Origin of the sequence: Polaromonas sp., assembly GCF_012927415.1 — a bacterium.
GTDB lineage: Bacteria > Pseudomonadota > Gammaproteobacteria > Burkholderiales > Burkholderiaceae_C > Polaromonas.
Genome location: NZ_JABBPF010000040.1, coordinates 1 through 41,858, shown reverse-complemented (window position 1 = coordinate 41,858; position 41,858 = coordinate 1). Strand labels below are relative to the sequence as shown.

Sequence of the window (41,858 nt, the reverse complement as noted above, 5' to 3'; positions counted from 1 at the left end):
CCACGACCTTGTCCTCGGTGTAGCCCAGGATGCCCTTGAGCGCGCCTTCGCTCTGCGCCTTCATCTCGGCGCATATTTCCTTGAGCGTGGCTTCCTTGTTGAGCTCGCAGGTCAGGTCGACCACCGAGACATCCGACGTTGGCACGCGAAAACTCATGCCGGTGAGCTTTTTGTTGAGCTCGGGAATCACCACGCCGACGGCCTTGGCGGCGCCGGTTGACGACGGGATGATGTTTTCCAGAATACCGCGGCCGCCGCGCCAGTCCTTGTTGCTCGGACCGTCCACCGTTTTTTGCGTGGCGGTCGCCGCATGCACAGTCGTCATCAGGCCGCGCTTGATGCCCCATTTGTCATTGAGCACCTTGACGACGGGCGCGAGGCAGTTGGTGGTGCAGCTGGCGTTGCTGATGATGGCCTGGCCGGCATAGGTTTTTTCGTTCACGCCGAAAACGAACATCGGCGTGTCGTCTTTAGACGGTGCCGAAAAAATGACTTTTTTGGCGCCCGCAGCCAGGTGCTTTTCACCGGAGGCCTTGTCAAGGAACAGGCCAGTGGCTTCCAGCACCACATCGGCGCCGACTTCGTTCCACTTTAGATTGGCGGGGTCGCGCTCCTGGGTCAGGCGGATTTTCTTGCCGTTGACGATGAGGGTGTTGCCCTCGACCGAAACCTCGCCCTTGAAGCGGCCATGCACCGAGTCATACTGCAGCATATAGGCGAGGTACTCCGGCTCGAGCAGATCGTTGATGGCGACGATTTCGATGTCGCTGAAGTTCTGCACGGCGGCGCGCAACACGTTGCGGCCAATGCGGCCGAAGCCGTTAATACCCATCTTGATAGTCATGTGCTCTAGCTCCTGAAGTTAATCTGTCAATTTCCGGTCCGGCCACACCGCCGGGTCGGCATCATTTTTTCATCAACACCTTGCGCACGGTATCGGCCACGTTTTCGGGCGTGAAGCCGAAGTGCTTGAACAGCGCCGGCGCTGGTGCCGATTCGCCATAAGTATCGATGCCGACCACGGCCGCGCAGCCGTATTTCCACCAGCCTCCGGTCACGCCCATTTCCACCGCGATGCGGGGGATGCCTTCGGGCAGGACTTCGGATTTGTAGGCGGTCTTTTGCCGGTCAAACGTCGTCGTGCTGGGCATGGAAACCACACGCACGGCAATTTTGTAGCTCGCCAGCAGCTCTTGCGCCTTCAGCGCCAGCTGCACTTCCGAGCCGGTGGCGATGATGATGGCCTGCATTTTTTTATTCAGGCCGACTTCCGCGGGCTCGGCCAGCACGTAAGCGCCCTTGCTGATCTGGCCAAGGTCGTTTTTGGGCGCATACGGCAGGTTCTGGCGGCTCAGCAGCAATGCCGTCGGCTTGTTTTTGTTTTGCAGGGCCACGGCCCAGGCGACTGCCGTTTCGGCCGTATCACCCGGACGCCAGACGTCCAGATTGGGAATCAGGCGCAGGCTGGCGGCCTGTTCGATCGACTGATGCGTCGGGCCGTCTTCGCCCAGGCCGATCGAGTCATGCGTGAACACATGCACCACGCGCAGCTTCATCAGCGCGGCCATGCGGATGGCGTTGCGCGAATAGTCGCTGAACGTGAGGAAGGTACCACCGTAGGGAATGAAACCGCCGTGCAGCGCAATACCGTTCATGGTGGCCGCCATGCCGAATTCGCGCACGCCGTAGTTGATGTGGCGGCCGCCGACGCTGACGCCATCCGTGTTGACGGTCTGCACCACGTCGCCATTCAAATCAAAGCGCAGGCTGGGAGTTGACGGCGTGTTGGTCAGGTTGGAGCCAGTCAGGTCGGCCGAACCGCCCAGCATCTCGGGCAGGCCGGCGGTAAAGGCCACCAGCGCCAGCTGCGAGGCCTTGCGTGAAGCGACGGTTTCGGCTTTGGTGTGCGCGCCGATGACGGTGTCTACGGCAAGTTGTGAAAAGCGTTTGGGCAGATCGCCCTTCATGCGGCGCACAAACTCGGCGGCAAGTTCCGGATAAGCCGCTGCGTAGGCCGCGAACTTCGCATCCCAGTCGGTTTCAAGCGCCAGCCCGCTGGCCTTTGCGTCCCAGTCGTCATAGACCTCTTGCGGGATGACGAAGGGCGCATAAGGCCAGTTCAGCAAGTCACGCGTGAGCTGGATTTCTTGTGCACCGAGCGGCTCGCCATGGGCCTTGGCGGTGTTGGCGCGGTTCGGCGAGCCCTGGCCGATTTTTGTCTTGCAGACAATCAGCGTGGGCTTGTCGCTGACCTTTTTGGCATCGGCAATCGCGGCCGAAACCACCGCAGCATCGTGGCCGTCAATCGGGCCGATCACATTCCAGCCGTAGGCGGTAAAGCGCAGCGGCGTGTTGTCGATAAACCAGGGCGCGACCTGGCCGTCAATCGAGATGCCGTTGTCATCGTAAAGCGCAATCAGCTTGTTCAGCTTCCACGCGCCGGCCAATGCGGCGGCTTCATGGCTGATGCCTTCCATCAGGCAGCCGTCACCCATGAAAACATAGGTGTGGTGGTCAACGATGGTGTGTTCCGCACCGCCGGCTTTGCCGGCCTTGCGGTTGAATTCGCTGGCCAGCAGCTTTTCAGCCAGCGCCATGCCGACGGCATTGCTCAAGCCCTGGCCGAGCGGGCCGGTGGTGGTTTCAACGCCCGGGGCATAACCCAGTTCGGGATGACCGGGGGTTTTGGAGCCGAGCTGGCGAAAGTTCTTGAGCTCGCTGATCGGCAGCTTGTAGCCGGTCAGATGCAGCACGGCATACAACAGCATCGAGGCATGGCCGTTGCTCAGGACAAAGCGGTCGCGGTCAAACCAGTGCGGGTTCTGCGGGTTGTGCTTGAGGTGCTGGCCCCAGAGGGCTACGGCCATGTCGGCCATGCCCATGGGGGCGCCAGGATGCCCGGAGTTGGCTTGTTGTACAGCGTCCATTGCAAGTGCGCGTATCGCATTCGCCATCATTTCATTATTGGCCATCAGGCAAAAGCTCCGGAAGGTTCGGGAATCAGGGTAATCCGCTATTTTAACGGGCGACGGATTGGGGGCGGCTTGAGCGGCTGTCTGCAGGGCCGCGCGCAGTGGTGGCAACAAATGCGCCCGCTCGGGTTGCATGCCAATCCTGGACCCGGCGCGAAGCCGCAGACAGCGCTGCCTCACGGCAAGGCGAAGCCACGACCTGACGGATTGAAATGGCAATGGAAATGGAATAATGTCCTGCTTATGCAAGGCTTGCACCTCACCGCCGATCTCCCCCCGCATTGCCGTGAGCCCGCGTGGCTGCTCGACGCCGACGCGCCGGGTGCGGTCTGCACTGAGGCCGTGCAAACCGTCGGGCTGAACAGCGTGCGCCGGCTGTTTTATGTTTTTCCCGCTACCGTGCACGGCCCCCGCGGCGTTACCGCTACCTGTCTTGCTGGCCGAAAGCCACGTCTGCGTTCACACCCGGCCAGAGCAACCGGCCGTGGCGTTCGATGTCCATGTCTGCAATTTCGGCAGCGACCACTGCAGCAAGGCCAAACCCTGAGGAACACCCTGATTTCCCTGTTTAAGCCCGGCCGGATGAAGCGCCACGCGTTCACGCGCGGTGCCATCGTGGAAGCGCCGACCGGCTCCGTGACCGCCGCCGCATGAGCGCTGCGCCGGGCCGTCCCCCAGCAAGCTCGCACCGCAGTGCGCAGCACGAAGGTACTTCAGTGAGCCCGACCACCCGGGCGATGATCCTGGCAGCCGGGCGCGGCGAACGCATGCGGCCGCTCACTGACGGCACGCCCAAACCGCTGCTCGAAGTACGTGGCAAGGCGCTGATCGACTGGCACGCCGAGGCGCTGGCCCGTAGCGGCTTCACCGAGCTGGTCATTAACACCGCTTGGCTTGGCGCGCAGATATCGGATCATTTTGGCCGCAGGTCCAATCAATACGGCAATAGTTTGCTATCAATTTCATACTCTCATGAAGGCGCTGAGTTTGGCCGTGCGCTGGAGACAGCCGGCGGCATTGCGCGCGCGCTGCCGCTGCTGGGCGAGGTGTTCTGGGTGCTGGCCGGCGATGTGTTTGTACCCGGTTTTGAATTCTCGCAAGCCGCCGTCAGCCGCTTTGCGGCCAGCAGCAAGCTCGCCCATCTGTGGCTGGTGCCCAACCCGGCGCACAACCCGCGCGGCGACTTCGGCCTGAGCTCCGGCGGCCTGGCGCTCAACCTGGCGGCCGATGACAATGCGCCGCGCCATACCTACAGCACGATAGGCCTGTACCGGCGCGCGCTGTTTGACGCGCTGCCTTTTGGCAACCCGCAAGGCCTGGCCGCCCCGCTGGCGCCCTTGCTGCGTCAGGCGATGGACCTGCAGCAAGTCAGTGCCGAACTGTATGAGGGCGCGTGGACCGATGTCGGCACGCCGGCACGGCTGGCCGAACTGAATCAAAATCCAGGAAACTGAAAGCATCCCGCGCCATGAGCACCTCGACAAATACCCCAGGCAACACCGCCGTTTACGCCAAACGTCGCGCCGCCATTGGCCGTGCCCTGAAAGCGGCGGGCGGCGGCATCGCCCTGCTGCCCACCGCGCCCGAAATTTCGCGCAACCGCGACAGCGACTTTCCCTACCGCCACGACAGCTACTTTTACTACCTGACCGGTTTCAGCGAACCCGGCGCCTGGCTGGCGATTAACGCCAGCGGCAAGACCATCACATCCACCGTGTTTTGCCGTCCTAAAGACCTGGAGCGTGAAATCTGGGACGGCATACGTCTGGGGCCCAAAGCGGCCCCCGCGCAACTCGGCGTTGACGCCGCTTTCAGCACCGACGAACTGAACGAAAAAATGCCGGCACTGCTGGCCAACCAGAATGCCGTGTGGTTTCCGTTCGCCACGCACAAAGGCCTTGATACGCAGGTCGATGGCTGGCTCGACACCGTGCGCGCCCGCATTCGCCAAGGCACGGAATGCCCGAGAAACCAGCACGATTTATGCGTGCTGCTCGACGAGATGCGGCTGGTCAAGGACAGCCACGAAATTTCCATCCTGCGACGCGCCGGCAAGATTTCTGCCGCCGCCCATGTGCGCGCCATGCAGGCCTCGGCCGCCATGCTGCGTGACGGTAAAAAAGGCATCAAAGGCGGGTTGCCCAATGGTTTGAGGGAATACCACCTCGACGCCGAACTGATGCACGAGTTCCGTCGCCACGGCTCCGAGTTCCCGGCCTACACCAGCATCGTCGCGGCAGGCGCCAACGCCTGCGTGCTGCATTACCGCGCCGGCAACGCCGAACTCAAACCCGGCCAGCTCTGCCTGATTGACGCCGGCTGCGAGCTTGAAGGCTACGCCAGCGACATTACCCGCACCTTTCCGGCCGACGGCAAGTTCACCCCGGCACAGCGCCTGCTTTATGACATCGTGCACGCCGCGCAAGAGGCCGCCATCACCGCCACCCGTCCCGGCAAACGATTCAACGACCCGCACGACGCCGCCACGCGCGTGCTGGCGGAAGGTATGCTGGACGTCGGCCTCTTGCCCAAGGGCAAACACGGCAAGGTCGACGACGTGCTCGAATCAGGCGCTTACCGCCAGTTCTACATGCACCGCACCGGCCACTGGATGGGCATGGACGTGCACGACTGCGGCGACTACACCGAGCCCGGCAGCAAGGCGCGCGAGGAAAAAGACGCATTGGGCAAGAGCGTGATGCGCAAGCCCTCCCGCATCCTCAGGCCCGGCATGGTGCTGACGGTCGAGCCAGGTATTTACGTGCGACCCGCCAGGGGCGTACCCGAGGAATTCTGGAACATCGGCATCCGGATTGAAGATGACGCGCTGGTGACGGCCCAAGGCTGCGAACTGATGACTCGCGGCGTGCCGGTGGCGGCGGATGAGATTGAGGCGCTGATGCAGGGGTGAGGGTTGCGGAAGGCGATTCAGGGCGGCTCACGGTGCCTGCGGTGACCGCCTGCAGATGGCTGAAAGCAGGCAATCTGAATCAGTGTCGCGTCTGCCGCTTTGGGCTTAAAGCGGTCAGGCGCGCCCGCACCTTGAACGACGGCTACGCAGCGGTTGCTGCCGATCACCCGTTCTGGCGGTCAGTCAGGCTTCGACCAACCGCAGACAGTCGGGTGTAAGTCCGGTTACGGACATCCAACGTTCGAGCCTGACCGCACCAGCGGCGACGACGATAACGGTTTCCACGATGGGCTTGCCTGCGAGTTTCGCCCGGCTTTCGCCTTGCGTGGTACGGAAAAAAGGAACTTGAAAGGGACCGGGCACGAAGCCAGTGCCAAGCACGATTGAGAGGCAAGCAAGCCCAGCGCCAACAGTCTTGGTCAAGACGTGGTCCGAGCTACGACGGCAAGTTGTCCTACTCCTGCGGCAGCGTGTTTGAGCAAGGATAGGCGTTTACCAAAAGGACAACCACGCCATGACTGACCCGCGCAACATTGCTCACGACAAAAAAGTGCAGCAGGAAAAGAAACACCGCAGCGAAGAGATTTCGCCAGGCGCGGACAAGACCCCGCAGCCAGGAAAAAAGACTCACATGGAGCACCATGCATCGGATATTGCGAAAGTCCCCGATGAGGCAGATTCAGTACCAGGCAGCGAAAAGCCGCTGGACTAACCACGACATAGGTCGTTCTCCTTTAACCAACCCGAGTCGTGTTATCGGCAGTTGCCGGCCTGACGCAATGTTGATAAACAAAAAACTTTGTCCCCATCGGACCTGATCAGTTTGTTTTTATTAAAAAATAGCGAAAAACCCGGCAACTCCTTGCCGCCGTTTCGCTATTTTCTTACTTCATGTCTCCCTTTTTCTCGTATTTTTGGTAAACAAAAAGACAGCACGCGAAAGGCTAGGGCAAAGATATTTCAACCGCGACTTGAGAGCGGCTGGGTCTCGAAAAAACTGCATCCCAATAATTGATGGCGCCTCTTCGATTTTGCTCGGCGTTTACATAGCGTTCGGCGCCTGTAGTTGGCGCAAACGCGCTGCATGAGGCGCACTTCTCCACTTGATCAATCCCATGCATCAACACGCCTTTTATGGGCTGCTTTCGGCTATTTCAATAGTCAGCTTTGGGCGGAAGCTGACTGCCGCGTTTTAAGTGCTACTGGCCGCTGTCAGTCTGAAACGGACTTCCGTTTTGCAGCGAAAGCGGGCATTCATCGAAATCTGGTGAATGGCTGGTTTGGGCCAGAAGCCGGCATTCGGAAGATTCGAACAAAGGACCGCTTCAGACTGTGAAGCGACATTTGGCTTTTCAAACTGAATGCTCCAAACCAGCTGTTGGCATTAACAGGCTAAAGGTCAGTAATGTGGCGAAGATTTCGTCTACCGTAGCACCAACTATCGAGCAAAACCTGTTGTTCAAGTCCCTGACCTATTGCAGACGTTCAACTGTAAATAGCGGACCAGCCAAACAAGGTGTTTGTCAACGGCAGCAACTTGCATGAATGGCCAACCGCCCCACGCAGACGTGATTCAGGCGCTTGTGCCTATATATTTTCCATCACACTGGGCAATGATCAGTGCAAGATGGCTTGCATGGTTGGATCGTAATGTTTGCCTGCATCATTGTTGATGGTCCCCAGTGCTTCTGTCTTTGGCCACACCTCTGCGTTGGAAGTGAGGGCATCCAGTACGTTGGCTACAGCAATAATGCGCATTGGGAGGAGTACCTGCAGAGTTGGAAATCGTGGACTGTCCAATCGCGCTGAACAAGCCAACCAATTGAAGTTCTTACTTGTACAGGACTGGAAACTGTTGGCGTAAATGCGCCAGCTTGGACATGTCGTTGAAAACGATATAGGGCTGGTTAGGGTGCAATGCTAGATAATTCTGCTGATGCTCCTCAGCTCGATAGAACTGCTGTAAGGGCACCACTTGCGTGACGACTGGTTTGGAAAAGTTGTGCGCGTCGGTGATTTTTTGGATATAGGCTGACGCTATCTTCTGCTGATCAGCGCTAGTGTAAAAAACAGCGGAACGATACTGGCTGCCCACGTCTGGTCCTTGGCGGTTGAGCTGCGTGGGATCATGTGCCACGCTGAAAACTACCTGCAGCAGTTGTTGATAAGACACCTGTGCGGGATTGAATCGAATGCACACGGACTCCGCATGCATGGTATCGCCGCCGCTGACTTGCTCGTAATTGGCTCTGCTCGCACCACCGCCAGCATAGCCCGATTCCACGTCGGACACACCCTTGACATGTTTGAGCACAGCATCCACACCCCAGAAACAGCCGCCAGCGAAAACAGCAGTTTGTGCGCTGTTCATCGTTTCTGGCGGCTTGTCAGCTTTGTTATTGGGCAAGGCCGAATTCGCTGAGGCAGGTGCCAATGCCGTCAGCACCATGGCCGCAGCTCCAGCCAGCTTCAACAGCGCGGTTAGGGAAGATAGTCCAAACATGACCTGCTCTCCTTTTTTTCAATCAGATTGAATCGTGCGCCCTGAACCCATGTTGATCGCATGAAGTAACGGCTTTTATTCATGACAACTGGCGTTGACGCGGCTTTGCAACGCGCAAACCACCCGTATTACCGGGCGGATAACTGCAGCTACAAAACACTCCACCCAACACGCCTACTTCTTCATTTCTTTACCCATCGCATCCTTGGCCATAGCATCCTTGGCCATGCTGTCTTTTTTCATGTGGTCTTTGGTCATGCCGTCCTTGGTCATGCTGTCTTTTTTCATTGGGTCTTGAGCCATGGTGTCTTTCTTCATACCGTCTTTAGCCATGCCGTCCTTATTCATGGCATCCTGAGCGAAAGCCGTACTTCCTGCAAACAAAAGGGTGATGGACAAAAGGGCTGAGGCGATCGTTTTCATAGTGAACTCCATTGAAGTGATATTGAAATGGCAGTAGTGCCGAGTTTTCAGGGCGTCCGAGCGGTGATGCTCAGATGCCTCCGAACCAGTTGTACCCCTGGTCTTCCCAGTAGCCTCCGGGGTAAGTATTTGTGACGAAAATCGCCTGAATGTGTTTGGGATTCTTGTAGCCCAGCTTGGTGGGCATGCGCAATTTCATCGGAAAGCCGTACTTGGGCGGCAGGGGTTGGCCGTCGTAGGTCAGCGCCAGCACGGTTTGCGGGTGCAGCGCCGTGGGCATGTCAATGCTGGTGAAGTAATCGTCAGCGCACTTAAAGCCGACGTACTTGGCGCTCAGGTCTGCCCCCACGCTCCGAAGAAAACTGCCAAATGCAACACCGCCCCACTTGCCAATGGCGCTCCAGCCTTCCACGCAAATATGGCGCGTCACTTGGTCAATTTGCGGCATGGCCCGTAATTCGGGCAAGCTCCATTTGTGTTTGTCTGCGACCAAGCCGGTGACTTCAAGGCGATAGCTGCCTTCCTCCACCACACGCACCTCGTCTTCACCGTAGTAAGCGTTAAAGGGAAACGGGCGTGTGATCATCGACTCGGGGTAGGTCGGAGCCAGGCGCTTGGGATCAAATAGCCAGCCCTGCACTTCGTCATTCATGCGGGAAATTCGGGTCAGCGCCGTCTCAACGCTGGTTTCATCGGCCAGCGTGCAACCGGTGAGCATGGCCAGGCCGCCCAACGTTAGTGAGCGGCGCAAGAAGTCGCGCCGCGCAGGCACGGTAATCTTGCCGGCGTGGCTGATGCGATTGACCGCTTCTCTCAATACAGCATCGCCATCAATGGCCAGACGGGTCGGGGATTTAATGATCATTGCATGGACTCCTTACGACCGCGAACCATATAGATCAGTGTGTGTGGCACCAGCGCCACCATCACCAGATGAACCACCACAAACGCAGCCAATGCCGCCATGGCAAAGAAGTGGATCCGGCGGGCCCCCTCGTATCCAAACAGAAGTTCTCGCAGCAGTGGGAACTGCACTGACTTCCAGAGCACCAGTCCGGAAACAACCAGCAGAACGCTGTCGAGCATCACAAACAAATAAGCAAGTCGCTGCACCATGTTGTAGTGCTCTGAATCAGCATGGGCCAGGCGGCCCTTGAGGGCGGCCAGCAGATCGGCCAGCAGCCCTTTGAGCGAAAGGGGGAAGAACTTGTGGCGCAGGCGGCCGTTTGCCAGATTGACAGCCAGATATAGAAAACCGTTCACACCTAAAATCCACATGGCAGCAAAGTGCCACTGGATGGCGCCTCCCAGCCAGCCACCCAGCGTGATGTTTTTGGGGATTGCGAAGCCGAGAAATGCGGTGGCGTTATAAATCTGCCAGCCACTCATCATGAGAATGATGACCGCCAAAGCATTGAGCCAGTGCATGGTCCGTAACCACCCTGGGTGAACGATGCGTTTTCGAGAAGTCATCAAAGTTCCTTAAAATTTCGACCTAAAACCAGCTTGGTTTTGCATGCGGCATGAGTTTGACCTGCGCAGTTTGAATCCATGATCTGCTTCCAGGTTGATAGGTAGTTCGTCAGGAGTTGGCAACGGGTTACAGTTCCCGGCGAAATCTGAAAAAATATTTTTTGGGCTCGCTGTAACCTAAAGCCGACATGGAACGAATAAAAGAAAGAGATACCCGGTTCACGACCAGCGAAAATCAGTTGCGCGAGTTGTTAATGCAGGGCCAGGGCGGAGATGCGGTGGCCTACCACCTCTTTCTGAAAGTGTTGAGTGCGCATTTGCGGGCTTATTTCAGAAAAAGGCTTTTTCAACACCCCGATGAAGTAGAGGATCTTGTACAAGAAACACTACTCGCGGTGCACAACCAGCGACACACTTACCTTCCTGACCAGCCCTTGACGGCCTGGGTATATGCGATCGCTCGCTACAAGTGGGTAGACCTATTGCGCGCGCGCTCGTCGCGCGAGGCACTGACAGATCCGCTGGATGATGAGCTTGAGGTGTTTGCGTCATCCGACACCGAGGCAATGGAGGCCAAGAAGGACCTGAACAAGCTGCTGGCCAGTTTGCCCGACCGCCAGCGCCTGCCCATCGTGCACGTCAAGGTGGAAGGACTGTCTGTTGTGGAGGCTGCGCAACTTACGGGTATGTCGGAATCGGCCGTAAAGATCGGTGTTCACCGGGGCCTGAAAGCCCTTGCAGCCAGAATCAGGGAAACAAAATGAAAACCGACGAACTCATTTCCATGCTCGCAAAAGGTGCAGCGCCAATACCCGCGAACGCGGTGAGCCGACGCTTCGCTTTAGCCCTAAGCTGCGGCGTTCCGGGAGCGGCGTTGCTAATGGCCATTACGTTTGGTGTCCGCGCTGACCTGGCCCAGGCCACCGGCGAATTAGTATTATGGATAAAACTTGCCTTTGCTGGCTGCTTGGCGCTGGCTGGCTTTATCGCGACCGAACGGCTGGCCCGCCCCGGCATGCGTCTTGGCGGCGTATGGGTAGCGTTGATGGCGCCGGTATTAATGCTATGGCTGGTCGCGGTCGCAGTGCTGATCGCTGCCGCGCCAGCGCAACGCGCTGACCTCATCTTTGGCGATACCTGGAAGACCTGTTCTTTGAACATCGCGCTGATTTCGCTGCCACTGTTCGCAGCGACACTTTGGACCATGAAGGGTCTTGCCCCTACTCGCCCGACGCTTGCCGGAGCCAGCGCCGGTCTGTTGGCGGGGGCACTGGGGGCACTGGTGTATGCGCTGCATTGCCCGGAGTCGGCCGCGCCTTTCGTCGGTGTCTGGTACGTGCTGGGGATCGCAATTCCGACGCTGGCCGGGACGGTGTTGGGACAACGGGTGTTGAGGTGGTAGTCAGGTCTGTATCTTGTCGAATTGACTCATGACTCCAAACAGTTCTCTTCATCGGCCCATGCACGACACCTACTCCAGTCATTCGTTCAAGGCCCGCTTTTCTCGATGCGCTATGTCGACTTTGGGCACTAAGCAATTCACCAGGAACGGCGGCTGACCGCCCCCCAAAAATAGCGCAATTGCCCTACCAGGAAGCTGCCCGTCGCGAACCACTCTTGACGCTGCATAGCAGCTATTTATAAAGCGAAATGGAATTACCGCTTTGTCTCGAAACCAGCCGGTGCTTAACGACGCATGAAGGACCGCATTGGGTCTGCACCAGACCTTCGATCGCGGATACTGAACCGGCCAATGGTGGCCGATCGTGAGCGGAGGGCTGACGGGCCTCGCCGACTGCACCCGGTTTTAAAACCCGTTATCAAGCTACCCATGAGTGAATACGACATAAGGATGCAGTCCTGATTTCATAGCAATTAATGCCCGAATTCACTGGACCACAGGCACTTTTTAACTAATTTTTAGCCAAAACTGCCAAAATCGCTTCAAACGGCAGTTGTTTGCGCTGCGCTGGCGCTCCACACGCCGTTTGACGCCGTTCAGCAAGGAGATCGCAACCGGCTTTTTCATGGCGATTCAGGGGCCGTTGTCAGCTACCTGAACCCGGCTTCGGGGCCAGACCAGCATGCCGCCTAAAATTGACCATGAAAATTTTTATCCGATATTTCTTTAAAGGCCTGCGCGTCATCCTCGGTCCGGTGATGCTGCTCAAGGAAGCCATCACGCGGCCAAAAGGTATGACCCGCCTGCCCGCAGCGCAGGAACAAGTGGATCAGCAATGCCGGTCGCTGGTTTTGTACCAATACAAGACCTGCCCCTTCTGCATCAAGGTCAGGCAGGAAATCAGCCGCCTGTCACTGAAAATCCAGCGGGTCGACGCACAACATGAGGGCCGTGACCGGCAGGAGCTGCTGCAACGCGGCGGTCATGCCAAGGTGCCATGCCTGAAAATTACCGATTCTGCCGGCAACACCCAGTGGCTCTACGATTCAGAAAAAATCAAGGCTTATCTACAGGCGCGTTTTGTGGCGGCGTGACGCTCAGCGCGTTGCGCCTCGGGCCTGCGCTCCAGCCCGCCTCTGCGTGGCCGATCGCTACACTCGCTCTTTTCCCCATCACCCCGAACCGAAACCGCAATGGAATTCTTAACCCTGGCGATGCTGATCGCCGTCGGCGCATTCACGCTCAAGTCAAGAGACGAGCGCAGGCGCATCGCCTTGCTGGGAAGCCATCTCGGAAAGTACCAGATCGAAAAACTGATGGAAAACCTGACCGAAGGTTATATGCGGGCGCTCGGAGAAAAAGATCCGGAGCGGCGTGAGCAGGTCTGGCGCCAGATGAGCAGCTCGGAGACCAAACTGTGCGATCAGTTCAACCGTTTTGTTGCTGACTTCTCGAAGGTTGAAGAAGCCGATGCCCGCGTGAGCACGCTTGCCTTTCCATTGCCCTATGCCGCCCGGCTGTTGCCGGCCGCGACGTTTGACCTGCGCAAGGTCTTGCTGGTTCACGCGCAGGGCGTCACCAATGCAGCGACCAACAGCCTTAACCGCAGTGCTAAAAACAAGGCCTACACCATGTCGGCCGAGCTTTTGCTGATGCAGCACAGCTGCCACTGGTTCTGCAAATCCAGAGCAGTGGCCTCGGCCCGGATGATGGTGCGGCACAAGACATCGTATGAACAACTGCTGGCGTCCGTCGCGCCCGAGACCCGCAAGGCGTATGACGCGCTGACTGGCAGCTGAGGCGGGCAGCGCCACCGGCGAGGGTTTCTTGCCCGCGTTCACAGCGCCACTCTGCGCCAGTGGGCCCGCGAAAAAACTTATTCAAACACCGGGTAGCCCGACAGGTCGCCTTGCCCGAAATGCAGGCGCTGCCACGGCAGCGGCTCATGCAGAGCCTGCTATCCATGGCTGCTTCTGACGCCTGCCAGTGGAACGCTCATGGCATGGCCATAACGCATCACACGAATGAGCCCAGGGCTGGTCGTACAGGCTTTGGCGCCGGGCCCGTCATGCAGCGTCGCCTTGAGCAGAGCGTTGGCGACCCGCCAGGCGGCGCATAAAGCAGGGCGGCGGCAGCGCGATGCAGGGCCGGCGGCGGATTCCCGACCACCCGGGCGGCTACTCACAGCCAAAGCGCCAGACTGCAGTGTTCAACCTGCCAGCGCTCTATCACTGGGCTCGCGGTGTTAAAGCCATCGACTACCCTACCATGTTTACCAGTCGACACGCGGATCACGACACGCCCGTTCTGCAGCCGCGCGCCCTGCGGCGCGGTCAACCGCCGCATCAGTTACCGATTGCCCCGGGGACAGGTCAGCACGCGCGCGTCGCGCCCGGCCGATGGCTCGGTGGCGAGCGCCCGAACGCCGTGGCGGCAGGCAATGTCATCGATGCCAGCCCAGGCCGACACGCTGGTCAGGCCGGCGCCGCAATCATCGCGGCAGCCGTAGTCCAGATACCAGCGCAAAGGGACGCTACTTTACTGCTGCCGGTTCGGCTATGCTCCGAAATAAATAGCACTTGGTAGCCGTATTACCTGGACAAGAGGCGTTTTTGACACCGGAATAGGGAAATTTCCGGCGCCCAACCGAAGCAGGTCGGCATGCAATGTCGCAAGCGCCTGTTCAATGAGCACAGCGCGCTATTGAATACGTAAAAAGCAGGCGGCGGGAAACGGGCGCATACGGTGATTTTCAGTGGGCTGATGCGCAAGGCTCTCTTGCCTGCCAGGCTCAAGCAGGGAGGCGACAAAGCCACAAGCACAACCTCTGCGCAACGGGCTTGACACCCTGACCGGCATTCGCGCGGCCTACAATTGCAGACCGTATAAAAAGTTGACGGCCGCACTGACCGTCCTAGCTGGAGACCTTCTGAATGTCCACACCACCCGCTGCGACGCCCCCCGACACTGATATGGAGCGCAACGAAAAGCGCGCCGAACTGCGCCGCGCAGCCCTTGAATACCATGAGTTCCCGACGCCCGGAAAAGTCGCCATCCGGGCGACCAAGCAGCTGATCAACCAGCGCGACCTAGCACTGGCCTACTCCCCGGGGGTGGCAGCACCCTGTGAGGAAATCGTCAGGGATCCGAACGCGGCGTTTAAATACACCAGCCGCGGCAATTTGGTGGCGGTCATCACCAACGGCACGGCCGTGCTCGGCCTGGGCGACATCGGACCGCTGGCCTCCAAGCCGGTGATGGAAGGCAAGGCCGTGCTGTTCAAGAAGTTTGCTGGCGTCGACGTCTTCGATATTGAAATTGACGAGAAGGACCCGGCCCGGCTGGTCGAGATCATTGCTTCGCTGGAGCCTACCTTCGGCGCCATCAACCTGGAAGACATCAAGGCGCCTGACTGCTTTTACATCGAGCGCGAGCTGCGCAAGCGAATGAAGATTCCGGTTTTCCACGACGACCAGCACGGCACTGCCATCACGGTGGGCGCGGCGATTTTGAATGCACTGAAAGTGGTGGGAAAAGACCCCAAAAAAGTCAAACTCGTGACTTCCGGTGCCGGCGCCGCCGCACTGGCTTGTCTGAAGCTGCTGGTCAAGCTCGGCATTCCGCGCGAGAACATTTATGTGACCGACCTGGCGGGTGTGGTGTACGAGGGCCGCAGCGAACTGATGGACGAGGACAAGCGCCAGTTCACACAAAAGACATCGGCCCGCAGCTTGGGTGAAATCATTGAGGGCGCTGATATTTTCCTCGGCTTGTCGGCTGGCGGCGTGCTGAAAAAAGAGATGGTCAGCAAAATGGCTGCACGACCGATCATTTTTGCACTGGCCAACCCGACTCCGGAAATCACGCCAGAAGAGGTCAGGCTGGTGCGTGATGACGCCATCATGGCGACGGGTCGGACAGACTACCCTAACCAGGTCAATAACGTTCTGTGTTTTCCGTATATTTTTCGCGGCGCGCTGGATGCGGGAGCCTCCACCATCACGCTGGAAATGGAAATTGCCGCTGTGCACGCGATAGCCGAGCTGGCGCAGGCAGAACAGAGCGAAGTGGTGGCCGCCGCCTACGTCGGCGAGAAGCTGACCTTCGGGCCGGAATACCTGATTCCAAAGCCCTTCGACCCCCGCCTGATGATGAAGATTGCGCCAGCGGTGGCTCAGGCCGCTGCCGACAGCGGCGTGGCGCTGCGGCCGATCCTGGACATGGCACTTTACCGCGACCGGCTGCAAAGTTTTGTCTATGCCTCTGGCACACTCATGAAGCCGATTTTCACGGCCGCGAAAACGGCAGCGAGCAAGCGCGTGGCCTATGCCGAGGGCGAGGAAGAGCGCGTGCTGCGCGCCTGTCAGATCGTGGTGGACGAAGGCCTGGCCCGGCCTACGCTGATCGGCCGGCCGGCCATCATCGCGCTGCGCATCGAAAAGTTCGGCCTGCGAATGAAGGAAGAACTCGATTACGACGTGGTCAATGTCGAGCAGGACCACCGCTACCGCGACTTCTGGCAAACCTACCACCGCCTGACCGAGCGCAGCGGCGTGACCGTGCAGATGGCCAAAATTGAAATGCGTCGCCGCCTCACCCTGATTGCCGGCATGTTGCTGCTAAAGGGCGATGTCGACGGCCTGATTTGCGGCACCTGGGGCACGACCGCCCACCATCTGGCCTATCTGGACCAGGTGATCGGCAAGCGTGAAGGCGTCAACACCTACGCCTGCATGAACGGCCTGCTATTGCCCGACCGCCAGGTGTTTTTGCTCGATACCCACGTCAACTATGATCCGACGGCCGAGCAGCTGGCTGAAATTACCACCATGGCGGCCGAGGAAATGATGCGTTTCGGCATCAAGCCCAAGGCGGCATTGCTGTCGCATTCGAACTTCGGCTCGTCCAACCACCCGAGCGCCCTGAAAATGCGCAACACTCTGGCCTTGCTGCGCGAAAAAGCGCCCTGGCTTGAAGTCGATGGAGAAATGCATGGCGACGTGGCGCTGGATGCCAGCGCCCGCAGCTTCATCATGCCCAACAGTTCGCTGACAGGAGAAGCCAATTTGCTGGTGCTGCCCAATATTGACGCGGCAAATATTTCCTACAACCTGCTCAAGACGGCGGCGGGTGGAAACATCGCCATTGGCCCGGTGCTGCTGGGCGCCAAGAAACCCATGCACATCCTGACGCCGACTGCCACGGTGCGCCGGATTGTGAATATGACAGCACTGACGGTCGCTGACGCCAATGCGGCTCGTTGAGCCCCGACTAGATAGCCGGCACTAACTTCCGAGGGCGCCATTGCCCTCTTTTTTATGCCTGAATATTCAGCAGGCGCTTGCGTTTTCAGCCGACATGGGGCAAACTACTACCTTGAAATTTAAGGGTTAACCCGAAAAAATCGGCAGCTTGGCTCTGAATTCATAAAAGGTTTTTTTCATGTTGTGCAGTAGATGGAAACGTTGGCGCAAGGCGGGCACAACGGCAGCTTTGGTCTTGTCGGCCAGTTTGAGCGGTTTAGCTGGTTTGTACCCCAGCGCGGTGCAAGCCAAAGGTCCGCTGTCACTGTCGCCGGTCGACACGGTAGCCACAGTAGCGGTTGCCCAATTGCCTCCACAGGGGCGCAGCATGCTGACGCTAGTCTACCAAGGTGGCCCCTTCAGGCATGACAAAGACGGTGTGGTGTTTGGCAACCGGGAGCGAATCCTCCCGGCCGGCGCACGCGGTTATTACCGTGAATATACCGTCAGAACGCCGGCAGAGCGCAGTCGCGGCGCCCGGCGTATCGTTTGTGGCGGCTTGCAGCCTGCAGTGCCCGATGCTTGTTATTACAGCGACGATCACTATGCGAGTTTTCGCAAAATTGTTCCCTAACCAGAGCGGTGGTTGTTATTTTGACTTTTGACCTAAGAGAAAGAGAAGCGGAGATGGAAACACCACTTCGTAAGGACAGCGAAATACCTTTAAAGGGCATTCGGCCCAATATTGTGCAGTCCATACGCGCCTTCCGTGTGCCCGAGTTGCAGGATGCTGCAACGAAGCTGAAACAGCATTTCCTGTATGCCAACCTGGGCAACGCACAGAACAAACAGGATATTCTGGACATGATCGCGGCGCAATACACTTTTCCGGCACATTTCGGAAAAAATTTCGATGCCTTGTACGACTGCATGACGGACCTGGTTCACAAATCAGGCCCTCAGCCCGGTTTCATCGTGGTGCTCGAACAGATTCCGGCGCATGCCAAATTTGACAAGGAAGCGCGCGAGCAATTGCTCGACATATTCAGGGATGCAGCGGACTACTGGGCGGATCGCAAGATACCGTTCAGATGTTTTTATTCTTTTCTGTAGCCCGCTCCCCAGACATTGGCCAAGGGGATCGGGCGAATGAGGCCCTGCAAGTCGTATCGGAAGGTGATGAGCCGATGCCGACCGACAAACTGATCGACGTATCGCCACTGGCGTTGCGTATGAGCAGTCCTTTCAACGCGAGTTACTGGCTCGCAGCCGCCTGAACCGACGGTTTCAGGCGAGAACAAAAAAGCCCGCTGGTTTAGCGGGCTTTTTTTCGGTCAAATCGGGTTAACGTCCCTATCTTTCCGGCCAGGACTGCTACGTTTTTTATAGCATATCGAGTTTGTCACCGGGCGGCGGGTGGGCGGCCACCTGCTGCGCCAGCGCCAGATACTCGGCCACCGGTACTTCCTCGGCCCGCCGCTTGACATTAAACTCGCCAGCAAACCCGCGCTGTTCCAGCCATTTGCCCAGCGTATGGCGCAGCAGCTTGCGACGCTGGCTGAAGGCCACCCGCACCAGCTCGCTCAGCAACTTGACGTCAAGCGCCACCGGCTCGGCGTGCGGCACCATGCGCACGATGGCGCTGTCCACGCGCGGTGGCGGGTCGAAACTTTGCGGCGGCACGTCCAAAACGCTTTCCATCGCATAACGCCACTGCAGCATCACGCTGAGCCGGCCGAAGTCACTGGTCGAAGGCACGGCCACCATGCGGTCAATGACTTCCTTTTGCAGCATGAAATGCTGGTCTTCAATCACATCGACCACATCAAGCAGATGAAACAGGATGGGCGTGGAGATGTTGTAGGGCAGGTTGCCGACAACGCGCAATCTGGATGATGCTGCGTCAGCGGTTGCGCCTTCTCGCTGGGACGCCGCAAGCTGAACCTGTTCCGCCAGTTGTCTGAAGTCCACCCTGAGCACGTCGGATTCGACCACCGTCAGCTTCGGGTGCGCGCGCAACTGGTGCGCCAGATCACGGTCCAGCTCGATGACTGTCAGGTGACCGAGTCGCTCGACCAGTGGCCGCGTCAGCGCCGCCAGGCCGGGTCCGATTTCGACCATCGGCTGACCAGGCAGGGGCGCAATCGCCTCCACGATGCCTTGGATGATCAGCCGGTCAGTCAGGAAATGCTGGCCGAAGCGTTTGCGTGCTACGTGCTTCATGATGCGCAAGCCCGGGCGACAGTCGCCCCGCAGCCTTCGGCCTGGCGCCTGGAAAACTTCTCCAAGGCGGCCCTCATAGCAGCCAGATGCCGCTGCGCCGGGTTGCCCCAGGCAAGGCCAGCTCCCCCGGAGGACAACGCATTACATGAAGTGAAAAGCGTGGGGGTCACTGAGGCGGTTCGCGGAATTCCACGTAGGCTCGCCCGCGGATGTCCTGAGCCCACAGCAGGTAGGCTTCATTCTGCTTTTTCTCACGCAGCAGGCCGCGCACCATTTCACGCTGGTCACGCGGGGAAATCGGCGCCTCCCGCCGCTCCATAACCTGCACCAGGTGCACGCCAAAGCGCGAAACCAGCGGATCTGAAATCTGGTTAGGGCCCAGGCCGTTCATGACTTTTTCGAATTCGGGCACAAAAGCGCCCGGACTGACCCAGCCCAGATCGCCGCCTTCCTTGGCGGAACCGTCCTGGCTGTTTTCTCGCGCAAGCAGCGCAAAGTCGGCCTGGCCTGCAACAATGCGCTTTTTGAAGCCGGCGAGTTTTTCGATCGCGGCGGTTTCTGTCAGTTGCGGCGACAGCCGCAGCAAAATGTGGCGGGCGCGGGTTTGCGTGATGACCGCGTCCGCCGCGCCGGCCTGCCTTTTTTCAACCACCTTCAGGATGTGAAAACCAGCGCCACTGCGCACCGGACCAGCCAGGCCACCCGCGCGCAGATTCTGCGTCGCCTGGACAAACAGCGGTGGATAACGGTCCGCATTGCGCAAACCCATCTGACCGCCGTTGCTGCGCGTCGCAGACGCCGAAACCTCGTTGGCCAGCGCCGCGAAGTCGCTGCCAGAGCGGGCCCGCTCCAGCACCTGCAGGGCCTTGGCCTGCAGCGCCGCGACCTGCTCGGGATTGGCGTTTTCAGGCACTGCCACCAGAATCTCGGCCAGGTTGAGCGCCAGCGCAGAGCCCTCGGTCTTGCCTTCCTGGTCGCGCATGAACTGGTCAATCTCCTGCTCGCTCACCGTCACCTTGGCCTCGACTTCGCGCTGGCGCAGCCGTCTGACCAGTAATTCGTCACGCATTTCCGAGCGAAACTGGTTGTAGTCAATGCCGTCGGCCTTCAGTCGGCGGCGCAATTCGTCCACGGTGATCTGGTTCTGCCGGGCGACGGTCTCGACAGCACCCTCGATCGCGTTGTCGTCCACCTTCGCCCCTGAGGTCTGCGCCATTTGCAGTTGCGCCTTGTCACTGATCATGCGCTCCAGCACCTCGCGCACCAGCTCGCCGCGTGGCGGCAGTGCCCCGCCTTGCTGCTGCAACAGCAGCTCGGTACGTACCAGCTTGGCGCGCACTTCGTTGTTGGTAATCGGTTCGGAGTTCACCACCGCGACGATGAAATCTGCCTGCCGCTGCGGCGCCGCGCCGCGCCGCCCGGCAGCTGCCGCGCTGGCGGGCGCGTCCGGCAGCCGCAGCATGCCGGAAGGCTTGAGCCCTTGGGCCTGCAGCCCGCTCATGGGCAGCGCGAGCAGCAGCATCAGCGAAGCGGCCAGTGGCCGGGCCGAAAAAAATCCGGTAAAAAAGCGGTCGTTATTCATAGGTAGTAAAGCGGCTGGGCGGACTGATTTTGTCACGCAGGGTTTGGTAGCGTGGGACGTTGGTTTTAAGCGTTTCCAGGGGACTGGCGCCGATGCGGGAAAAACCGACCAGTTCGAGCTGGAACAGAATTCGGGTGTTGGAAGTGACGGTGCTGCTTTGTGAGCGCTGCAGCACGACGCGGCCAATCCAGCAGCAGCCATCGTACTCAAGGCCGACCACCGCATCAACCAGTTTTTTATCCTGCAGGCTGTAGTTCAGGCGGCCCACGCTGTAGTACCGGCCGCCGCCCTGCCCCTGGCCCGCGCCAAGGTCTTGTCCCTTGTCGCCCCACAGATCGTTGATCGGCCACTGCCAGCCCACATCAAACTGCTCGCTGACATTGCGCTGGCGCCGGTAGGCCGCGCTGATGGTGCGGTAGTTGCTGGGGTTGTAGCGCACGCCGATTGAGGCGAACTCGGACTGCCTGACTTTCGGGTTGTACTGCACCGTACTGTCAAAAGACCACTGCGGCACCCAGTTGACTGTCGCGCCCGCCAGCAGGTCGCTGATCCGGTCAGTGGCGGGCAACAGGCCGGGCAGGGTCACTTTCTGGTCGGCAAAACTCAGGCGCTGCGCGACGCCAAGACGCACGATTTCCGCGCCGGTCTTGGGGTCCAGCAACCGGGAAGTCAGGCCCAGCGTGAGCAGGTTCGCGTCTGAAATCCGGTCATTGCCGCCAAAGGCGTTTTCGGTGAAAACGGTGGCGAAGTTGAAGCCGTTCAGGCCCGAATCGTAGTTGGGCAGCAGGCTCTGGTCGCGGTAGGGCGTGCGCACGTAAAACGCGCGGGGCTCCAGTGTCTGGGTAAAACCACGGCCAAAAACGCGGGTATCACGCTCGAACTGCAGTCCGCCGTCCAGGCTGAATGTCGGAACGACGCGCGAGGCCGTCGCCCGGCCATTGGCCAGCGGCCCGTCAAACTGGTAGCTGGTGGCGTGCAGCTGCAATTTCGGCGTGATGAAGCCGGCCGGCCACAACCAGGGATGGCTGGCCTGCAGCCGGGTAAAAGCACGATTGCCGTTGGGCTGCAGCGTCAAAGTCTTGTCGGCTGAAAAGCGGGTGTAGTCGCCCTCGACCGACCAGTCAAAACCGTCGCCCATGCCAGCCAGCGGTGCATCCACGCGGGTATATGCGGCAGTGAGCTGCGGCAGCCGGTCGTAGGGCGGAACGATCGGCGAGTTGACATCCTGCAGGGTCTGCCACTTCAGCGTCCGCACGGACGATGAAAAATAGCCGCGGTTCCAGGACAGCATCGCTTCCTGCGTCAGCAGGCGCTGCGTCACCTGGCCGGTCGCAATCGGGAAGTCACGCCAGTAGTCCTTGTCACTGACCCGGTTCAGGTTCAGGTTGAGCCCGAGCCCGCCGATGGCTGACACGCCGGTATCGATTGCGCCCTGGTGCTGCAGCGAATAGGACCAGCGGTCGCGGTTGCGCAGTTTGTCGCCGGGCAGCAAATTTGCGCGCAGCTGGCCCCGGTAGGTCGGGTCCAGGTAGCGAAACTCTCCAGCCAGATCCACGCCGCGCTTACTCATGATGGCGGGTGAAAACGTAGCGTCCCGGTTCGGCGCGATATCAAAATAATAAGGCTGGCGGATTTCAAAACCGTTGAGCGAACCCAGGCCGAGCGTCGGCGGCAAGAAACCGGACTTGCGCTTGTCGGTCAGCGGAAAGCTCACCTTGGGAAACCCCAGTATCGGCACACCCATGAAGCGCACCACCGCCCCGGTGGCCAGCCCGACCTCTTCGTCAAGGTCAAAGTCGAAACGGCTGGCTGTCAGTACCCAGGCGGGTTGCCAGCTGGCTTCGTTGTCGCGTTCGCAGGTGGTGTAGCTCGCGCGCAGAGCGGTGAAGTGCTTGTCGTCAATGAAATCGACGCGCTCGGCCTTGCCGTTGCCGCCATTGCTGAGAAACCGGTAGGTCGGCGCGGTGAAAAAACCCTCGAAACGGTCCAGCTTGATTTCAAGTTCCGGACCTTCAAAGCGGTTGCCGGCGTTGTTGATGCGGACATTGCCGCGGCTCTTGAGCAGGTCGTCGGGCTGGTAATACTCGATATGGTCGGCGCGCATCGAGCTGGCGCCGCGGCGCAGTTCGGCATTGCCATCGATCACCGTTTCCAGATCCGGCCGGCCGGACAGCCGGTCACCGAAAACAAAGGTCGGGCCCTTGTTTTCGGGTGATTTGGAAACTTCCTCGGCCAGCAGAGGCGAACTCTTGAGCTTGACCTCGCCGGCGGGCGAAGCTGCGGACGCTGCGGCTTCGGGCAGCGGGACAGCGGCTTCAGCGCCCCCCGCCGGCTGACTGTGCGCCGGCCCGGCCAGCGCCAGGCAGAACGAAGCGCAAAGCACCAGCCCGCGGACCGCCAGAGCCACCGGAGAAAGAATAAAAGAAGAATGGGATGCGCAGCGCATCGTTTGTATGAGATAAACCCGTTTGTAAAATCAGGCCTGATTATCCATGACCCTCTGATTCGTCCACCCCGGCCTGCCACACTGACAAAGTGTTCAAAAAACATGACTGCTTCCCCCCTCGTCTGGACTGACCCGGCGCGCGCCAGCGCCTTCGCGCAATGGCTGGCGTCTATCGCCCAGCAGCATGGCCTGCAAACCGCCAGCGTGCGTTTGGCCTCCGCCGACGCCAGCTTCCGCCGTTATTTCCGGATCGACGCGGCGGGCGGCAGTTGCATCATCATGGACGCGCCGCCGGACCGGGAAGACTGCGCACCCTTTGTCAAGGTAGCCGCCCTGATGGCCGATGCGGGCCTGAATGCACCCCGCGTGCTGGCCTGGAATGCGCCGCTCGGCTTCATGCTGCTGAGCGACCTGGGTGCCAAGACCCTGCTTGAGCTGATCGCGCCGCCGCTTGCCGTCAGCGCCATGGCCGTGCCGACACCCGGGCATTTTGACCTTTACATGGAAGCGGTGGATCTGCTGGTGCGCTGGCAACTGGCCTCGAAGCCCGGCGTGCTACCGCCTTATGACGACGCGCTGCTGAGCCGTGAACTGGCGCTTTTCCCCGAGTGGTATGTCGGCCGGCACCGTTCCATCAGGCTGGATGCCGGCCAGCAAGGCAAACTTGATGACGCATTCGCACAGATCAAGGCGAGCAACCTGCAGTCGCTGGGCGGCGCACGCGTTTATGTGCACCGCGATTTCATGCCGCGCAATCTGATGGTCGCCCAGACCAGCAACGCAGAGGGCGTGCGATTTTTCGACGAACCGCCGCTGGGAAAGTTAGCCCCCCCGGGGGGCAGCGCAGCACACGAAGTGGCAAGCGTCGGGGCCTTGGGCATTCTAGATTTCCAGGACGCGGTCTATGGGCCGATTACCTATGACATTGCCAGCCTGATGCGCGACGCCTTCCTGAGCTGGGAAGAGGAATTCGTACTCGACATCACCGTGCGCTACTGGCAAAAGGCGCGCAAGGCAGGTTTGCCTGTGGGCGATGATTTCGGCGAGTTTTACCGGGCCGTCGAATGGATGGGCCTGCAGCGCCACCTCAAGGTGCTCGGCATTTTTGCCCGCCTGACGCTGCGCGACGGCAAACCGCACTACCTGGCGGACACGCCGCGCTTCATCCGATACGTCCGCGCGACTTGCGCGCGCTACCGGCAGCTCGGGCCGCTGATGGTGCTGCTCGACGAGATCGAAGGCAACGAAACCCGCGTCGGATACACGTTTTGATGTCAAATCACCTTCTTGTCCGTGTAAGACGGTCATTGTTTGCTATTTATTTAATAGCAAATTCAGCTCTTTACGCAGCCTGCGCCCGACCGTGAGGCCGCGTTTTTTCGCCGACCTGGCATTGATCCCCGGCCACACCGTTGGCCTGCCCGAACAGGCCGCGCGCCATGTGCAGGTCTTGCGCCTGCAACCGGGCGACAGCATCACGCTCTTCAACGGACTGGGCGACGGCCAGCCCGGCAGCGAAGGCGAATTCGAGGCGACGGTAGAGCGTATGGGCCGCAGCGACGTTGACGTGGTGATAGGCGCTTACAGCGCCACGGTCCGCGAAGCGCGCCGCGCCATCCACCTGGTCACGGGTATGCCGGCCAACGACCGGATGGACTGGCTGGTCGAAAAAGCCACCGAACTGGGCGCGGCCAGCATCCAGCCGGTGATGAGCGAGCGCAGCGTGCTGCGCCTCAAGGCCGAGCGCGCCGACAAGAAACTGGCGCATTGGCGCGGCATTGCCATGGCCGCCAGCGAGCAGTGCGGGCGCAACCGGCTGCCGCTGATTCACGAGGTTGTCACGCTGGCCGACTGGCTGAAGAAAAGCCGTGACGCCAGCGCCGCCGAAGCCGACCGCCGACTGCTGCTGTCGCTGCGCGAAGGCTCGCGCCCGCTGGACCAGTCCGTCGCCGGCCGCGGCGCACTCACCTTCCTGAGTGGCCCGGAAGGCGGTCTGAGTGCCGCCGAGGAAGCCGCCGCCTTCGCCTGCGGTTTCAGCCCCGTCAGCCTGGGCCCGCGCGTGCTGCGCGCCGAAACCGCGCCACTGGCCTGTTTGTCGCTGCTCACGTTGTCTGGCGACGGCCAGCCCTGATGTCACGGGGCTCACGTAAGATGTCCGGATCGTCGTGAAGCGGGCGCTCCGGAGCCGGCCCGGTGCCGTCGGCCACCCGACAAAAAAACAAACCTCGATAGGGATGCTATGAACTGGTACCTGAAAGTCATGCGCGAGTATTTCAACGTGAGCGGCCGCGCGCGGCGCACCGAATACTGGATGTATCTCCTGGTGTATGTCGGCATCGTCATCGTGGCCAGCGTGCTGGACGCAGCCCTGAACGGCCAGCTGATCAGCGGCCTGGTGGCGCTGGTTCACCTGATTCCGACCATTACCGTGGGCGTGCGGCGGCTGCATGACATTGGCCGCAGTGGCTGGTGGCTGCTGGTCGTGCTAATTCCCCTGATCGGCTGGCTCATTGCCCTTTACTGGGCCGTGAAGGAAGGCGATGCGCAGGACAACGACTACGGCGCCAATCCAAAAGCGGCCGTTTGAGCGCAGGCGTCGCCGCCCGACCCCCGCTTCACCCGCCATGAACCGCAACCTCTGGCTGCTGGCCATCTGCCAGGGGCTGTTTCTCACCAACAATGTCACCTTCATCGCCATCAACGGTCTGGTCGGCCTGAACCTGGCGCCGCTGGGCTGGATGGCGACCTTGCCGGTGATGGCCTATGTGGTGGGCGGGGCACTGTCAACCGGGCTGGTCGCCCACACGCAGCGCCACTTTGGCCGCAAGACCTCGTTTCAGCTCGGTTTGCTGGTGGCGGTGCTTTCCGCCCTGCTGTGCTGCTACGCGGCGTACAGCAGGAACTTCTGGCTGCTGGTGACCGCGACACTGGTGGCGGGTTATTACAACGCCAATGCGCAGCTTTACCGCTTTGCCGCAGCCGAACTGGCACTGCCATCTTTTCGCGAAAAGGCGGTTTCGCTGGTCATGGCCGGCGGCCTGCTGGGCGCCGTGGCCGGTCCCAATCTGGCGGCAGGCACGCGCGGCCTGACGGACGTGCCCTTTGCCGGCGCCTACCTCGCGCTGGCAGGCGTGGCGCTGCTGGCCATGGCCTTGCTTGCCTTTATCCGGTTTCCGCCGCCACCGCCCCAACAGGCCCACAACGGCGGTCGTCCACTGGGCCAAATCATGCGCCAGCCGGTGTTTGTCGTTGCCGCGGCTGCCAGCGCGCTGGGTTATGGCGTCATGAACCTGCTGATGGCCGCCACGCCGATTGCAATGCAGGTCTGCGGCCTGCCGTTTTCGGATGTGGCCATTGTGCTGGAGTGGCATGTGATAGGCATGTTTGCGCCGGGCTTTTTTACCGGCCACCTGATCAGGAAATTTGGCACACTGCCGATCATGGGAGTCGGGCTTGCGCTTAACCTGGTGTGCGTGCTGATTGCGCTGACGGGCGTCGAGTTCAGGCAATTTCTGGCGGCGCTGTTTTTGCTCGGGCTGGGCTGGAATTTTCTTTTTACCGGTGCCACCACGCTGGCGCTGACGGCGTACCGGCCGGAAGAAAAGGACAAGGCCCAGGGCGCGCTCAACTTCTGCGTGTTTGCCGTGCTGGCGGTGTCCTCACTGGCATCCGGTGTGCTGGTCACCACCCAGGGCTGGACGTTGCTGAATTTCGGTTCGCTACTGCCTTTGGCGCTGACCGGCCTGGCGCTGGCCTGGCTTGGGCTGGGGCGGCGCCGGCGGCGCAGCCTCTGAGCGCCTGGGCGCTTTTACTTTGATTCGTTAACTTTTGGAGAATGCCATGGGATTACTTGATTCGGTATTGGGCGCGGTCATGTATCGTGGCCAGCAGCCCCAGCAGGACACGCAAGGCAATGCTGGCGGCCTGGGTGGCATTCTGGGCATGCTGGCCAGCAATCCGCAACTGGTCCAGATCGTCATTGGCATGCTGGGCAACGACGGCCAGCACGGCGGCCTGGGCGGGCTGGTAAGCAAGTTTGAGCAGGCAGGCCTGGGCGGCGCCGTGCGTTCGTGGATCGGCGGCGGGCCGAACCAGCCGGTGTCTGGCGACGAAGTGACCAGCGCGCTGGGTTCGGGCACTATTTCCGACATTGCCGCCAAACTGGGCGTCAATCCCGACGAAGCGGCCGCACAGCTCTCGCAGGTGCTGCCGGGCCTGATCAACCACCTGACGCCCGAAGGCCAGGCGCCCGAGCACGGGCTGGGCAACAGCGGCGACCTGATGGACATGCTGGGCGGACTGCTGCAACGGCGCTGAGCGGCTCGCGCCATCAGTGCGCTCCTGTTTTTATAGCTGACAATAGCCGTAATCCTTGAACTAGCGGCGGTTTTTGTTTAAAATCGTGCGTCCAGCCAGGCTTTCAGTGTGTCGAAGACAGGCGCCGCGCCGGTTTCGTTGAAAATCTCGTGATAAAGCCCATCGAAGCATTTGCTCGTCACGGTCCCGACCCTGACGGCGAGCGCGTCGGCGGCGGCCTCGGCAAAAGCGCGGCTGCCGGCCGGGTTGACGAACCGGTCATCTCCGGCATACATCAGCAGCGTCGGCGTGCGCCAGCCCGGCGCCGCCGCCAGCGTGGCCGGACCGGCTGTCGCAATAAATTTGCCCAGGCGTGCCGAAATCCGGTCATGCACCTGCGGGTCGGCCAGATAGTCGCGCACCACGCATTCGTCGTGCGACAGCCACCGTGCATCGAGTCCGTTGCCCACGCACAGATGGGGCACCAGACGCGGCATAGCGGCCAGTAGCAGTTTTTGCAGCCCGCCCAGGTCGACATCGAAAGCCGGGGACGACAAAACCAGGCCCTCTATCGGGCGCATTTTCAGCGCCACAAAACGGCTCACCACCAGACCGCCAAGACTGTGCCCGAGCAGGATCAGCGGCAGCGCGGCATCGGATTGCTGCGACGCCGCGCTGCAGTGCAGGCGGGTCGCGTCGACCATGTCCGCCAGGTCCTCGAGCAGCGTGGCGTCATGAGGAAGACAGCCCCGGGCACCGGATGAATGGCCGTGGCCGCGCTGGTCATAGGCGCGCACCGCAAAACCCCACTCCAGCAGCTGCTCGGCCACATGACCATAGCGCCCGGCGTGTTCGCCCAGGCCATGCAACATCAGCACCACCGCGCGCGGCGGCAGCGCGGCGTAACCGGTCTCGGGATCCCACGTCTCGGTGTGCCATTCATAGAGGGCCAGGTTTTCACCGTCGCGGGCAGTGAAGGGAGTCAACAGCGGGGGGCTCATGCAGCAGGACCTGACTTGAAAAAACCGCACCTTAAAGGACGCGGTCTGGGGGGAGAAACAGCAGAAACGTCAGGGCTCAGCCAGGCACACGCGCCATCACATGGGCTACCGCGGCGGTCAGCTTCTTGGCATAAGGCACGTTCAGGAATTCGTTGGGGCCGTGCGCATTGCTCTTTGGGCCGAGCACGCCGCAGACCATCATCTGTGCCTTGGGAAAACCCTGGCTCAGCATGCTCATCAGCGGAATCGTGCCGCCCTGGCCCATGGTGCCGCACGGGGCGCCGAAAAAGCTCTGCGATGCGTCGTTGAGGGCGTTTTCAAACCAGGGCCGCGTCGCTGGCGCGTTCCAGCCGTTTGCACCACCGCCGCCCTCAAACGTAACCTTCGCCTGATAGGGCGCGTTGTCTTCCAGCAGCGCCTTGAGCTCACGCACCGCGGCGCCGGCATCAACCAGCGGTGGCAGGCGCAGCGAGAGTTTGAAGGCGCTGTAAGGGCGCAGCACATTGCCGGCATCCTTGAAGGCCGGAAAACCTTCGGCGCCGGTCACGCTGAGGGTGGGCCGCCAGGTGCGGTTGAGCAACGCCTCCACCGGGTCGGTGGTGGTTGGCAGCGCAAAGCTGGTGGAGCCTTCGCAGTCGTAATGCGCCCACGGAAAGCGCTTATAGATTTCCTCGCCCAGAATTTTTGCCGTGTCCTGCGCCTGCGCCAACCGGTCAGCCGGAATGGCGCAATGAAAGCTTTGCGGCAGCAGGCGGCCGGTCTTGCTGTCCTCCAGCCGGTCCAGCACCTGGCGCATGATGCGAAAGCTCGACGGCACCAGGCCGCTGGCATCGCCCGAATGCACGCCCTCGGTCAGGACCTCGACCTTGAGCACGCCGGCCGCGTTGCCACGCAGGCTGGTGGTCAGCCACAGCTGGTCGTAATTGCCGGCGCCCGAGTCGAGGCACACCACCAGCGCCACCTCGCCCAGCCGCTCGCGCAGCGCATTCACATAAGGCAGCAGATCGTAGGAGCCACTTTCCTCGCTGGTTTCGATCAACCCGACGATGCGCGGATGCGGCACCTTTTGCGCTTTGAGTGCCTGCACGGCGGCAATGCTGGCATAGACCGCATAGCCATCGTCGGCGCCGCCCCGGCCATAGAGCTTGCCGTCTTCGTATTTCGGCGTCCAGGGCCCGAGGTCGCTGCGCCAGCCGGTGAATTCGGGCTGTTTGTCGAGGTGGCCGTACATCAGGACTGTGGCCCCCACGCTCCCCGCTTCGCGTGGTTCGCTGCCCCCCGAGGGGGACGCTGCGCCTGCAGTCCGGCGAAGCCGGTCCTGCGGCCCCGGCTGGTGAAGAGGGGATGCCCCCGCACCGCCTGATGAGGCCGGAATCTCAAAAAACAGCACTGGCGTGCGCCCCTCCAGGCGAACAATTTCAAGCTTCAGCCCGTCCACTTTTTGCGCTTCCACCCAGCTCGCGGCATTGCGCATGACGGTGTCGATAAAACCGTGCTGCGCCCAGTCACTGTCAAACATCGGGGATTTTGCAGGAATGGCGATGTAGTTGGAAATCTGCTGGACGATGTCGCTGTCCCACTGCGCCGTTACCTGCGCGAGGGCCTGGGGCGCATTGAGGACGCCGGCGGGAATTTCGCGCTGCAAATCGGGCGCAGCGTGCAATGAGGCATTCATGGAAAAACTCCGGGATAAATAATGGAAAAACTTTTGCGTAAAGGCAACTGTACGCTTGCAGCCGCAAGCATGCCACGCGACACTCACTATCCCGCAAGCGCCCCGGAGGGCTGCGGCCTGCTGCGTTTGTTGCGATGCGCTGCAAGGACAGTCAAGCTCTTCCAGCTCATCAAGGCCCGCCATGATCCAGCCACCCGGCACCTTAGGCGTTTTGGCTGCTGTTGCCGCCTCTCGTGCCGAGGGCACCCGCGTCGGCGTGGGCGGCTGGACTTACGGGCCCTGGCGCGGTAACTTCTTTCCCAAGGGCCTGCCGCGTAGCCGCGAGCTGGCGTACGCCAGCCGCCAGCTCACTACGATTGAGGTCAACGCAACGTTTTACGGCACGCTCAAGCCGGCGAGCTTTAAAAATTGGCATGACGAAAGCCCCGACGGCTTCGTGTTTTCACTCAAGGCCCCGCGCTACGCGACCCATCGCCGCGTGTTGGCGGATGCCGGCGAATCCATCGCGCGTTTTGTGCAGAGCGGCGTCAGCGAGCTGGGCCAGAAGCTCGGTCCCATCGTCTGGCAATTTATGCCCGGCAAGGCCTTCGAGCCGCAAGATTTCGAGGCCTTTCTGGCGCTGCTGCCACCCAGTGTTGACGGCCAGCCGCTGCGCCATGTGGCCGATGTTCGCCACGAAAGCTTCATGACGCTTGAGTACCTGGCACTGGCGCGCCGTTACCGGGTGGCCACGGTTTTCACCGACGCCGAAAAGTATCCGTCGTTTGGCGACCTGACGGGCGACTTCGTTTATGCGCGCCTGATGCAGAGCGAGGCACCAATCGCCACGGGTTACGCCGATGAGGCGCTCGACGCCTGGGCCGACCGTGCCCGGCTCTGGGCTGTGGGCAGTGCACCTGCCGATCTGCCCAGCCTGGAAGCGCCCGCCGAGGGCTGCGCGCCGCGCGATGTGTTCATTTATTTTATTAATGGTGCAAAGGAACGGGCACCCCATGCGGCCATAGCGTTGCTGAGTCGGCTTGGGTCTGAAAAAGCGGGAGGCGCCAGCGCATGGGTCGCCACGACGCCGTGCAAGTGAAGGCTACCGCAAGCCTGTTCGCCTCAGACACGCAGTTCTTCAGACGGCGCGTTCTTGGCCAGAGCTTGGCAACGGCGGTTTGATCTCGAAAATCGGCACGGACTACAAGCCCGCACAGCGGACTCTGCGCTGATGAGGAAGTGCTGGGAAAACTCGCCTGAATCTGCCTGCTGCGCCCCCGGCTGCCCACAGACCAATTTTTTGCTGAGTGGACCAAGGGTGCTGTTACAAACCAAAATCAGAATTGAAGACCACTGGATAACGACTGGTTCGAGTGTTAATCAATTGCCCTTTCGTCGTCAGGGAATTAGGGAAAACACTGAACATTACCAATAAGTATTTATTTATACTTTAAGTTCGTGATTAGTCTGGACCCCATTGGGGATCACTGAAATCATGGCAGGTAAAGAACTGAAAAGTTCTTTGGTACAACTGGTCATGCATTTTCGGGGGAACACGCATGCTACTAAATCATTTTTTTTCCAAAACGGTTGCAAGCTTGATTTCCGGGCTCGCTTTGTGTTTTGTAGCCACCCACGCTTCGGCGGCGTCCAGCGCGACATTGCGACCTGACGACTTTGTCGGAATATCCTTTTGGCTTATCTCGATGGCACTAGTCGCATCGACGGTCTTTTTCTTTCTGGAACGCGACCGCGTCTCTGCCAAATGGAAGACGTCGCTGACTGTCTCCGGCCTTGTAACGCTGGTGGCCGCTGTGCACTATTTCTACATGCGGGAAGTCTGGGTTACCACGGGTTCAACGCCAACCGTCTTTCGCTACATCGACTGGCTGATTACCGTGCCATTGCTGATGATCGAGTTTTATCTGATCTTGTCAGCCATCACCAAAGTACCCGTCGGCATCTTCTGGCGTCTCATGATCGGCACTCTCGTCATGCTGATTGGCGGCTATCTGGGCGAAGCAGCCTATATGCCCGTATTGCCGGCGTTCATCATTGGTATGGCTGGCTGGGCTTTCATCCTCTATGAAATTTTTATGGGTCAGGCCAGCAAAATCAACGCGCAAAGTGCGCCGCCATCTGTGCAGTCAGCGTTTAATACCATGCGTTTGATTGTGACCTTTGGTTGGGCCATTTACCCAATCGGCTACTTCTTCGGTTACTTTACCGGCAGCAGCCCAGCCAACAGCGTGAATGCATTGAACATCATCTATAACCTGGCTGATGTGCTCAACAAGATTGCCTTCGGTTTGATTATCTGGACAGTCGCAGTGAACGAGTCCGAGAGTATGGCCAAAAAACAGGCTCAGTAGTTTCCCGGCACTTTCTCCATTCGGCGCATCGGAGCAGGTTCTTTTCTGGGCCTGCCTAACGATGTTCACTGTCGATCTGAAACGGAGACTCTTCATGCCTCCACCTGTTTGCCTGCGGAGCCAGAATCACCACGAGAAGTTGGAATCCCTGCTTCCCCAGGTTGACTCGCGCATGCGCGACGCAACGGGCGCCAGCGCTGGTTTTTCGGCAGCCGGCGAGGTGGGCGCAAGATCGGCTGCGGCCTATCATTTGAGCGCCGGCGGCCAGCGCGTAAGGGCTCGGCTGGGTCTTGCGGCGGGGCTGGCGCTTGGGCTGACGGACAATGACACGCTGTGCATTGCAACCTGTGCAGAACTGATGCACAACGCCTCCCTAATCCATGATGACTTGCAGGACCGGGATCAATTCAGACGCGGACAGCAAGCACTGTGGGCAAAATATGGTGGCAACCTGGCCATCTGCAGCGGAGACTTTTTGTTGTCAGCAGCTTACTGCGCGCTGTGCACGATCAGCCAGTCCGGTGTCTTGCCGTCCATGCTGTCGCTGCTCCACGAGCGCACCGCAAGGGCTATCGACGGGCAGTGTGCAGACCTTGCCGGGCTTGACGGCAAGGCGGGCAGTATTGGGCTGTATACGAAAATTGCAATGGCCAAGTCCGGTGCGTTGTTGGGCTTGCCGCTGGAACTTGCGCTGTTGGCATCAGGACACACGGACGCTATGCCAGCGGCGCGACAAGCATGTGAAAGCTTTGCCGTCAGCTATCAAATATTCGATGACCTGGAAGACCTGGCCGGCGATGCTGCGCGCAGTGACAGCGGCGGGAAAAGCCGTCCGGCTATGAATATTGCCCTCATTTTCATGGAGTCCCATTCCCACGCTGATGCCATCTTTCGCGCAAGAGATCTCGGCCTACAGCAGTTGGCGCTGTGCGAGTCCAGCGCTGCAAGGCTGCCGTCTAACGCGGGCGCTTTACTACTGGGGTTTTCCGCCGATATGCGTCGTAAGCTCGCTGCTATTTCGTCGCTGGAGACTTGTTGATGCAGGCTGTGGTCATCGGCGCCGGATTCGGTGGCATAGCGGCCGCATTGCGTCTGCGGGCCAAGGGCTACCGCGTGACCCTGATGGACCGCTGCGCCCAGCTTGGCGGTCGTGCTCAGGTTTTTGAGCGAAATGGCTTTCGCCACGATGCAGGCCCCACCGTAATCACCGCGCCGTTTTTGTTTGACGAATTGTTCGCCTTGTTCGATGAACGATTTGCCGACCATGTCACGCTGGTTCCGTTGAAGCCCTGGTACCGGTTTTATTTCGCTGATGGCGATACTTTTGACTATGGCGGCACGCTCGAAGATACCCTGGCTGAGATTGAACGCATCGAGCCACGCGATTGCGACGGCTACCGTAATTTGTTGAGTCATTCGAAGCGAATCTTCGACGTGGGCTTTACCGAATTGTCGGCCATGCCGTTTCACCGCCTGCGGACCATGCTCAAGCAGATTCCCAGACTCGTAGCACTGCGCAGCCACGAAACGGTGTGGCAGCTGGTGTCCCGCTATCTCAGCCACCCGAAGCTGCGGCAGGCATTTTCCATCCAGCCTCTGCTGGTGGGCGGCAATCCTTTTGACACCACCAGCATCTACGGCTTAATCCACTACCTGGAACGTGCTTACGGTGTGCATTTCGCGATGGGGGGAACTGCGGCCATTACCCGCGCCTTAGGCGAGTTGATGGGGCGACACGGAATTGACGTCCAGCTCGGTCAGACGGTGGCCTCGCTGACCATTGATCAAGGCGTTGTCAAGGGCGTCGTCATGGATGACGGGCGTAGGGTGCTGGCCGATCTTGTGGTTTCCAATGCAGATCCAGCGCATCTATACAGCCAAATGGTCAAGCCCTCGCAGCAATCAATCGCAACTCGGCTGAAGCTGGGTGCCGCCACTTTTTCAATGGGGCTTTTCGTTTTATATTTCGGCACCACGCAAACCTATCCCGATGTCGCGCACCACACCATCTGGCTGGGTGAACGCTACCGTGAACTGTTGGCCGACATCTTCGACCACAAAACCTTGTCCGAGGATTTTTCTCTTTACCTGCACCGGCCCACAGCCACGGACGCGAGCTTTGCGCCGGCGGGCTGCGACAGTTTCTATGTGCTCTGCCCCGTGCCCAATTTGCTGGGAAAACTGGATTGGAACAAGGAAGGTCCGGCACTGCGCGACCGAATCGTCGCCGCGCTGGATAAAACCATCCTGCCCAATCTGACAGCGACAATTACCGAAGAGTTCTTCATGACGCCGAAGGACTTCGAGCACGATTATTTAAGCAAGCACGGCGCCGGGTTCTCAGTTTCCCCGTTGTTTCGGCAGTCGGCCTGGTTTCGTTTTCATAACCGCGCAGAAGGTTTGAAAAATCTTTATCTGGTGGGCGCTGGCACTCATCCGGGGGCCGGACTACCGGGTGTCCTGTGCTCCGCCAAAGTAATGGATGCACTGATTCCACTCGCGGTATCTGCATGAACCAGCTGGTTCAAGCGGCTGTTACAAAGCCCGCACTGACAGCCAGTGCCGACAGCGTGCTGGCCGCAAAAGGCCGCAGTTTTTATTGGGCCCGTCAATTGCTTAAACCGGTGCACGCTGCCCGGGCCACGCGTCTGTATCGCCTGTGCCGCTACATTGACGACCTGGCCGACGAGACCAGCTCGGTGCCGCTGGCAAAAGAAGCGCTGGCCGACGCTGCAGCGTCGATACGCGACGGCCACTCAAACGAGCCAGTCATTCAGGATGGACTGGCTTTGCTGCAAGAGTGCGGCATTGATTCCGATATCTTTCTGGATCTCATAGCCGGTGTGCAGTCCGATCTTGAACCGGTTCGCATGCCCGATCTGGATGCACTGTTGCGCTACTGCTATCAGGTTGCCGGAACGGTGGGGCTGATGATGTGCAAGGTGCTGGATACTGACGATCCAGCCGCTTTTCCGCATGCGGTTGATCTGGGCATCGCGATGCAACTAACAAACATCTGCCGCGACATTGCCGCCGACGCAGCGCTTAACCGGCGCTATCTACCGGCTGGCCTGGTGGGCGATCTGGCGCCCGGGGCGCTGATCCATCCGACAGGACTATTGCGCGGTACGGTACGGCAATGCGTTGCCACCTTGCTCGACTGTGCGGACACTTATTACCAAAGCGGCGAACTCGGCCTTTCCTATCTGCCCGCGCGCGCGCGCAGCAGTATCCTGGTGGCGGCTCGGATGTACCGCGCCATAGGCAGGCAGCTTAGAGCGCGCGACTACGCGTACTGGACGGAGCGCGTCGTGGTGCCGGCATGGCAAAAGGCCGCCATCACGACACGAGCGCTCGTAGCGATTCCGGTAAGTCGCTCATTCTGGCGGCATCCGCCACTTCACGACAAGCGCCTGCACTTTGCACTTTTGGACTGCCCGAGTTTAAGCACCGCCTCTTTTCTGCACCATGCAGCATGACGTTGAACTACTGATTCTGGGAGGGGGATGCGCCGGACTGAGTCTGGCCATGCGCCTGGCCCAGCTCGGTCATCGCGCGCCGGCGACATTGATCCTGGAACAGCGACCGCGTTATCAGAACGATCGTACCTGGTGCTTTTGGGGCGGCGAGGCGACGCCTTTCGCCCAAACGGCGCAGCATCAATGGCCGGCCGTCAAAGTACGCAACGCACGTCAGACACTGTGTATCGATTGCGCCAGAACCCCTTACCGCATGTTGGCCGCAGAGCGGTTTTATGCGGTCGCACAGACCGCCCTCAGGGATGTGCCGCAGCTACGTCTGCTAATGGACACGCCGGTCCTGTCAGAGCCTCAGTTTCACGGCGGACGCTGGCATCTGCAAACCCTGGCCGGGCAGGTGACGGCGGCCATGGTGGTGGATACCCGGCCCGTGCGAATGCCGGCGCCAGGCGGTGCATTGCTGTGGCAGTCTTTTTATGGTTATGAAATTGACTGTTCACAGGCTGTCTTTGATCCAGAGTGCGCTGATCTGATGGATTTTTTGCCCGCAAACCCGGAGCGCGTTGCCTTCATCTATGTGCTGCCGATTTCGAAAACGCGTGCGCTGGTTGAGTTCACGGTCTTTGGCGTTGCGCCACTCGCAGCCGATGATCTAGCCGCTGAGCTGAATGCCGCCATTGCACAGCGTGTCAACGGTGCTGATTTCACCGTGCTGCGCACAGAAAGCGGGATGCTTCCCATGGGCCTCGATCATCAGAATTCTGGTTTGGCCGGGCTAGAACTGGCTTATGTGCAGGTTGGCGTGTCAGCAGGGGCTGCTCGGCCAGCAACCGGATACGCATTTCAACGCATCCAGCGCTGGGCTGCTCACTGCGCCCAGGCGATCGCCGGCGGCAGATTGCCGATCGGGCACACCCCGGACCCAGCTTTGCTTAGGCAAATGGACCGAATCTTTTTGAACCTCATTCGCCGGCAGCCCGAATTGGCGCCGCAACTGTTCATGACCCTGTTTGCCCGTGCGGACAGCCAAAAGGTGATCCGTTTTCTAAGTGACTGCGGCAGCCTTGTCGATTACGCGTCCATTGTTTTGGCCCTGCCAGCCAAGCCGTTTTTACAACAATTGTTCAGCGCTGCGAGTTCCGGCCAAGGCATGCCGGCAGGCTCATAACATGACAAACCGTTCGTCCCTCCGGGTCGACGCCGAACGCCTTCAGGGAATCGCATTTTGTGCGGTTGCGTTGGTAACTGTGGTTTTTTCATTGCTTATGGGGCCGATGAATCCTCAGCACGAGACAGTGCTTCTCGCCTTGCTGGTCGTGTTGCTGGGCGTCCCTCATGGTGCGCTTGATCCCATTTTCGCGCAGTCGTTGCAGAGAATGCAAGGGTCTGCGCGCTGGATCGGGTTTGTGGTTTGGTATCTGTTGCTGGCGGCTCTGACAGTGGCGCTGTGGTGGTTCATGCCGACAGTATTTTTGATCGGGTTCCTGCTGCTGTCAGTGCTTCATTTTTCGGGTGACCCAGCACCCGGCGCAGGATTCGCTGCACGCCTGCTTTACGGCATCGCGGTGATTGCAATCCCGGCTGCGCTGCACGCCACCGAAATTTCAAGGCTTTTCTCCATGCTGGTGGGCAGTCATGCGGCGCTCCCCGTAAGTGCCGGACTTCAGCTGATCGCCTGGCCTTCGGTGGTGGCCCTCGCGTTGCTTGTGCTGCGCAGCGCGCGGCGCGACCGCCTGTCTGCATTGGAAATGGCGGCCGTTGGCCTGCTGGCCCTGACGGCGACCCCGCTACTGGGGTTTGCTGTGTTTTTCTGCTGCATGCACAGCGCGCGGCATATCTTGCGCACACAAAGGTACGCCAATGTCACGTTGCAACGGCTCGTCCTGGTGGCTGTCACGCCTATGTTGGCAGTTCTCGCAATGGCGGGCGCGGGCTGGGCACTGCTCCCGGATTCTCCCGCTGACGAGCGCTTGTTGCAGTTTGTGTTTGTCTCGCTGGCCGCGTTGACAGTGCCGCACATGATACTGGTGGAGCGGGTACGATTCACGGGTTGGAAGCATTGAGCGTGCTGCGCAAACGGCTCCCTGGCGAATTTTTTAATTAGTCAATGGTAAATCGCCAGACAAAAAATCAAGACCGGCGTGCATTTGCCCGCTTTGGTAAAGCAAAGGGAATGGCCGGGGTTTTGCGTCTGGGTTAGCCCTTGTCAGCTGGCCATTTGATCTGACGGTCAGTGCGACCGCAGCACGCCAAAGTCCTGCCGCAAGCAAGATGTTCTCATGCATGGGGACTGCGGCATCTTTGCGACGGTTTTTTTGGCGATTTTTTCGCGGCTTTGCGACGGTTCCCGGCGCGTCCGCTGTCGCACAGTGCAGCAACCGTTTTTTTGGCGCTCACCTCAAACAACCAGACGAGGGGCGGTCGCCCGGGCAGCACCCTCCTTCAAGATAAAGGAAAGTCGATGGATGGGCGGCATCCAGCAATTGTCCAGTGCAAAACTTTTCCGGCCCTTCTTCTTCGAGCCTTTCTCAAAAACGCAAGGCCATCACGGCCAACACCCCTGAACGCGTCAATCGTTATCTGGCAGACAACACGGTGCATTCTGGCAACGTGACGCATTTTCCGGGGTTTTTCCGATTTTTCCGAGGCAGTCAGGCCTGGGAGCCTGTCGAGTAACTCGCCATCACCTCGCCCAGCCGCACGCCTCGCCCCGCGGCCCATTCAGGGTTGAAGCGCAGCGGCCCCTTCGGGAACAGCAGGACGACGGTGGAGCCCAGCAAAAAGCGGCCCATTTCATCGCCCTGTTTCAGTTCCACCGCAGGCTGCTCAGCGCTCGCCGGGTAGCGCCACTCTCGAACCGCGCCGCCGCGCGGCGGATTCACCACGCCGTGCCAGACGGTGGCCATGCTGCCGACAATCGTCGCGCCGACGAGGATCAGCACGAAAGGGCCACGCGCCGATTCGAACACGCAGACCACGCGCTCGTTGCGCGCAAACAGGCCAGGCACACCGCGCGCGGTGACCGGATTGACTGAAAACAGATCGCCGGGAACGTAAATCATGCGGCGCAGGCGTCCATCGCACGGCATGTGAATGCGGTGATAGTCCTTGGGGCTGAGGTAGATCGTGGCGAAGCTGCCGTCCTGGTACTGCGCCGACAGCGTGGCGTCGCCGCCGACCACGGCGGTGGTCGAAAAGCGGTGGCCTTTGGCCTGGAAGATCTGGTCGTGCTCGATCGCGCCGAACTGGCTGATCGCGCCGTCGACCGGGCAAATCAGCTCGGCATCGGCCAGCGGTCGCGCACCGGGCTTGAGGGCTCGGGTAAAGAAGTCGTTGAAGGTGGGGTAACTGGCGATGTCGGAATTGAGCGCCTCGCCCATGTTGACTTGGTATTTGGCAACAAAGCGGCGAATAATTTCGGTGGTGACCCAGCCGCGCTCGCGCCCCGCCACATAACCGGCAAATGCGGTGAGCGCCTGCTTGGGAATCAGGTATTGCGGCAAAACGGCGGAGCGGTCAGACATAGGCAGGCAGCGTGAAACAAGGAAGTTTCATTCTATCGGGACGGCTGCCTGGCGCTGGCTGCCCGACATAGCCATTGCAAGCCAATATCGTTCACTCCCGGCTTGCTATTTATTCGATAGCGCAGTACGACCGTATTACCTGGACTACGGCCTTAAATTATCAGAAATTATCAGCCAGGTTGCTCAGTTGGCCGGGTATCCCGCCTCGGCCAGTGCGGCAGCCACGGTTTCGCGGTCTTGCGTGGTTTGCACCGTCACCTTTTTGACCGGCAGATCAAAGCTGATGATGGCGCTGGCGTCAAGCGCCTTGAGCGTTTTGGTGATGACGCCGGCGCAGTGGCCGCAACTCATGTCAGGGACATTGAATTCCATGCAGACTCCTTGAAAGTAAATGAAACGAACGCTTTGGAGTCTGAACCTTCCTACAGGGACAGGGTCAAGCGAGCCGGCGTCATTCCCCTGAAAATCGAGGGTTATTGCGGGTGGGCCCTTGACCCTGCCATGATGGCAAGGTTCAGACTCGACTTACCAATGCAATTCGCAAGCCCCCTCAGGAGAACCAATGAGCGTCGCACAGACACCAACCGCAGCCCGCGCACCCGCCACCGCGCTGGCCGAATGGCGCTTTCCGGTGGAAGGCATGACCTGCGCGTCGTGTGTGGCCAGGGTGGAAAAAGCGCTGGCCGGCACACCAGGCGTTGCAGCGGCTAGCGTCAACTTCGCCACCGAGGAGGCCAGCGTCAAGGCAGAAGGCGGTGTCAGCATGGCCACACTGAAGGCGGCAGTTGAAAAAGCCGGCTACGCAGTGGGCGAGCAGTCGCTGCGGCTGGGCATCGGCGACATGACCTGCGCCTCGTGTGTATCGCGGGTAGAAAAAGCGCTCCGCCAGGTGCCCGGCGTGCTGTCGGCAGAAGTCAATCTGGCGACTGAAACCGCCGAGGTCAAAACCGCGGGTGGCGGCAATACCCTTCGCCAGCTCCTTGCCGCCGTCGACAAGGCCGGTTACCGCGCATGGGAAATGCAGGCAGTCAGCACGCAGGCCGGCGCTGCCGCAAAACCTGGCGCCAGCTGGTGGCCGATCGCGCTGGCTGCTGCCTTTTCGGCACCACTGGCGCTGCCGATGTTTGGCATGCTGGCGGGCAAGTCGTGGATGCTGGATGGCTGGCTTCAATGGATGCTCGCCACGCCGGTTCAGTTCTGGCTCGGCGCACGGTTTTACAAGGCTGGCTGGAAAGCCGTGCGGGCCGGCACTGGCAACATGGATTTGCTGGTGGCCATTGGCACGTCGGCCGCTTATGGGCTTAGCGTGTACCAGCTTCTTGTTCACGGCGACCACGGCATGGCGCATCTGTATTTCGAAGCCTCGGCCGTGGTCATCACGTTGGTGCTGCTCGGCAAATGGATGGAGGCGCGCGCCAAACGCCAGACTACCGAAGCGATCCGCGCGCTCAATGCGCTGCGTCCTGAAACCGCCCGCCGGCGCCTGGACGGCCAGGATCAGGACATTGCGATTGCCGAAGTGCGGGTCGGCGACCTGATCGTGGTGCGGCCTGGTGAACGAATTGCGGTGGACGGCGAAATCATCGAAGGTGCGACCGAGGTGGACGAGTCGCTGATTACCGGCGAGAGCCTGCCGGTCAACAAACACGCCGGCGACCACGTCACGGGTGGCGCGGTCAACGCCGAAGGGCTGATCGTGGTGCGCACGACGGCGGTAGGCGCCGAATCGACGCTGGCGCGCATCGTGCGCATGGTCGAGTCGGCGCAAGCCAAAAAGGCACCGATACAGCGGCTGGTCGACCAGGTCAGCGCGGTGTTTGTGCCGGTCGTCCTGGTCATCGCCGCCATCACGCTGCTGGGCTGGGGCTTGGCGACCGGGAACTGGGAAACCGCCATCCTCAACGCGGTGGCCGTGCTGGTCATCGCCTGCCCCTGCGCGCTCGGGCTGGCCACGCCGACCGCCATCATGGCAGGCACGGGGGTGGCGGCGAAACACGGCATCCTGATCAAGGACGCCGAGGCGCTGGAAGTCGCGCACAAGGTCAAGATCGTCGCCTTCGACAAGACCGGCACGCTGACCGAAGGAAAACCCGAGCTGGTGGCGCTGGAGCCACTGGGTGAATCGCGTGAATCGCGTGAAGCCGTCCTGGCCTGGGCGGCCGCCATCCAGGCGGGCAGTGAACATCCGCTGGCCAGGGCGGTCACCGCGCTGGCGCTGAAGGAAAGAGTTGGTGTGCCTGGCGCATCACAAGTCCGTGCGGTCGCTGGGCGCGGCATGTCGGCACTGGTCGAGGGGCGCGAGTTGCGGCTCGGCAGCCCGCGCTTCATGCAGGAGCTGGGCGTTGATATGAGCG

General features: G+C 60.2%; 39 protein-coding genes. 24 read left to right on the top strand and 15 right to left on the bottom strand.

All coding sequences use genetic code 11. The features are described from left to right. Together gap and tkt are read right to left on the bottom strand one after the other, a co-directional pair. On the bottom strand, positions 1 to 844 hold an 844-nt coding region (gene gap, locus HHJ19_RS04465; RefSeq protein WP_296904442.1), incomplete at its 3' end, for a type I glyceraldehyde-3-phosphate dehydrogenase. Between the two features lie 61 nt (positions 845 to 905). After that, the gene (gene tkt / locus HHJ19_RS04460) at positions 906 to 2,972 is read right to left on the bottom strand and encodes a transketolase (protein ID WP_296904440.1); all 2,067 of its coding nucleotides are present in this window, start codon (positions 2,970 to 2,972) and stop codon (positions 906 to 908) included. 382 nt (positions 2,973 to 3,354) lie between these two features. Between tkt and HHJ19_RS18005 the strand changes: the two genes are divergently transcribed. From HHJ19_RS18005 to HHJ19_RS04440, 4 genes are all read left to right on the top strand, one after another. Then, entirely contained in the window at positions 3,355 to 3,519 is a 165-nt protein-coding gene (locus HHJ19_RS18005; protein WP_366929383.1) for an S-adenosylmethionine decarboxylase, read from the top strand. A 190-nt stretch (positions 3,520 to 3,709) separates the two neighbouring features. Then, complete coding sequence (murU, locus tag HHJ19_RS04450) at positions 3,710 to 4,426, top strand: N-acetylmuramate alpha-1-phosphate uridylyltransferase MurU (RefSeq protein WP_296904446.1); 717 nt, start codon at positions 3,710 to 3,712, stop codon at positions 4,424 to 4,426. Between the two features lie 14 nt (positions 4,427 to 4,440). Then, positions 4,441 to 5,883 (top strand): aminopeptidase P N-terminal domain-containing protein, encoded by a 1,443-nt coding sequence (locus HHJ19_RS04445; protein ID WP_296904438.1) that lies wholly within the window; start codon positions 4,441 to 4,443, stop codon positions 5,881 to 5,883. Positions 5,884 to 6,397: 514 nt separating this feature from the next. After that, positions 6,398 to 6,595, top strand: coding sequence for a hypothetical protein (locus HHJ19_RS04440; protein WP_296904437.1), 198 nt, complete (start codon positions 6,398 to 6,400; stop codon positions 6,593 to 6,595). 905 nt (positions 6,596 to 7,500) lie between these two features. On the opposite strand, the gene HHJ19_RS04435 is transcribed toward HHJ19_RS04440, so the two are convergent. From HHJ19_RS04435 to HHJ19_RS04415, 5 genes are all read right to left on the bottom strand, one after another. After that, positions 7,501 to 7,641, bottom strand: a complete 141-nt coding sequence (locus tag HHJ19_RS04435; protein WP_296904435.1) for a hypothetical protein — start codon at positions 7,639 to 7,641, stop codon at positions 7,501 to 7,503. A gap of 73 nt (positions 7,642 to 7,714) precedes the next feature. After that, a complete protein-coding gene (gene msrA, locus HHJ19_RS04430; protein WP_296904433.1) occupies positions 7,715 to 8,386 on the bottom strand; it encodes a peptide-methionine (S)-S-oxide reductase MsrA in 672 nt (223 codons plus the stop codon). Positions 8,387 to 8,560: 174 nt separating this feature from the next. Further along, the gene (locus HHJ19_RS04425; RefSeq protein WP_296904431.1) at positions 8,561 to 8,809 is read right to left on the bottom strand and encodes a pentapeptide MXKDX repeat protein; all 249 of its coding nucleotides are present in this window, start codon (positions 8,807 to 8,809) and stop codon (positions 8,561 to 8,563) included. A gap of 70 nt (positions 8,810 to 8,879) precedes the next feature. Next, a complete protein-coding gene (locus HHJ19_RS04420; protein ID WP_296904429.1) occupies positions 8,880 to 9,674 on the bottom strand; it encodes a molybdopterin-binding protein in 795 nt (264 codons plus the stop codon). Continuing rightward, entirely contained in the window at positions 9,671 to 10,282 is a 612-nt protein-coding gene (locus HHJ19_RS04415; RefSeq protein ID WP_296904427.1) for a cytochrome b/b6 domain-containing protein, read from the bottom strand. Before HHJ19_RS04415 ends, HHJ19_RS04420 begins: the two co-directional genes overlap by 4 nt. Before the next feature lie 188 nt (positions 10,283 to 10,470). Here HHJ19_RS04415 and HHJ19_RS04410 point away from each other — a divergent pair, with 188 nt between their 5' ends. The 4 genes from HHJ19_RS04410 to HHJ19_RS04395 all read left to right on the top strand — a co-directional run bounded on the left by HHJ19_RS04410 (position 10,471) and on the right by HHJ19_RS04395 (position 13,483). Then, complete coding sequence (locus HHJ19_RS04410) at positions 10,471 to 11,046, top strand: sigma-70 family RNA polymerase sigma factor (RefSeq protein ID WP_296904425.1); 576 nt, start codon at positions 10,471 to 10,473, stop codon at positions 11,044 to 11,046. Continuing rightward, positions 11,043 to 11,684 carry a DUF1109 domain-containing protein gene (locus HHJ19_RS04405; RefSeq protein WP_296904423.1) on the top strand — a complete coding sequence of 214 codons (642 nt, stop codon included), beginning with the start codon at positions 11,043 to 11,045 and terminating at the stop codon, positions 11,682 to 11,684. The genes HHJ19_RS04410 and HHJ19_RS04405 overlap by 4 nt, the downstream gene beginning before the upstream one ends. A gap of 701 nt (positions 11,685 to 12,385) precedes the next feature. Further along, complete coding sequence (locus HHJ19_RS04400) at positions 12,386 to 12,778, top strand: glutaredoxin domain-containing protein (RefSeq protein WP_296904421.1); 393 nt, start codon at positions 12,386 to 12,388, stop codon at positions 12,776 to 12,778. Between the two features lie 99 nt (positions 12,779 to 12,877). Then, the gene (locus tag HHJ19_RS04395) at positions 12,878 to 13,483 is read left to right on the top strand and encodes a hypothetical protein (RefSeq protein ID WP_296904420.1); all 606 of its coding nucleotides are present in this window, start codon (positions 12,878 to 12,880) and stop codon (positions 13,481 to 13,483) included. A 550-nt stretch (positions 13,484 to 14,033) separates the two neighbouring features. Here the strand turns inward: HHJ19_RS04395 and HHJ19_RS04390 are convergent. Further along, on the bottom strand, positions 14,034 to 14,210 hold the full coding sequence (locus HHJ19_RS04390; protein WP_296904418.1) for a hypothetical protein: 177 nt from the start codon (positions 14,208 to 14,210) through the stop codon (positions 14,034 to 14,036). Between the two features lie 407 nt (positions 14,211 to 14,617). Between HHJ19_RS04390 and HHJ19_RS04385 the strand changes: the two genes are divergently transcribed. The 3 genes from HHJ19_RS04385 to HHJ19_RS04375 all read left to right on the top strand — a co-directional run bounded on the left by HHJ19_RS04385 (position 14,618) and on the right by HHJ19_RS04375 (position 18,040). Continuing rightward, complete coding sequence (locus HHJ19_RS04385; RefSeq protein ID WP_296904416.1) at positions 14,618 to 16,948, top strand: NADP-dependent malic enzyme; 2,331 nt, start codon at positions 14,618 to 14,620, stop codon at positions 16,946 to 16,948. A 178-nt stretch (positions 16,949 to 17,126) separates the two neighbouring features. Further along, the gene (locus tag HHJ19_RS04380) at positions 17,127 to 17,561 is read left to right on the top strand and encodes a ribonuclease domain-containing protein (RefSeq protein ID WP_296904414.1); all 435 of its coding nucleotides are present in this window, start codon (positions 17,127 to 17,129) and stop codon (positions 17,559 to 17,561) included. 53 nt (positions 17,562 to 17,614) lie between these two features. Then, positions 17,615 to 18,040, top strand: a complete 426-nt coding sequence (locus tag HHJ19_RS04375; RefSeq protein WP_296904412.1) for a barstar family protein — start codon at positions 17,615 to 17,617, stop codon at positions 18,038 to 18,040. 270 nt (positions 18,041 to 18,310) lie between these two features. Here HHJ19_RS04375 and rsmA read toward each other — a convergent pair whose 3' ends face one another. The 3 genes from rsmA to HHJ19_RS04360 form a co-directional block, all read right to left on the bottom strand. Then, on the bottom strand, positions 18,311 to 19,150 hold the full coding sequence (gene rsmA, locus HHJ19_RS04370; RefSeq protein WP_296904410.1) for a 16S rRNA (adenine(1518)-N(6)/adenine(1519)-N(6))-dimethyltransferase RsmA: 840 nt from the start codon (positions 19,148 to 19,150) through the stop codon (positions 18,311 to 18,313). 166 nt (positions 19,151 to 19,316) lie between these two features. Further along, on the bottom strand, positions 19,317 to 20,732 hold the full coding sequence (locus HHJ19_RS04365; RefSeq protein WP_296904408.1) for a peptidylprolyl isomerase: 1,416 nt from the start codon (positions 20,730 to 20,732) through the stop codon (positions 19,317 to 19,319). Beyond that, positions 20,725 to 23,178, bottom strand: a complete 2,454-nt coding sequence (locus HHJ19_RS04360; protein WP_296904406.1) for an LPS-assembly protein LptD — start codon at positions 23,176 to 23,178, stop codon at positions 20,725 to 20,727. The genes HHJ19_RS04365 and HHJ19_RS04360 overlap by 8 nt, the downstream gene beginning before the upstream one ends. 102 nt (positions 23,179 to 23,280) lie before the next feature. Here HHJ19_RS04360 and HHJ19_RS04355 point away from each other — a divergent pair, with 102 nt between their 5' ends. The 5 genes from HHJ19_RS04355 to HHJ19_RS04335 all read left to right on the top strand — a co-directional run bounded on the left by HHJ19_RS04355 (position 23,281) and on the right by HHJ19_RS04335 (position 27,495). Further along, on the top strand, positions 23,281 to 24,450 hold the full coding sequence (locus HHJ19_RS04355) for a phosphotransferase (protein WP_296904404.1): 1,170 nt from the start codon (positions 23,281 to 23,283) through the stop codon (positions 24,448 to 24,450). 91 nt (positions 24,451 to 24,541) lie between these two features. Then, positions 24,542 to 25,309 (top strand): 16S rRNA (uracil(1498)-N(3))-methyltransferase, encoded by a 768-nt coding sequence (locus HHJ19_RS04350; protein ID WP_296904402.1) that lies wholly within the window; start codon positions 24,542 to 24,544, stop codon positions 25,307 to 25,309. 108 nt (positions 25,310 to 25,417) lie between these two features. Then, the gene (locus tag HHJ19_RS04345) at positions 25,418 to 25,765 is read left to right on the top strand and encodes a DUF805 domain-containing protein (RefSeq protein WP_296904400.1); all 348 of its coding nucleotides are present in this window, start codon (positions 25,418 to 25,420) and stop codon (positions 25,763 to 25,765) included. Between the two features lie 37 nt (positions 25,766 to 25,802). Beyond that, complete coding sequence (locus HHJ19_RS04340) at positions 25,803 to 26,972, top strand: MFS transporter (protein WP_296904399.1); 1,170 nt, start codon at positions 25,803 to 25,805, stop codon at positions 26,970 to 26,972. A gap of 46 nt (positions 26,973 to 27,018) precedes the next feature. Continuing rightward, on the top strand, positions 27,019 to 27,495 hold the full coding sequence (locus HHJ19_RS04335; RefSeq protein ID WP_296904397.1) for a YidB family protein: 477 nt from the start codon (positions 27,019 to 27,021) through the stop codon (positions 27,493 to 27,495). Positions 27,496 to 27,572: 77 nt separating this feature from the next. On the opposite strand, the gene HHJ19_RS04330 is transcribed toward HHJ19_RS04335, so the two are convergent. Continuing rightward, positions 27,573 to 28,475 carry an alpha/beta hydrolase gene (locus HHJ19_RS04330; RefSeq protein WP_296904396.1) on the bottom strand — a complete coding sequence of 301 codons (903 nt, stop codon included), beginning with the start codon at positions 28,473 to 28,475 and terminating at the stop codon, positions 27,573 to 27,575. 76 nt (positions 28,476 to 28,551) lie between these two features. Beyond that, positions 28,552 to 30,150: a M20 family metallopeptidase gene (locus HHJ19_RS04325; protein ID WP_296904395.1), complete on the bottom strand. Its 1,599-nt coding sequence runs from the start codon at positions 30,148 to 30,150 to the stop codon at positions 28,552 to 28,554. Between the two features lie 181 nt (positions 30,151 to 30,331). Between HHJ19_RS04325 and HHJ19_RS04320 the strand changes: the two genes are divergently transcribed. The 7 genes from HHJ19_RS04320 (at position 30,332) to HHJ19_RS04290 (ending at position 38,043) form a co-directional block, all read left to right on the top strand. Then, a complete protein-coding gene (locus HHJ19_RS04320; RefSeq protein WP_296904394.1) occupies positions 30,332 to 31,228 on the top strand; it encodes a DUF72 domain-containing protein in 897 nt (298 codons plus the stop codon). Positions 31,229 to 31,688: 460 nt separating this feature from the next. Next, positions 31,689 to 32,501, top strand: coding sequence for a bacteriorhodopsin-like (locus tag HHJ19_RS04315; RefSeq protein ID WP_296904393.1), 813 nt, complete (start codon positions 31,689 to 31,691; stop codon positions 32,499 to 32,501). A 61-nt stretch (positions 32,502 to 32,562) separates the two neighbouring features. Beyond that, positions 32,563 to 33,540 (top strand): polyprenyl synthetase family protein, encoded by a 978-nt coding sequence (locus HHJ19_RS04310; RefSeq protein ID WP_366929382.1) that lies wholly within the window; start codon positions 32,563 to 32,565, stop codon positions 33,538 to 33,540. Then, positions 33,540 to 35,015 (top strand): phytoene desaturase family protein, encoded by a 1,476-nt coding sequence (gene crtI / locus HHJ19_RS04305; protein WP_296904392.1) that lies wholly within the window; start codon positions 33,540 to 33,542, stop codon positions 35,013 to 35,015. Before HHJ19_RS04310 ends, crtI begins: the two co-directional genes overlap by 1 nt. Then, on the top strand, positions 35,012 to 35,980 hold the full coding sequence (locus tag HHJ19_RS04300) for a phytoene/squalene synthase family protein (RefSeq protein WP_296904390.1): 969 nt from the start codon (positions 35,012 to 35,014) through the stop codon (positions 35,978 to 35,980). Before crtI ends, HHJ19_RS04300 begins: the two co-directional genes overlap by 4 nt. Further along, complete coding sequence (locus HHJ19_RS04295; protein ID WP_296904388.1) at positions 35,970 to 37,148, top strand: lycopene cyclase family protein; 1,179 nt, start codon at positions 35,970 to 35,972, stop codon at positions 37,146 to 37,148. The genes HHJ19_RS04300 and HHJ19_RS04295 overlap by 11 nt, the downstream gene beginning before the upstream one ends. Position 37,149: 1 nt before the next feature. Then, complete coding sequence (locus HHJ19_RS04290) at positions 37,150 to 38,043, top strand: Brp/Blh family beta-carotene 15,15'-dioxygenase (RefSeq protein WP_296904386.1); 894 nt, start codon at positions 37,150 to 37,152, stop codon at positions 38,041 to 38,043. 588 nt (positions 38,044 to 38,631) lie between these two features. Here the strand turns inward: HHJ19_RS04290 and asd are convergent. Together asd and HHJ19_RS04280 are read right to left on the bottom strand one after the other, a co-directional pair. Continuing rightward, positions 38,632 to 39,504 (bottom strand): archaetidylserine decarboxylase, encoded by an 873-nt coding sequence (gene asd, locus HHJ19_RS04285; RefSeq protein ID WP_296904384.1) that lies wholly within the window; start codon positions 39,502 to 39,504, stop codon positions 38,632 to 38,634. Positions 39,505 to 39,687: 183 nt separating this feature from the next. Further along, positions 39,688 to 39,876: a heavy-metal-associated domain-containing protein gene (locus HHJ19_RS04280; RefSeq protein WP_296904381.1), complete on the bottom strand. Its 189-nt coding sequence runs from the start codon at positions 39,874 to 39,876 to the stop codon at positions 39,688 to 39,690. A gap of 190 nt (positions 39,877 to 40,066) precedes the next feature. On the opposite strand from HHJ19_RS04280, the gene HHJ19_RS04275 reads away from it, so the two are divergent. Next, the coding region (locus tag HHJ19_RS04275) for a heavy metal translocating P-type ATPase (protein ID WP_296904380.1) at positions 40,067 to 41,858 on the top strand (1,792 nt) is incomplete at its 3' end.

What these genes read in the sequence shown, in the direction of transcription:
- HHJ19_RS04405 (WP_296904423.1), top strand. Translation starts at nt 11,043, where the DNA reads ATGAAAACCGACGAACTCATTTCCATGCTCGCAAAAGGTGCAGCGCCA.
- HHJ19_RS04435 (WP_296904435.1), bottom strand. Translation starts at nt 7,641, where the DNA reads ATGCGCATTATTGCTGTAGCCAACGTACTGGATGCCCTCACTTCCAAC.
- HHJ19_RS04320 (WP_296904394.1), top strand. Translation starts at nt 30,332, where the DNA reads ATGATCCAGCCACCCGGCACCTTAGGCGTTTTGGCTGCTGTTGCCGCC.
- rsmA (WP_296904410.1), bottom strand. Translation starts at nt 19,150, where the DNA reads ATGAAGCACGTAGCACGCAAACGCTTCGGCCAGCATTTCCTGACTGAC.
- msrA (WP_296904433.1), bottom strand. Translation starts at nt 8,386, where the DNA reads ATGTTTGGACTATCTTCCCTAACCGCGCTGTTGAAGCTGGCTGGAGCT.
- HHJ19_RS04385 (WP_296904416.1), top strand. Translation starts at nt 14,618, where the DNA reads ATGTCCACACCACCCGCTGCGACGCCCCCCGACACTGATATGGAGCGC.
- HHJ19_RS04440 (WP_296904437.1), top strand. Translation starts at nt 6,398, where the DNA reads ATGACTGACCCGCGCAACATTGCTCACGACAAAAAAGTGCAGCAGGAA.
- HHJ19_RS04360 (WP_296904406.1), bottom strand. Translation starts at nt 23,178, where the DNA reads ATGCGCTGCGCATCCCATTCTTCTTTTATTCTTTCTCCGGTGGCTCTG.
- HHJ19_RS04445 (WP_296904438.1), top strand. Translation starts at nt 4,441, where the DNA reads ATGAGCACCTCGACAAATACCCCAGGCAACACCGCCGTTTACGCCAAA.
- HHJ19_RS04310 (WP_366929382.1), top strand. Translation starts at nt 32,563, where the DNA reads ATGTTCACTGTCGATCTGAAACGGAGACTCTTCATGCCTCCACCTGTT.
- HHJ19_RS04345 (WP_296904400.1), top strand. Translation starts at nt 25,418, where the DNA reads ATGAACTGGTACCTGAAAGTCATGCGCGAGTATTTCAACGTGAGCGGC.
- HHJ19_RS04315 (WP_296904393.1), top strand. Translation starts at nt 31,689, where the DNA reads ATGCTACTAAATCATTTTTTTTCCAAAACGGTTGCAAGCTTGATTTCC.
- HHJ19_RS04420 (WP_296904429.1), bottom strand. Translation starts at nt 9,674, where the DNA reads ATGATCATTAAATCCCCGACCCGTCTGGCCATTGATGGCGATGCTGTA.
- HHJ19_RS18005 (WP_366929383.1), top strand. Translation starts at nt 3,355, where the DNA reads ATGTTTTTCCCGCTACCGTGCACGGCCCCCGCGGCGTTACCGCTACCT.
- asd (WP_296904384.1), bottom strand. Translation starts at nt 39,504, where the DNA reads ATGTCTGACCGCTCCGCCGTTTTGCCGCAATACCTGATTCCCAAGCAG.
- HHJ19_RS04380 (WP_296904414.1), top strand. Translation starts at nt 17,127, where the DNA reads ATGTTGTGCAGTAGATGGAAACGTTGGCGCAAGGCGGGCACAACGGCA.
- HHJ19_RS04425 (WP_296904431.1), bottom strand. Translation starts at nt 8,809, where the DNA reads ATGAAAACGATCGCCTCAGCCCTTTTGTCCATCACCCTTTTGTTTGCA.
- HHJ19_RS04330 (WP_296904396.1), bottom strand. Translation starts at nt 28,475, where the DNA reads ATGAGCCCCCCGCTGTTGACTCCCTTCACTGCCCGCGACGGTGAAAAC.
- HHJ19_RS04325 (WP_296904395.1), bottom strand. Translation starts at nt 30,150, where the DNA reads ATGAATGCCTCATTGCACGCTGCGCCCGATTTGCAGCGCGAAATTCCC.
- HHJ19_RS04340 (WP_296904399.1), top strand. Translation starts at nt 25,803, where the DNA reads ATGAACCGCAACCTCTGGCTGCTGGCCATCTGCCAGGGGCTGTTTCTC.
- HHJ19_RS04355 (WP_296904404.1), top strand. Translation starts at nt 23,281, where the DNA reads ATGACTGCTTCCCCCCTCGTCTGGACTGACCCGGCGCGCGCCAGCGCC.
- murU (WP_296904446.1), top strand. Translation starts at nt 3,710, where the DNA reads ATGATCCTGGCAGCCGGGCGCGGCGAACGCATGCGGCCGCTCACTGAC.
- crtI (WP_296904392.1), top strand. Translation starts at nt 33,540, where the DNA reads ATGCAGGCTGTGGTCATCGGCGCCGGATTCGGTGGCATAGCGGCCGCA.
- HHJ19_RS04375 (WP_296904412.1), top strand. Translation starts at nt 17,615, where the DNA reads ATGGAAACACCACTTCGTAAGGACAGCGAAATACCTTTAAAGGGCATT.
- tkt (WP_296904440.1), bottom strand. Translation starts at nt 2,972, where the DNA reads ATGGCCAATAATGAAATGATGGCGAATGCGATACGCGCACTTGCAATG.
- HHJ19_RS04300 (WP_296904390.1), top strand. Translation starts at nt 35,012, where the DNA reads ATGAACCAGCTGGTTCAAGCGGCTGTTACAAAGCCCGCACTGACAGCC.
- HHJ19_RS04295 (WP_296904388.1), top strand. Translation starts at nt 35,970, where the DNA reads ATGCAGCATGACGTTGAACTACTGATTCTGGGAGGGGGATGCGCCGGA.
- HHJ19_RS04335 (WP_296904397.1), top strand. Translation starts at nt 27,019, where the DNA reads ATGGGATTACTTGATTCGGTATTGGGCGCGGTCATGTATCGTGGCCAG.
- HHJ19_RS04395 (WP_296904420.1), top strand. Translation starts at nt 12,878, where the DNA reads ATGGAATTCTTAACCCTGGCGATGCTGATCGCCGTCGGCGCATTCACG.
- HHJ19_RS04400 (WP_296904421.1), top strand. Translation starts at nt 12,386, where the DNA reads ATGAAAATTTTTATCCGATATTTCTTTAAAGGCCTGCGCGTCATCCTC.
- HHJ19_RS04280 (WP_296904381.1), bottom strand. Translation starts at nt 39,876, where the DNA reads ATGGAATTCAATGTCCCTGACATGAGTTGCGGCCACTGCGCCGGCGTC.
- HHJ19_RS04410 (WP_296904425.1), top strand. Translation starts at nt 10,471, where the DNA reads ATGGAACGAATAAAAGAAAGAGATACCCGGTTCACGACCAGCGAAAAT.
- HHJ19_RS04365 (WP_296904408.1), bottom strand. Translation starts at nt 20,732, where the DNA reads ATGAATAACGACCGCTTTTTTACCGGATTTTTTTCGGCCCGGCCACTG.
- HHJ19_RS04290 (WP_296904386.1), top strand. Translation starts at nt 37,150, where the DNA reads ATGACAAACCGTTCGTCCCTCCGGGTCGACGCCGAACGCCTTCAGGGA.
- HHJ19_RS04415 (WP_296904427.1), bottom strand. Translation starts at nt 10,282, where the DNA reads ATGACTTCTCGAAAACGCATCGTTCACCCAGGGTGGTTACGGACCATG.